This is a genomic window from Streptomyces sp. NBC_01390 (assembly GCF_045040105.1).
GTDB lineage: Bacteria > Actinomycetota > Actinomycetes > Streptomycetales > Streptomycetaceae > Streptomyces.
The window spans coordinates 3,272,245-3,329,257 of sequence record NZ_CP109551.1 but is presented as its reverse complement, the minus strand read 5'-3'; the positions used below and the strand labels follow the sequence as shown (position 1 = coordinate 3,329,257).

Below are 57,013 nucleotides of genomic sequence, written 5' to 3'. Positions count from 1 at the left end.
CCGAGCGGCATCCAACAACATCCGAGCCCGCCGCCCCTCCCTGTACAAACGCGCGGGATCCGCCCACCCCTCGTCCAGGGACGCCAGCAGCGCCTGCCGGGCAACAGGGTGAAGGGGAGCGGAGGATGCAGCATCGAAGTAGGACACAGACCAACGCTAAGTCCTCAACAGGGGGTACGCGGTCCCCCCGAAGGGGCGCGGGGAACTGCGCGACGAGCCACAACGCACCCGCACCCGCCGTACGACCCGAACCCCCACCCCAATAGGCGCCCGACCTCACGTCAGAAGCCCCCCAACCCCGCCCATCCCACCCCTTGGGGGTGACCCCCGGCGCGTTGGGGACCCTCCCCGCGCGACCCCAAATTGCGTCCAGTAGGGTTTGGTCCGCATAAACATCCAAACCCCTGCCCGACGCAGGGCGGCGACCGACCACCGAGTAGGCAGGCCGCAGCCAATCCGCGCGGGCGAGACTCTCGGGAAGGCGCTACGTGAGTCCCAACGGCTCCGACCTCCCCCACGCCCTGGGGGGCGCGGGCGGTACCCCCACGCCGCGGCGCCCGTTGCGGCGGAAGCTGCTGCAGGCATTGACTGCGGGCCTGGTCCTGGCGACCGCGACCGGTTGCACATACAAGGACTTCCCCCGCCTTGGTATGCCCACCCCGACCACGGAAGAGGCTCCGCGGATCCTCTCCCTGTGGCAGGGATCCTGGGCAGCCGCGCTCGCCACCGGCGTGCTGGTCTGGGGCCTGATCCTGTGGAGCGCCATGTTCCACCGGCGCAGCCGCACCAAGGTCGAAGTACCTCCGCAGACCCGGTACAACATGCCCATCGAGGCGCTGTACACCGTGGTTCCGCTGATCATCGTCTCGGTGCTCTTCTACTTCACGGCACGTGACGAGTCGAAGCTCCTCGACACCTCCAAGAAGCCCGACCTCACGGTCAACGTCGTGGGCTTCCAGTGGAGCTGGGGCTTCAACTACATCGAGCAGGTGCCGGGTTCCAACGGGGACGCGAACACCGACCCGAACCTGGCCGCCATTCCGGACCGGTTCAAGAAGGACTTCCCGGCGGCAGCCGGCGGCGTCTACGACGTCGGCACGCCCGGTACGAAGAACCCGCAGACCGGCAACCCCGGCCCGACCCTCTGGCTCCCCAAGGGCAAGACGGTCCGCTTCGTCCTCACCTCGCGTGACGTCATCCACTCCTTCTGGGTGGTGCCGTTCCTGATGAAGCAGGACGTCATCCCAGGCCACACCAACGCCTTCCAGGTGACCCCCAACAAGGAGGGCACCTTCCTGGGCAAGTGTGCGGAGCTCTGCGGCGTCGACCACTCCCGGATGCTGTTCAACGTGAAGGTCGTCTCCCCCGAGCGCTACGAGCAGCACCTCAAGGAACTCGTGAAGAAGGGGCAGACCGGTTACATTCCCGCCGGCATCGCGCAGACGAGCCACGAGAAGAACCGGGAGACGACAAACCTGTGAGCATCCTCAACGAACCCCAGGGTGCCGCCGCAGCTGAGGACTCGTACGAGAACGAGCTGCCGGTACGGCGCAAGCGGCCCGGCAACGTGGTCATCAAGTGGCTCACCACCACCGACCACAAGACGATCGGCACGCTGTATCTGGTGACGTCGTTCGCGTTCTTCTGCATCGGCGGTGTGATGGCGCTGCTCATGCGCGCCGAGCTGGCCCGGCCGGGTCTGCAGATCATGTCGAACGAGCAGTTCAACCAGGCGTTCACGATGCACGGCACGATCATGCTGCTGATGTTCGCGACGCCGCTGTTCGCCGGTTTCACCAACTGGATCATGCCGCTGCAGATCGGCGCCCCCGACGTCGCGTTCCCGCGGCTGAACATGTTCGCCTACTGGCTGTACCTGTTCGGCTCGACCATCGCGGTCGGCGGGTTCCTCACGCCCTCGGGCGCGGCCGACTTCGGCTGGTTCGCCTACTCGCCGCTCTCCGACGCCGTGCGCTCCCCGGGCATCGGCGCCGACCTGTGGATCATGGGTCTGGCCTTCTCCGGCTTCGGCACCATCCTCGGCGCGGTCAACTTCATCACCACGATCATCTGCATGCGCGCACCGGGCATGACCATGTTCCGCATGCCGATCTTCGTGTGGAACGTGCTGCTGACCGCGGTCCTCGTCCTGCTGGCCTTCCCCGTTCTCGCCGCCGCGCTCTTCGCGCTGGAGGCGGATCGGAAATTCGGCGCACACATCTTCGATGCCGCCAATGGTGGTGCCCTGTTGTGGCAGCACCTGTTCTGGTTCTTCGGGCATCCAGAGGTGTACATCATCGCGCTGCCGTTCTTCGGCATCATCTCCGAGGTCATCCCGGTCTTCTCCCGCAAGCCGATGTTCGGCTACATGGGCCTGATCGGCGCGACCATCGCCATCGCGGGTCTGTCCGTGACCGTGTGGGCCCACCACATGTACGTCACCGGCGGTGTACTGCTCCCGTTCTTCTCCTTCATGACGTTCCTCATCGCCGTACCGACGGGCGTGAAGTTCTTCAACTGGATCGGAACGATGTGGAAGGGGTCACTGAGTTTCGAGACCCCGATGCTCTGGGCCACCGGCTTCCTGATCACCTTCACCTTCGGTGGTCTGACCGGTGTCATCCTGGCGTCGCCGCCGATGGACTTCCACGTCTCGGACTCCTACTTCGTGGTGGCGCACTTCCACTACGTGGTGTTCGGCACCGTCGTGTTCGCGATGTTCTCCGGCTTCCACTTCTGGTGGCCGAAGATGACCGGCAAGATGCTCGACGAGCGCCTCGGCAAGATCACGTTCTGGACGCTGTTCATCGGCTTCCACGGCACCTTCCTCGTCCAGCACTGGCTGGGCGCCGAGGGCATGCCGCGCCGGTACGCGGACTATCTCAACGCGGACGGTTTCACCGCGCTGAACACGATCTCGACGATCAGCTCGTTCCTGCTCGGTCTGTCCGTGCTGCCGTTCCTCTACAACGTGTGGAAGACCGCGAAGTACGGCAAGAAGGTCGAGGTCGACGACCCCTGGGGTTACGGCCGTTCGCTGGAGTGGGCCACGTCCTGCCCGCCCCCGCGGCACAACTTCCTCACCCTGCCGCGGATCCGCAGCGAATCCCCGGCGTTCGACCTGCACCACCCTGAGATCGCAGCGCTGGACCAGCTGGAGAACGCCGGTCACGGCGAGAAGGCTCTCGCCGGCGGCAAGGAGGCGGGCAAGTGAAGGTCCAGGGCAAGATGTTCATCTGGCTCGCCGTCTTCGTCCTCGCCATGGCGATTGTCTACGGCGTGTGGTCGAAGGAGCCGGCCGGCACCACGGCGCTCTTCCTGGCCTTCGGCCTGTGCATCATGGTCGGCTACTACCTGGCCTTCACGGCCCGGCGGGTCGACGTGGGCGCCCAGGACAACAAGGAAGCGGACGTCGCGGACGACGCCGGCGAGGTCGGGTTCTTCAGCCCGCACAGCTGGCAGCCGCTCGCGCTGGGCATCGGTGGCGCGCTCCTGTTCCTGAGCGTCGCGATCGGCTGGTGGCTGGCGTTCTTCTCGGCCCCCATCCTCCTGATCGGCCTGTGGGGCTGGGTCTTCGAGTACTACCGCGGTGAGAACCGCACCCAGTAACACGCTCAGTGCTCAGGGGAGCCCGGACACTCCGTCAGGAGAGTCCGGGCTCCCTCTTTTGCCACACCCTCGTTCCCTCGCACGGATCACCCGCCGCGCCGAGGCCGCCGCACGTTCTTAGCGTGAGGGCATGAGGCACTCACCGCGTAACCGTACGGTCGTCAACTGCACCCTCCTGGTGGCCGCCCTGGGCGCGTCCGCCACCGCCTGCGGCTCCGACGGCCATCCCCTCTCGGCGGAGCCGTACGACGCCGCTGACCAGATCTCCTTCGGCGGCTCCGTCGGCCACGGCAAGAAGGCCGACCCCGACAAGCCCCTGGAGGTCACCTCCGACGACTCTGACGACCGCATCACGGACGTCACGGCCGTCGACGCCGCCGGACGCTATGTGGCGGGCGAACTCTCCGCCGACGGCAGCCGCTGGCACAGCACCTCCCCGCTGGCCGCAGGCGCCCGCTACACGGTCCGGGTGAGCACGGAGGACGAGGACGGCGCCCCCGGCCGCGAGACGCGCACCTTCGACACCAGCAGGCCGACCACCAAGAAGCGCCTGAACGTCACGTTCGGCCCCAAGACGGGCACCTACGGCGTGGGTCAGCCCGTGACGGCCCAACTCAGCGAGCCCGTACGGGGAAAGGCGCAGCGCGCGATAGTCGAGCGCGCCCTCAAGGTGGACTCGACCCCCACCACCGAGGGCGCGTGGCACTGGGTGGACGACAAGGAACTCCACTACCGGCCCAAGGAGTACTGGCCCGCCAAGGCCACCGTCCAGGTGCGCAGCAACCTTCCCGGCCTCAAGATCGCCGACCGGCTCTGGGGTGGCCAGGCCAAGCCCCTGAAGTTCACCACCGGTGACCGGGTGATAGCCGTCACGGACGCGTCGTCCCACGAGATGACCGTCTACAAGAACGACAAGGTGATCAACACCATCCCCGTCACCACGGGTAAGCCCGGTTTCGACACCCGCAACGGCGTCAAGGTCGTACTGGGCAAGGAGTACTTCGTACGCATGCGCGGCACCAGCATCGGCATAGCCGAGGGCAGTGCCGACTCGTACGACCTGCCCGTCTACTACGCCACCAGGGTCACCTGGAGCGGCGAGTACGTCCACGCCGCCCCCTGGTCCGAGGGCTCCCAGGGCTCCGCCAACGTCAGCCACGGCTGCACCGGCATGAGCACCGGCAACGCCAAGTGGTTCTTCGACAACGTCCGCGAAGGTGACGTCGTCAAGGTCGTCAACTCCGACGGCAACACCATGGAGACCTTCGGCAACGGCTTCGGCGACTGGAACCTGGACTGGCAGAAGTGGCAGGGCGGTAGCGCCCTCACCACCACTTCCCCAGAGGGCTCAAACCCAGCCAAGCAGGTCCGCCTGACCCCGGAGAGCATCTGACGAGGGGCGCGGGTCCCCACCAGGGGCGCGGGGAACTGCGCGACAAGCCACAGCGCACCCGCACCCGCCGAACAACCGTGCCCCAGACCCCACTAGGCGCTCAAGGCCCGCCGACCCCGCAGCAAAGAAGCCAACGCCGACGCGAACTCCACCGGATCCACCGGCAAGGTGACCGCCGCGTCGGCCCGACTCCACGTCGCCAGCCACGCATCCTGCGGCCGCCCGATCAGCAACAGCACCGGCGGACACTGGAAAACCTCGTCCTTGATCTGCCGGCACACCCCCATGCCCCCCATGGGCACGGCCTCCCCGTCCAGCACACACAGGTCGATCCCGCCCTTGTCCAGTTCCTTCAGGACAGCGGCGGGCGTCGCGCACTCGAGGAACTCGACCAGGGGAACGTCGGGAGCGGGTCGCCGTCCCGTCGCCAACCGCACCTGCTCGCGGGTGTTGGAGTCGTCGCTGTAGACCAGCACCGTGGCGGTCGGCTGCATTGTTCCTCCGAGACATCAGCGTCGTACGGACAGACGGACCGGGTCCGTTGGGCCGGATGCTACTCCTTCGGACCCTCCGTCTGAACACCGCTTCAAAGGCCGTCCGATGGGCCATACGGGCTGGACACACCCCACAGACACCCCGAACGGCACCCCCCGGCGTGAGGGCGGGATAAGCGACCGACATAATGTCGGTCGTGGCGACAGCAACGACAGTAGAAACCGGGCACGCGCACCCGTCGGTCAACCGGCCGAACCTCACCAGCGTCGGAACCATCATCTGGCTGAGTTCCGAGCTGATGTTCTTCGCGGCCCTCTTCGCGATGTACTTCACCCTGCGATCGGTGACCGGTCCGGATCACTGGAAGGAGATGGCGTCAAGCCTGAACTTCCCGTTCTCCGCGGCGAACACCACGATCCTGGTGCTCTCATCCCTCACCTGCCAGCTCGGCGTGTTCGCCGCCGAGCGCGGTGACGTGAAGAAGCTCCGGATGTGGTTCATCGTCACCTTTGTCATGGGTGCGATCTTCATCGGCGGCCAGGTCTTCGAGTACACCGAGCTGGTCAAGAAGGACGGGCTCTCGCTCTCCTCCGACCCGTACGGCTCGGTGTTCTACCTGACCACCGGCTTCCACGGAATGCACGTGACGGGCGGTCTCATCGCTTTCCTGTTCGTCCTCGGCAGGACGTACGCGGCGAAAAGGTTCACCCATGAACAGGCGACCGCCGCGATCGTCGTGTCCTACTACTGGCACTTCGTCGACGTCGTCTGGATCGGGCTCTTCGCCACGATCTACATGATCAAGTAGCCGGGCCCGCCCGATCCTCACATCGGGTCCGCCCGATACCTCCCAGACTCGACGCTGAAGATCCTGACACCGGGGTAATCCGTGAAAAAGCTCTCCGCACGACGACGCCATCCGCTGGCGGCGGTCGTCGTCCTACTCATCGCGCTGGCGGCCGTCGGGGGGCTGTACGGCACGCTCGAACCCACGAGCAAGGCAGTGGCCGATGAGACCGCCCAGTCCCTCACCATCACCGAGGGGCAGAGGCTGTACTCCGTGGGCTGCGCAAGCTGCCACGGCACCGGCGGTCAGGGGTCCTCCGACGGTCCGAGCCTGGTGGGTGTCGGCGCCGCGGCGGTCGACTTCCAGGTCTCGACCGGCCGCATGCCGGCCGCGACCTCGCAGGGCGCGCAGATCCCGAAGAAGAAGAACATCTACTCGCAGGCGCAGATCGACCAGCTCGCGACGTACATCGCGTCGCTGGGCAGCGGTCCCTCCGTGCCGACCGAGGAGCAGTACGGGCCCGACGGAGCGGACATCGCCAAGGGTGGCGAGCTGTTCCGCACCAACTGCGCCCAGTGCCACAACTTCACCGGCAAGGGCGGTGCGCTCACGCACGGCAAGTTCGCCCCGGACCTTGAGGGTGTAGCCCCGAAGCACATCTACGAGGCCATGCAGACCGGCCCGCAGAACATGCCGTCCTTCCCCGACACGACGCTGTCGGAGAAGAACAAGAAGGACATCATCGCGTACCTCGACGCGGTCAACGGCGAGGACACCGTGGAGCCCGGCGGCCTCGGCCTGGGCGGTCTCGGACCGGTCAGCGAAGGCCTGTTCGGCTGGATCTTCGGGCTCGGAGCGCTCATCGCGGTCGCCGTCTGGGTCGCCGCTCGGACCGCAAAGGCCAAGAAGTCATGAGTAGCCAAGACATTCCAGAAGGGAACCTGCCCGCAGTGCAGGAAACCGAGCACGGCGCCGTCGGTGTCGCGGACGAGAAGAACCCGTTCGCGGACCCGGGGCTGCCGCCCCACGAACACCGCGTCCAGGACATCGACGAGCGGGCCGCCAAGCGGTCCGAGCGTGCGGTCGCCTTCCTGTTCACGCTGTCGATGCTGGCCACCGTCGCCTTCATCGTCTCGTACGTGGCGATCCCGTCGGACAAGTCGATCTACGTCTTCCCGATCGGGCACCTCAGCGCGCTGAACTTCGCGCTGGGCCTGTCCCTCGGGATCGCGCTCTTCATGATCGGCGCGGGCGCGGTCCACTGGGCCCGCACCCTGATGTCCGACGAGGAGCTCATCGCCGAGCGCCACGAGATCGCGGCACCGCCCGAGGTCCGGGCGCAGGTGATGGCCGACTTCAAGCAGGGCGCCAAGGAGTCCGCGATCGGCCGGCGCAAGCTGGTCCGCAACACGATGTTCGGCGCGATGGCCCTGTTCCCGCTCTCCGGCGTCATGCTGCTGCGCGACCTCGGCCCGCTGCCCGGGACCAAGCTGCGCCACACCATCTGGTCCAAGGGCAAGCTGCTCGTCAACATGAACACGAACGAGCCGCTGCGTCCCTCGGACGTCGCGGTCGGTTCGCTCACCTTCGCCAAGCCCGAGGGCCTGGAGGAGCACGACGAGGAGTTCCAGACCGAGATCGCCAAGGCCGCCCTGATGATCGTCCGTATCCAGCCGGACAACATCAAGGACAAGCGCGAGCTCGAGTGGTCCCACGAGGGAATCGTGGCGTACTCGAAGATCTGCACCCACGTCGGTTGCCCGATCTCCCTGTACGAGCAGCAGACGCACCACGTGCTCTGCCCCTGCCACCAGTCCACCTTCGACCTCTCCGACGGCGCCCGGGTGATCTTCGGCCCCGCCGGTCACGCTCTGCCGCAGCTGCGCATCGGCGTGAACGACGACGGCTACCTCGAGGCGCTCGGCGACTTCTCCGAGCCCGTCGGTCCTGCCTTCTGGGAGCGCGGATGAGTACTACGGCAAACACGGACGCGCGCTCGTCGCGCGAGAAGGCACCCGCCGGCGAGCGCGTCGCCGACTGGGCCGACGGCCGGCTGGGGATCTACTCCCTGGCCAAGGCCAACATGCGCAAGATCTTCCCGGACCACTGGTCCTTCATGCTCGGTGAAGTCTGCATGTACAGCTTCATCATCATCATCCTCACGGGTGTGTATCTGACCCTGTTCTTCCACCCGTCGATGAACGAGGTGGAGTACCACGGCAGCTACATCCCGCTGCAGGGCCAGCTGATGTCCGAGGCGTTCAACTCGACCATGCACATCTCGTTCGATGTGCGCGGTGGTCTGCTGATCCGGCAGATCCACCACTGGGCGGCGCTGATCTTCCTCGCCGGCATGTTCGTGCACATGATGCGCGTGTTCTTCACGGGTGCGTTCCGCAAGCCCCGTGAGGTCAACTGGCTGTTCGGGTTCCTGCTGTTCGTCCTGGGCATGTTCACCGGGTTCACCGGTTACTCGCTCCCGGACGACCTGCTCTCCGGCACCGGTGTGCGCTTCATGGAGGGCGCGATCCTGTCCGTGCCGGTCGTGGGCACGTACATGTCGTTCTTCCTCTTCGGCGGCGAGTTCCCGGGCGGCGACTTCGTGGCCCGCTTCTACTCGATCCACATCCTGGTGCTGCCGGGCATCATGCTCGGGCTGATGGTGGCCCACCTGATCCTGGTCTTCTACCACAAGCACACGCAGTTCGCGGGCCCCGGAAAGACCAACAACAACGTCGTCGGTATGCCGTTGCTGCCGGTCTACATGGCGAAGGCCGGAGGCTTCTTCTTCCTGGTCTTCGGTGTCATCGCGGTCATCGCGGCCATCGCCTCGATCAACCCGATCTGGGCCATGGGCCCCTACCGTCCGGACCAGGTGTCGACCGGCGCCCAGCCCGACTGGTACATGGGCTTCTCCGAGGGTCTGATCCGTGTCATGCCGGGCTGGGAGTTCAACATCTGGGGGCACACGTTGGCCCCGGGTGTGTTCATCCCGCTGACGATCGTCTTCCCGATGGTCCTCGTCGTGATCGCGGTCTACCCGTTCATCGAGTCCTGGATCACCGGCGACAAGAGCGAGCACCACATCCTGGACCGCCCGCGCAACGCGCCGACGCGTACGGCGTTCGGTGTCGCGTGGATCACCTGGTACATGGTGCTGCTGATCGGCGGTGGGAACGACCTCTGGGCCACCCACTTCCACCTGTCGCTCAACGCGATCACCTGGTTCGTGCGGATCTCCTTCTTCGTCGGTCCGGTCATCGCGTTCATCATCACCAAGCGGATCTGCCTCGGCCTCCAGCGCCGCGACAAGGACAAGGTGCTGCACGGCCGCGAGTCGGGCATCATCAAGCGCCTGCCGCACGGTGAGTTCATCGAGGTGCACGAGCCGCTCAGCCAGGAGGCCCTGCACACGCTCACCGCGCACGAGCAGTACGCGCCGGCCCTGATCGGTGCGACGGTCGACGAGAACGGCGTCGAGCGCAAGGTGAAGGGCGTGGAGAAGCTGCGCGCCAAGCTCAGCAAGTCGTACTACGGCGAGGACAGCCAGATCGCCAAGCCCACCGCCGAGGAGTACAAGGAGATCACGAGCGGCCACGGCCACCACTGATCACCTCGCTTCGCCACACACGGCAGAAGGGCCCCGTCCGTACCTCGGACGGGGCCCTTCGCCGTGTCGCCGGGCTGGATAGGGTGTCCCCATTCCCTACAGGAGTCCCGCGGAGAGTCCCGCCGGACTGACCCAGGAGCGGCAGATGAGCGCTGTGAACCCCGCCGGAGGCGACACCGCGGCGGTCCGTTCCTGGCCCCGCGTGCTGAACGGCCTGCTCGACGGCCATGATCTGACCGCCGCCGACACCGCCTGGGCGATGAACCTGATCATGCGAGGCGAGGCGACCGACGCCCAGATCGCCGGGTTCGTGGTGGCGCTGCGGGCCAAGGGCGAGACCGTCCAGGAGATCGCCGGGTTCGTCCAGGCGATGTACGAGCACGCCAACGTCATCGAGGTGCCGGGGCCGACCGTCGACATCGTCGGCACCGGCGGCGACGGCGCCAACACGGTCAACATCTCCACCATGTCCGCGATCGTCATCGCCGGTACGGGCGCCAAGGTCGTCAAGCACGGCAACCGGGCCGCCTCCTCGGCCTCCGGCGCGTCGGACGTGCTGGGGCAGCTCGGGGTCAACCTGGAGCTGACCCCGAAGCGGGTGGCCGAGGTCGCCGAGGAGGCCGGGATCACCTTCTGCTTCGCGGCCAGGTTCCATCCGGCGATGCGTCATGTGGGCGCTGCGCGCGGCCAGTTGGGCATCCGGACGGTCTTCAACATCCTGGGCCCGCTGACCAACCCGGCCAAGGTCAGGGCGCAGGCGGTCGGGGTCGCCGACCCCCGGATGGCACCCATCGTCGCCGGTGTCTTCGCCGAGCGCGGCAACTCGTCCCTGGTGTTCCGGGGCGACGACGGCCTCGACGAACTGACGATCACCGCCACGTCCCACGTATGGGTCGTCCGGGACGGCAAGGTGACGGAGGAGACCTTCGACCCGCGCGACGTCGGCATCGAACTGGTCCCGGTGGAGGCCCTGCGCGGCGGTGACGCCTCGTACAACGCGGCGGTCGCCCGGCGGCTCCTCGACGGCGAGACCGGGCCCGTACGGGATGCCGTGCTGCTCAACTCGGCGGCGGCGCTGGTGGCGCTGGACCCGGGCCCGGGCTCCCTGGCCGAGCAGATCGGCGCCGGGATGGCGAAGGCCGCCGAAGCCATCGACTCGGGGGCGGCGAAGAAGACACTGGAGCGGTGGTCGGCGGCCAGTAACGCGTAGCCCTCGCACAGCGGTTCCCCGGTGCTGAGCGTCCCGCGATCCGGACACGGGTTGCGGGACGCCGATCACCTCCGTTACGTTCTGAACCAGGTCATGAGTGACAGTCATGAGGCCCCGGCCGACTGTCCGGCAACCCTCCGTCCGTGGCGGGGTGCCCCGGGATGAAGACCAGGCCGTAGGCAGCAAGGCTTACGGCAAGCGCGGGCCCCTCTCGACACCAGGGGTCCTGGTCGTTCGAGGGAGTCTTCCGTGAGCAAGCGAATGCGATAGGGCTGCCGAGCCCCGCCTCCGCGCACCCTTTTCGTCCTTTCCGGATCTTTTCCTGTGCTGAGCCATGTCCGCTCGCGCAGTGATTCCTCTTGTCTCTCACGGGAGTTCGCCATGTCTGTCTCCACCGTTGCCGCCGCCCAGACCGTTTGTACCCCGCTGCCCGTTCTGGGCCGTGATGTCACCGTCCCGCTCGTCACCGGCGGCGAAGTCACCTACGCCGCGCTCGACTACGCCGCCAGCGCCCCGGCGCTGCAGCGGGTCTGGGACGACGTGGCCGCGTACGCGCCCTACTACGGCAGCGTGCACCGGGGTGCCGGCTACCTCTCCCAGCTGTCCACGGACCTCTTCGAGAACGCCCGCAGGACGGTCACCGAGTTCCTGGACTGCCGCGCCGACGACCAGCTGATCTTCACCCGGTCCACCACCGACTCCCTGAACCTGCTCGCCGCCGCCCTCCCCGACGGCTGCCAGGTCTTCGTGTTCGAGACCGAGCACCACGCCTCGCTGCTGCCCTGGCGCCACGCCCAGGTCACCTACCTCAACGCCCCGCGCACCCCCGAGCAGGCCGTGGCCACCCTGACGGAGGCCCTCGCGGCCCGTGACCCTCAGGGCCCGGCCCTCGTGTGCGTCACCGGCGCCTCGAACGTCACCGGCGAGCTGTGGCCCGTACGAGAGCTGGCCGCCGCCGCCCACGCCGCCGGTGCCCGGATCGTCCTGGACGCCGCCCAGCTCGCCCCGCACCACCCGGTCTCCGTCCAGGACCTGGACGTCGACTGGGTCGCCTTCTCCGGCCACAAGCTGTACGCGCCCTTCGGCTCCGGTGTCCTGGCCGGCCGCGCCGACTGGCTGCGCGCCGCCGAGCCGTACCTCGCGGGCGGCGGCGCCAGCCGCAAGGTCACGCGGCGCACGGACGGGGGGGTGGACGTGGAGTGGCACGACACCGCCGCCCGGCACGAGGCCGGCTCGCCGAACGTCATCGGCGCCTACTCGATCGCCGCCGCCTGCAAGGCCCTCACGGAGGCCGGCTTCGAGTCGCTGGTGGCCCGGGAGCAGCGGCTGATCGACATCGTGCGGGCGGGACTGGCCGAGGTGCCCGAGGTCAGGGTTCTCTCGCTCTTCGGCGACGACGCCCCGCGCGTCGGGGTCATCTCGTTCGTCGTCGAGGGCTGGAACAGCTCGCACTTCGCCGCGGCGCTCTCCGCGGAGTACGGGATCGGGGTGCGGGACGGGCTGTTCTGCGCGCATCCGCTGGTGCGGACGCTGCTCGGCAGTGACCCGCAGAGCCAGGGGGAGTGCGGGGCGCCCGAGGCGGCGCCGGGGGAGAAGTCGCTGAACGCGATCCGGGTGAGCTTCGGTGCGGGGACGCCCGACGAGCACGTGGAGCGGTTCGTGGGTGCGGTGAAGGAGCTTGTGCGGGACGGGGCCCGGTGGCAGTACCGGACCGAGGACGGGCGCTGCGTGCCGGCGGTTTGATCGCCCCCGCCGCCCTTACCCGTCCCATCCCTGGGGGCTGCGCCCCCAGACCCCCCTGTCGGCCCTGAAGGGGCCTCGTCCTCAAACGCCGGACGGGCTGAATGGTGACCTCAGGAATCGAGGCCGATCGCGAACGCCGCCTCCAGGTCGTGCTGGGAGTACGTCCGGAACGCCACGTGGGTGTCCGTCCCCTCCACCCCGGGGATCCTGCTGATGCTGCCGGGGATGACCTCGGCGAGGTCCTCGTGCCGCTTCACCCGGACCATGGCGATCAGGTCGTACGTGCCCGTCACGGAGAAGACCTCGCTCACGGACTCCAGCGCGGCGATCCGCTCCGCGATCTCGGGGATCCGGTCCACGCTGGTCCTGATGAGCACGATCGCGGTGATCACGGCTGGTTCTCTCCCTCGGTGGCCGTCGCTGGGGCGGGCCTCACTCTAGTCGTACGGCGATACCGCACCCACGCGTAGGCGAAGCCCAGCCCGAACCCCACCACGTGCGCCAGATACGCCACCCCCGGTCCGGACGAGGCCCGGCCCGCGGCCATCCACTGGAGGGTCGCCCAGAACGGCAGGGTCAGCCAGGCCGGGAAGCGCAGCGGCAGGAAGAAGAGGAACGGCAGGAGGCTCGTGACGCGGGCGCCGGGGAACAGGTACAGGAACGCGCCCAGGATCGCCGAGATCGCGCCGGACGCCCCCACCAGCGTCTGCTGCGAGTCGGCGTTGGCGGCGGCGTACCCCAGCAGGGCGAGACAGCCGCAGCCCACGTAGAAGAGGGCGAACTCCAGGTGGCCGAGGCGTTCCTCGGTCATCGCGCCGAAGACGTAGAGAAAGAGCATGTTGCCCAGCAGATGGACCCAGCTGCCGTGCACGAACAGTGCCGTGGCGGGGGTGAGGGTGGCTCGCGGGGCGCCGGTGAAGAGGTCGGCGGGGACCACGCCCCAGCGGCGGAAGTAGGCCCGCTGGGCGGCCAGCAGGGCGTCCCCGGTGCCGTAGCCCGGGTTGAGGCCGGAGGCGGGGCCGATGACGAAGAGCAGACAGCAGACGGCGATCAGCCCGTACGTCACCGGCGCCGACCGGGCACGGACCGAGCTGCGGACCGTCGTACGCCACTTTTCGAACTCGCCGATCATGGACACAGAGCATGACGTAACGGGACCGAACAGTGCAGACCGCCTCGCCGCTGTGGACGGACGGGCGGTGGGTACCCGCCAGGCCTTAGGGTTACGAGCCACACGCTCCAGGGAAACTGGCGCAGCACGGATACTAGAAGGAAAGCGAACATATCCACGATGACGGTTCCTCTGCCGACCGACACGACCCGGTGGCGCTGTGCTCTCTGCGGCAACCTCACGCGTTTCGACGTGACCCGCTCCTCGAAGGTCGTGGAGTACGTGCACCTCGACCTCGCGGGAGATCCCAAGGTGGAGGAGCGCGAGGTGGTCAGTGAGACCATCGAGTCGGTGCGCTGCCGTTGGTGCAACGCCGTGGATCAGGTGGAACTCGTGGACAGGCCGGGCGCCGGCTCCTGACAGGAGCGGGCCCCGCACCGGAACTGGTTGGGGTGAAGGATGGTGGAGACCACAGGCGGGGAGCCGGGCGACGGCGCCGCCGAGGTGCTCGACCGCCCGCTGCCCGACGGCGTGCGCAGGCGCGTCGTGCAGATCGTCTCCGACGGGTTCGGCGGACTCACCGTCGCCGAACTGCCCGCCCAGTTGCGGCAGTACGCGCGGTTCGCGCCCAACCGGCGGGCCAAGTTCGCCGGCAACGCGATGGCCGCCGCGCTGGAGACCGACACGCTGTTTCGGCAGCGCATCGGGGAGAAGCTGAGGGAGGCCCAGCCGGAGCTGGCGGGCGCTCTCGACGCCGGTTCACCGCCCCCGGCCGCCGATCCGCTGGACGTGGCCGCCGCGGCCTATGTGCTGCGCCCCACGGGCTGGGTGAAGCTCGTCACCGCGGCCGGCGAGGAGGCGCAGCGCGCCGACGCCGAGCGTGCCGACGACGAGAGCCGGGCCGAACTGGAGCGGCTGCGCGAGGAACTGGCCGTCGCCCGGGGGCTCACCCGTACCGAGACCGAGCGGCTGCGCACGGAGCTGGAGTCGGCCAAGAAGGAGGCCGAGTCACTGCACCGCAAGCTGCGTGCCGCCCTCAGTGACGTCAAGCGCGGCGAGGCGGCCCTGCGCAAGGTGCACGCCGAGATGGAGACCGTACGCACCGACGGGCACACCCAGGTCTCCGCGGCGGAGAGCGAGGCACGGCGGCTCAAGGGGCGGCTGACCGAGGTCGAGGCCGCGCTGGAGGCCAGCAGACGCGCCGCCCGGGAAGGGCGCAGCGTCGAGGACATGCGCGTACGGCTGCTGCTGGACACCGTGCTCGACGCGGCGCAGGGGCTGCGGCGGGAGCTGGCGCTGCCGCCGGTGTCGGTGCGTCCCGCCGAGACCGTGGACGCGGTCGAGCCGGGGCGGATGACGCCGAAGGACATCGCCGCCCGGGCCCTGTCCGAGAACGATCCGGCGATTCTCGACCAGTTGCTCGCGCTGCCGCAGGCGCACCTGGTCGTCGACGGCTACAACGTGACGAAGACCGGCTATCCGCAGATGCCGTTGGAGAAGCAGCGGCTCCGGCTGCTGGGGCAGCTGTCGCAGCTCGCCGCGCAGACCGGGGCCGAGATGACCTGTGTCTTCGACGGGGCCGAACTGGCCGCTCCGGTGCTGCTGGCGCCGCCGCGCGGGGTGCGCGTCCTGTTTTCCAAGGCCGGTGTCACCGCCGACGAGCTGATCCGTCAGCTGGTGCGCGCGGAGCCGCCCGGCCGACCGGTCATCGTCGTGTCCACGGACCGCGAGGTGGCCGACGGGATCGCCAAGGCCGGGGCCCGTCCGGTGGCTTCGGTGGTGCTGCTGAAGCGCTTCTCGGGCGGCTGACAACATAAGCGCTGAATGCCCGAATTGGCGGAACTGTCACGCAACGTAGTGTCAATCGAGCATTACCGCACGTGAGTTGTGCGTAAAGAATGCTCGGTGTGACAAACATTTTTCACCTCAGGATTTGAAGTGATCACAGGAAGGTCACTAGGGTCAGGGCTCGAACCTCCGCTCGGGTGATCACTCAAAGGGAGTGACGGCGGGAGAAGAAGGAGTTCGCCTCCGTGGCGTCCCATCGTCGACCGAAGCAGCCGAGCCGCACCCGCGTGACCGTGCTCACCACCGCCGCGGCAGCCGCCGTGGCCCTCAGCGCCAACGCCGCCAACGCCGCGCCGAGCCAGAAGCCGAGCATGGACGAGGTCAAGGCCAAGGTCGACAAGCTCTACGAGCAGACCGAGCAGGCGAGCGAGAAGCTCAACGGGGCCAAGGAGAAGCAGAGCCGGCTGGAGAAGGAGATCTCCACCCTCCAGGACAACGTCGCCCGCGGCCAGGGAGACCTGAACGAGCTGCGCGACAGTCTCGGACTCGCCGCCGCCGCCCAGTACCGCACCGGCGGCATCGACCCCTCCGTGCAGCTCTTCCTCTCCGCCGACCCGGACGACTACCTCGACAAGGCGTCCACGATGGACCAGCTGAGCAGTCAGCAGGTCGAGACGCTCAAGGAGGTCACGGAGAAGCAGCGGGCGCTCGCCCAGCAGCGCTCCGAGGCCGGCGAGAAGCTCAAGGACCTCGCGGACACCCGCAGCGAACTGGCCAAGAAGAAGAAGGAAGTCCAGAGCAAGCTCGCCGAGGCGCAGAAGCTCCTCAACTCGATGACGGCCGCGCAGAAGGCGGCCATCGCCGCCGCGGACGCGCGCGCCAGCCGGGCCAGCCAGCGCTCCGCGCTCGACGACCCGGGCAACGTCGTCACCGGCCGCGCGGGTTCCGCGTACGCCGCCGCGCAGAGCAAGATCGGCTCGCCGTACGTCTACGGCGCCGACGGCGAGTCCACCTTCGACTGCTCGGGCTTCACCTCGTGGGCGTTCGCCCAGGTCGGTATCAGCATCCCCCGGACCTCGCAGGACCAGGCGAACGCCGGTACGCGCATCTACTCGCAGAGCAATCTGCAGGTCGGTGACCTGGTCATCTTCTACGGCGACCACCACCACGTCGGCTTCTACGCCGGCAACGGCCAGGTCCTGCACGCGCCGCGCAGCGGCACGGTCGTGCGGTACGAGTCGATCGACAACATGCCGTTCCAGTTCGGCGTACGGATCTGATCCTCTCTTCGACGGATCGGATCGTCGTACTCCTTCCGGGTCTGTTCAAGATCAGGACACGTTGACGCCCGAACGGGCGAATCACGACACGCTCCGCTGACCCCACGCCCCGCCCATGACCTGCGTCATAGGCGGGGCGTCACCGTGTGTGGCCGTCGAGGTCGTTGGTCCGCGTGTGGTCGCCCGGCTACTGTCTGGCGCGCCCCCAACACCGGGGGAACACATGCGTCCGCCAGCGGAAGGAGTGCGGCTTCTCGTGGGGTTCCATCGCCGCCTTGCACCGTCCGGGTTCGACCGGGGAGCCAGCGCCGCGCTCTGCGTGCTGTCCGCCGCAGCCGCGGCTCTCGGCGCGGCCGTGCCCTCGGCCACCGCCGCGCCGACCGACCACACCCGGGCCGAGGTGGACCGGCTCTACACGGAGGCCGAGAAGGCCACCGAGTCCTACAACCGGGCCGACGAGCGCGCCGACGCGCTGCGCGAGCAGGTGACCCGGGCCCAGGACCGGATCGCCCGGCAGCAACTGCGTATCAACACCATGCGGGAGACGCTCGGTTCGCTCGCGGGCGCCCAGTACCGGGCCGGAGGCCTCGACCCCTCGCTCGCGCTGCTGTTCTCCGACAACCCGGACGAGTACCTGGCGAAGGCCGCCGCGCTCGACCGGATCAACGTCCACCAGGCCGCCGAGCTGAGGGAACTCCAGGCGGCCATGCGGGAACTCGCCCAGGAGCGCGCGGAGGCCACCGGCAACCTCGCCGAGCTCGACCGGAGCCGCAAGGCCGTCGCCGCCCACAAGCGGACCGTCGAACAGAAGCTGGCGAAGGCGCGGGCACTGCTCAACTCGCTGCCGTCCGCCGACCGGGCCGCCTACGACCGGGCCTCGCGTTCCGACCGCGCCGACCTGCCCGACCTCGGCAACGCCGCCGCGCCGAGCGCCCGTGCGGCGGCCGCCGTCGCCGCGGCCCGTGCCGCGCTGGGCAGTCCGTACGTCTGGGGCTCCAACGGGCCCTCCGGCTTCGACTGTTCGGGCCTGATGCAGTGGTCGTACGCGAAGGCCGGGGTCTCCCTGCCGCGCACCTCGCAGGCCCAGCGGTACGCCGGACAGCAGGTCCCGCTCTCCCAGGCCCAGCCCGGCGACCTGGTCACCTACCGGTCCGACGCCAGTCATGTCGGCATGTACGTGGGCAACGGGCAGGTCATCCACGCCCCCTATCCGGGCGCGCCGGTGCGGTACGACCCGGTGGGCATGATGCCGGTCTCGTCGGTCACCAGGGTCTGAGCGTCCGGAACGCCGCCGCTTCCCGGACCTCCCGCTCGGCCGGCTCGTCCCGGGCGTCCCGGTCGTCTCGGCTTCCCGACAATCGGGCCGTACGATCGTCGGCGTGGCTGGTCGAAGGCGTGCGCGGGGTGCGTGGTGGGTCCGGGGCGTGGCTCTCTGGCTGCTGCTCGGCTCGCTGGTCGCCCTCGTGGCGTGCGGCGGCCGGCCGGGGATCGACACCGCGTCCGCAGACGTCCGACGGCTGCTGGACCGGCGCTCGGCGGCCGTCCTCGCCGGCGACGCGGCGGCGTACGCGGGCACCGGTGCGTCGGCGCAGTTCACGCGGCTGCGCGCGCTCCCGCTGGCGGCCTGGTCGTACCGCCTGGTCGCCCTGCGCCGCACCGGCGACGACGGGGCCACCGCTGACGTGGAGCTGAGCTATCGCGTCCAGGGCATCGACAAGGCCCCTGTGAAGGCCGGGCGCACCCTGCGCCTCACCCAGCGGCACAACGGCCGGTGGTACGTCGACGACGACGAGCCCGCGCGCGGGACGGCCCGGCAGCTGTGGGACCAGGGGACCGTCGAGGCCGTACGCGGGGCGCACAGCCTGGTGCTGGGGGTCGGGCAGTCACCGGACCTGCTGCGCGGGTACGCGGGCCTCGCCGACCGTGCTGTGCCCGCGGTGACGGACGCGTGGGGCGGGGCGTGGACGAAGCGGGTCGTGATCCTCGTACCGAAGTCGCTGGACGGGATGGCGGGGCTGCTCGGGTCGCCGTCCTCCGCGTACCGGGGGATCGCGGCGGTCACGACCGGGGAGGCGGGAGGGTCGGTGACGGCGCCCGCGGACCGGATCATCGTCAACCCGGAGGCGTACGGCGTGCTCGGCGGTTTCGGCAAGCAGGTCGTGCTCACCCACGAGACCACGCATGTCGCGACCCGCACCGCCACCACGGCGGCCACACCGCTGTGGCTCTCCGAGGGGTACGCGGACTGGGTCGGCTACCGGTCCACGGGCCGTACGGCCGTCCAGGCGGCGCCCGAACTGGCCCGCGCCGTGGCCGCGGGCGAGGTGCCGGACGCGCTTCCCGTGGACGCGGACTTCGGCTTCGGCGGGGACGCGGCGAAGCTGGCCCAGGCGTACGAGGGCGGCTGGCTGGCGTGCCGGCTGATCGCCGACCGGTGGGGGGAGGTACGCCTCGGCGAGTTCTACCGGGCCGTGGGGGCGCACGGTAAGCGGGCGGGGGCCGTCCAGGGCGCGCTGGCGAAGGTGCTGGGGACGACGCCGGGGGAGTTCACGGGCCTGTGGCGGGAGTACCTCCGCGCTCAGCTCGGCTGAGTCTCCCGGGCGAGGGCGGCCCGGTCCGGCAGCGGCGGGAGCTGCGCCCGGCGCGGGACCGTCGTGCGCCACAGCCGCAGGGCCGCCGTGAGTGCGGCGGCGATCAGCAGGCCGTTGCGGGTGAACAGAAGGGCCATGCCGTAGGTGTCGCTGGCGACCACATGCCCGAAGCCGACGGGGAACTCCAGGACCGTCACCAGACAGGCGACGACGACCAGGCCGGCGGGCAGGGTCATGCTGGTGGCGCGGAAGCAGAGGCAGACGGCGGCCAGGCCGACCAGCCACACCATGTACTGCGGGCTGATCACCCGGCTGGTCACCGTGAACAGCAGCACCGCCACGAAGGCCGCCTCCGCGAGGGTGTGCGGAAGGAAGCGGGTGGCGCACAGCCGCCACAGCAGCAGCCAGCCGAAGGCGACGACGGTCAGCAGCAACGCGACCGTGCTCACCGTCCGCACGTACGGGCCAAGGAATTCGATGGAGCCGTAGTTCAGCGCCACCCGGCCCTCCCAGCCGAACTGCCGCCCGACATGGAAGACGAGGGCGCCCACCGACTCCACTTCCGTGCCCCGGTCGCCCTGGAAGGTCAGGAAGGCGAAGGCACCGGGCATGGTCACCGCGAACACGGACGCCACCGCGGCCACCGTGAGGGCCGCCCAGGCCCATGCCCGGCGCCCTGCGGCCCCCACGAGCAGCAGCGCGGGCCAGACCTTCAGCAGCGCCCCGAAGCCCACCAGGGCGCCCATGAGGCGCGGATGCCGGGCGCCCGCGAGCAGCGCGGCCACTGCCACGGCGGTCACCATGACGTCGTACCGGGCGTACACGGTCGGGCCCAGCAGCGGCACGCCCACCACCCACACCCAGGCGCCGAGCGACGACCGGCCGGGGCGTCCGCCCACATACACGAGCAGGGCCAGGACGACGAGGTCGGCGAGACAGGCCAGGACGAAGAACGCCGACGCGTAGTCCAGGAAGGGCAGGGCGCCGGGCGACAGGATCGCCAGGGCTGCGGCGGGCGGGTACTGCCAGGTGACGTCGCCGAGCGGGAAGGTGCCGTGGCTCAGCACCTCGTACCAGCCGTGGTAGATCACCGAGACGTCGCTGGTGACGTCCGGGCCGGGGAAGACGACCACTTTGAACACGAACAGCAGCAGGAGCAGCCGGGTCAGGCCCCAGGTGCCCAGCAGTGCCACGGGGAGCCGCAGTCGTCCTCTGCGCTCGATGTCCACCTGAGCCCCTGTTCGTGCCTCGTGGCCGGTTCGTCTCGACCGGTTCGTCGGGTGTCAACCGGTGAGCGGCCATGATCTCCCGAGCGACTGTGCGATTGCCATCAAACGGGGCCTGACACCTGTGAGGGTTCTGGGAGGGTGCCGGGGACGGTTCGGTAGGGTCGGCGGCGTGCACAAGACCCTGATCGTCACGAACGACTTCCCGCCCCGGCCGGGCGGTATCCAGGCCTTCCTGCACAACATGGCGCTGCGGCTCGACCCCGACCGGCTCGTCGTCTACGCCTCCACGTGGAAGCGCGGCCCCGAGGGCGCCCGCGCCACAGCTGCCTTCGACGCCGAGCAGCCCTTCACCGTCGTACGCGACCGGACGACGATGCTGCTGCCGACGCCCGCGGTCACCGGGCGGGCCGTCGGGCTGCTGCGTGAACACGGGTGCACGTCGGTGTGGTTCGGGGCGGCGGCGCCGCTCGGGCTGATGGCGCCGGCCCTGCGGAAGGCGGGCGCCGAGCGGCTGGTGGCGACGACCCACGGTCACGAGGCCGGGTGGGCGCAGCTGCCGGCGGCACGTCAACTGCTGCGCAGGATCGGCGAGTCGACGGACACGATCACCTACCTGGGCGAGTACACGCGGTCGCGGATCGCCACCGCGCTCACCCCGGGGGCGGCCCGGCGGATGGTCCAGCTGCCGCCCGGGGTCGACGAGAAGACCTTCCATCCGGGGTCGGGCGGCGAGGCGGTCCGGGCCCGGCTCGGGCTCACCGACCGGCCCGTGGTCGTGTGCGTCTCACGGCTGGTCCCGCGCAAGGGGCAGGACACGCTGATCCTGGCGATGCCCCGCATCCTCGCGGTCGAGCCGGAGACGGTGCTGCTGATCGTCGGCGGCGGACCCTACGCGCGCGAGCTGAGCAAGCTCGCGCACGAGACCGGCGTCGCCGACTCGGTCCGATTCACCGGTCCGGTGCCCTGGGCGGAACTGCCCGCCCACTACGGCGCCGGTGACGTGTTCGCGATGCCGTGCCGGACGCGCCGGGGCGGTCTCGATGTCGAGGGGCTCGGAATCGTCTACCTGGAGGCGTCCGCGACGGGGCTGCCGGTGGTCGCCGGTGACTCGGGAGGCGCGCCGGACGCCGTCCTGGACGGGGAGACCGGCTGGGTGGTGCGCGGCACCTCGGTGGAGGAGGCCGCCGACCGGATCACCGTCCTGCTCGGCGACGCGGAGCTGCGCGCCCGGATGGGGGAGCGGGGGCGGGCCTGGGTCGAGGAGAAGTGGCGCTGGGATCTGCTCGCGGAGGAGCTGAAGGCGCTGCTGTGACGGCAGGGGTCCGGCCGGTCGGCAAAGCCGAATACATATAGGTACGCACCTACTAGGCGGAAGTGGAAATTCCGCCGATGCTGCGCTCATGACAGAAAAACTGATACACCGTCAGTTGATGCAGCATCAGCTGACGAGGCGTCAAATACTGGGCATGGCCGCCTTCCAGACGGCCGCCGCCCTCGGATTCACCCGCGTCGGCCTCCAGTCCGCCCAGGCCGTCGAACCCGCCGCCGTCGAGTCCGCTCCCGCGATCGTCATCGGTTCCGGGTACGGCGGCGCGGTCGCCGCACTCCGCCTCGGCCAGGCCGGCATCCGCACCCTCGTCATCGAGATGGGCCGCCTCTGGAACACCACGGGCCCCGACGGCAAGGTCTTCTGCTCCACCGCCGCCCCTGACAAGCGCTCCATGTGGTTCAAGACCCGCACCGAGGCACCGCTGGCCAGCTTCCTGTGGCTGGACGTCGTCAACAGGGACATCACCCCCTACCCCGGCGCCCTGGACCGCGTGCACTACAACGACATGTCCGTGTTCCTCGGCCGCGGGGTCGGCGGCGGTTCACTGGTCAACGGCAGCATGGCGGTCACCCCGCTCCAGTCGTACTTCGCCGAGCAGTTCCCCGGCGTCGACGCCACCGAGATGTACGGGACCTACTTCCCGCGGGCCCGCGCGATGCTGGGCGTCAACAGCGTCGACCCCGCCTGGTTCGAGTCGACGGAGTGGTACCGCTTCACCCGGGTCTCCCGCAAGCACGCCGAGAAGACCGGCCTGAAGACCACCTTCGTACCGAGCGTCTACGACTTCGACTACATGCAGCGCGAGGCGGCCGGCACGGCGACCAAGTCGGCGCTCGGGCAGGAGGTCATCTACGGCAACAACTACGGCAAGCGCAGCCTCGACAAGACGTACCTCGCCTCGGCACTGGGCACCGGCAACGTCACCATCACCACCATGGAACGGGTCAGGGCGATCAGCAGGGCCGCCGACGGGACGTACGTCCTGACCGCCGACCGGATCGACGACACCGGCGCCGTCGTCCAGACCAAGCAGTACGGGTGCACCTATCTGTTCCTCGGCGGCGGCAGCATCGGGACCACCGAACTCCTCGTCCGGGCCCGGGAGACGGGCACACTGCCCGCGCTCAACTCCAGCGTGGGGACCGGCTGGGGGACCAACGGCAACGTGATGCTCGGGCGGGCCAACCATCTGTGGGACACGGTCGGGGCGAACCAGTCGACGATGCCGGTGATGGGTATCGACGACTGGGCCAACACCGCCAACCCCGTCTTCGCCGAAATCGCCCCGCTGCCAACGGGGTTGGAGCACTGGGTGAGCCTCTATCTGGCGATCACCAAGAACCCGCAGCGAGCCTCGTTCACCTACGACGCGGCGACCGACTCGGCGCGGCTCGGCTGGAGCGCCGCCCAGAGCGCGGTGTCCGTCGCCATGGCCAAGAAGCTGTTCGACCGGATCAACGCGGCCAACGCCACCATCTACCGGACCGACCTGTTCGGCGCCGGCAACAAGACCTTCGCCGACGACTTCACCTACCACCCGCTGGGCGGCTGCGTGTTGGGCCAGGCGACCGACAACTACGGGCGGGTGAAGGGGTATTCGAAGCTTTACATCACCGACGGCTCGCTGGTGCCCGGCTCGATCGGGGTGAACCCGTTCGTGACGATCACCGCGCTCGCGGAACGCACGATGGCGCGGGTCCTCGCCGAGGACACCACGCCATGAGCCGGGTCCGGCACGGGTTCCCGCGCCAACCCCTCTACCGACTCCCGTACTAGCTCTGGTAGATCGCCTCGATCTCGTCCGCGTAGTCCTTCGCCACCACATTGCGCTTGAGCTTCAGGGACGGCGTCAGGTGGCCCGACTCCTCGGTGAACTGGGAGGCCAGAATGCGGAACTTCCGCACCGATTCCGCCTTCGACACCGCGGCGTTGCCGTCGTCGACCGCGCCCTGGATCACCGCGAGGAGATCCGGGTCATGGGCGAGCGACGCCGCGGTGGACCCGGCCGGTTTGCCGTGCTCGTCGGCCCAACGCCCAAGGAACTCCTCGTCGATGGTGACCAGCGCGCCCACGAACGGCCGCCCGTCGCCCACCACCATGCACTCCCCGACCAGCGCGTGCGCGCGGATACGGTCCTCGATCACGGCCGGGGCGACGTTCTTGCCGCCCGCGGTGACGATGATCTCCTTCTTGCGGCCGGTGATGCTCAGGTAGCCGTCCTCGTCGAGGGTGCCGATGTCGCCGGTGTGGAACCAGCCGTCGGCCAGCGCCTCCTCGGTCGCACCCGGGTTGTTCCAGTACTCCTTGAAGAGGTGCTCGCCGTGCAGGAGTACCTCGCCGTCGTCGGCGATGCGCACGACCGAGCCCGGCAGCGGCTGGCCGACCGAGCCGATCTTCTGCCGGTCCCACGGGTTGAACGAGGTGGCCGCACAGGACTCGGTCAGGCCGTAGCCCTCCAGGACCGTGAAGCCGATCCCGCGGAAGAAGTGCCCGAGCCGCTCACCGAGCGGGGCGCCGCCGGAGATGGCGTACTCGCCCTTGCCGCCGAGGACCGCGCGCAGCTTGCTGTAGACGAGCTTGTCGAACGTCTTGTACTTGATCTTCAGGCCGAGGGACGGACCCGACGGGGTGTCCAGCGCCCGGCTGTACAGGATCGCCGTGTCGGCGGCCTTGTCGAAGATCTTGCCCTTGCCGTCCGCCTGCGCCTTGGCACGCGCCGAGTTGTAGACCTTCTCGAAGACACGCGGCACACCGAGGATCAACGTCGGCCGGAACGACGCCAGTTCGTCGGTGAGGTTCTTGATGTCCGGGACCATGCCCAGCTTGATCGGCGCCATCATCGGCGCGATCTGCACCAGCCGCCCGAAGACGTGCGCGAGCGGCAGGAAGAGGAGGACCGAGCACTCGCCGGTCCGGAACAGGGGCCGCAGCCGCTCGACGACGTTGCCGCACTCGGCGAAGAAGCTGCGGTGCGTCAGCACACAGCCCTTGGGCCGGCCGGTCGTACCGCTCGTGTACACGATGGTCGCCGGGTCGTCGGCCTTCGTCCGCGCACCGCGTTCCTCGACGGCCGCGTCGCTGACGTCCTGGCCCGCCCGCCCCAGCTCCTCCACCGCGCCCGCGTCGATCTGCCAGACGTGCTTCAGCCCGGGCAACCGGTCGCGCACCGACTCGACGGAGGCGGCGTGGGCGTCCAACTCCACGATGACCGCGGTGGCCCCGGAGTCACTGAGGATCCACTGCACCTGCTCGGCGGAGCTGGTCTCGTACACAGGTACGGTCACCGCGCCCGCGCACCAGATCGCGAAGTCGAACAGGGTCCACTCGTAGCGCGTACGGGACATCAGGGCGACCCGGTCGCCCTGCGCGACCCCGGAGGCGATGAGGCCCTTCGCGGCGGTGAGCACCTCGGCGAGGAAGGTCGTGGCCGTCACGTCCTGCCAGGCGCCGTCCACCTTGCGGGCGATGACGGCGACATCCGGATGCTGCGCGGCGTTTCGACGGACGATGTCGGTCAGATTTCCGTCCGCGGGGACCTCGTACAAAGCCGGAAGGCTGAACTCGCGCAAGACTGCTGCTCCTCATAGGGCGCCGGCGCCACGACGTTGTGCGATGCGACGGTGCGGTCCATGGCTCGGGCAAGTACTCACGGATCTCGTGGTTGAAATCCTGAGTACGACTGGACTGCCCGGACGTTACCCGCCGGTATGGCTTCTACGACAGGGGGACCGGCGAGATGTTCGCGGCGTCACACGGGTTGATGTCTTTTACGCACAGTAGTGCACGGTTTTCTTCACTGACCAGTAACTGTGGAGGACCCCCCTCTTCTGTTCACCCGTACCGCACACGCCTACCCTTGATCGCCATGGCACCCACACCGCGGGGCAACCCCCATGCGAAGAGGACGCGCGTTCACGTGGTCAGCGACGTGCACGGCAACGTGCGCGACCTGGCCGTAGCCGGTGCGGGCGCGGACGCCCTGATCTGCCTGGGCGACCTGGTCCTCTTCCTCGACTACGCCGACCACTCGCGCGGCATCTTCCCCGACCTCTTCGGCGCCGAGAACGCGAGCCGCATCGTGGCGCTGCGCACGGCCCGCCGTTTCGAGGAGGCGCGCGAACTCGGGGCCCGGCTGTGGGCCGGCGTCGGCGCGGACCGGGCGACGGTGATCGAGAAGGCGGTGCGCAAGCAGTACGCCGAACTGTTCGCCGCGCTCCCGACCCCGACGTACGCCACCTACGGCAACGTCGACATGCCGACACTGTGGCCGGAGTACGCCGGACCGGGCACCCGGGTCCTGGACGGGGAGCGGGTGGAGATCGGGGGCCGGACCTTCGGCTTCGTCGGCGGCGGCCTCCGGACGCAGATGCGCACGCCGTACGAGATCAGCGACGAGGAGTACGCGGCGAAGATCGAGGCCGTCGGCGAGGTCGACGTGCTGTGCACGCACATTCCGCCGGAGGTCCCGGAGTTGGTGTACGACACGGTCGCGCGCCGTTTCGAACGCGGCAGTCGCGCGCTGCTCGACGCGATCCGGCGCACGCGCCCCCGGTACGCCCTGTTCGGCCACGTCCACCAGCCGCTGGCCCGGCGGATGCGGATCGGCGGCACGGAGTGCGTGAACGTGGGGCACTTCGCGGGGAGCGGGCAGCCGTGGGTGCTCGAATGGTGACGGGTCCGGGTGACAACGGCCTGCCCCGGGCGGGGTAGCCTTCACGCTGCACGTACGTGCGCACCAACCCTCCCTCACCGGACCGCATCTGGAGGAGCCACTTCGATGGCGGAATTCACCAGTTCGAGCATCACGATCGAGGCGGCACCGAACGAGGTGATGGCGGTGATCGCCGACTTCGCCCGTTACCCGGACTGGACCGGCGAGGTGAAGGAGGCCGAGGTCCTGAAGACCGACGCCCAGGGCCGCGCCGAGCAGGTCCGCCTGGTCATGGACGCCGGCGCGATCAAGGACGACCAGACCCTCGGCTACACCTGGACCGGCGACAACGAGGTCTCGTGGACCCTGGTCAAGTCGCAGATGCTGCGTGCGCTGGACGGCTCGTACATCCTGAAGCCGGCGGGCGCCGGGGCGACCGAGGTCACCTACCAGCTGACGGTGGACGTCAAGATCCCGATGCTGGGCATGATCAAGCGCAAGGCGGAGAAGGTCATCATCGACCGCGCGCTGGCGGGGCTGAAGAAGCGGGTGGAGGAACCCAAGTAGGTTTCCCACCCCCCCACCCGTTTCCAGCCCGTTTGCCAGCCATCCTCGAGACTGCGATGCCGTCCGCCCCTCCGGCGCTGGCCCCGCACCATCCAGTGCCGGCCCGCATCTCCAGCCCGTCCGGCGCTTGAGGACAAGGCCCGTTCAGGGCCGGTGCGGGGGTCTGGGGGCGCAGCCCCCAGCGGCGGGCGGCAACACCGGTACCGTTCACCCACATGCGCACAATCCTCCTCACCGGCCCAGGCGGCTCGGGCCGCACCACCCTCGCCGCGGCCACCGCACTGACCGCGGCGCGCGACGGCACCCCCACCCTCGTCCTCAGCACCGACCGCACCGACACCCTCGGCGCCGCCCTCGGCACCCCCACGGGCCCCACCCCCGTATCCGTACCGGACACCCCCCACCTCACCGCCTGGCGCCCCGACGCCGCCGAACGCTTCCGCGCCGACCTCACCGCCTTCCAGGACCGCGGCGCGGGCGTCCTCGACTTCCTCGGCGCCTCCCGGCTCGACCCCGAGGAAGTCACCCCCCTCCCCGGCGCCGAGGAACTCGCCCTGCTGCGCGCCCTGCGCGAGGCCGTGCTCTCGGAGGCGTACGACCTCCTCGTCGTCGACCTCCCGCCCACCCCGCAGGCGCTCGCCCTCCTCGCCCTGCCCGACGAACTCCGCCGCTACCTGCGCCGCCTCCTCCCGGCCGAACGCCAGGCCGCCCGCGCCCTGCGCCCCGTACTCGGCCGCCTCGCCGGCGTCCCGATGCCCGCGGAGTGGCTGTACGAGGCCGCCGCCCGCTGGGACGTGGAACTGGCCGCCGTCACCGCGGTCGTCGAGGACCGGGACACCGTCGTACGTCTGGTCGCCGAACCCGGCCCGGCCGGTGCCGACGCCGTACGCGCCGCGACCGTGGGACTCGCCCTGCGCGGCCTGCGCACGGACGCGCTGATCGCCAACCGCGTCCTGCCGGAACCCTCGATCGATCCCTGGCTCGCCTCCGTCACCGCCCAGCAGCGCAAGGCCCTGGAGGAGTGGCAGGAGACGCACGCCCTGCACCAGGTACCGCACCTCGGACACGACCCGCGCGGCACCGGCGACCTGGCCGCACTGCGCGCCCCCCTCGTCAACCGGACCCCCGCCACCGTCGAGTGGCCCGTCACCGACCACCTCGCCGACGACGGTGTGCTCGTCTGGCACATCCCGCTGCCCGGCGCGATACGCGACGAGCTCGACCTGGTCCGGCGTGGCGACGAACTCGTCCTCACCGTGGGCCCGTTCCGCCGTATCGTCCCGCTGCCGTCGGCCCTGCGCCGCTGCTCGGTGGCAGGCGCCGCCCTGCGCGACGGCGAGCTGAGGATCCGTTTCGCGCCGGACCCGGATCTCTGGCCGCAGGCACGATGAACCGGGTACGTCCATTCGGGTACCGTCGGAGAGACGAACCGTAGTCAGGAGTCCGCCATGAGCGAAGAGCGCCCCACATTCGACGCCGCTCGGGGGGAGGCGCCCGACGAGGCAGCGTACGAGAGGCCCCACACCGACGCCGACGCGTGGGCGAAGGCCTGCGCCGAGGACCTCGAAGCGGAGAAGGCGCGCCGCCGGGCCCAGTACGGCCCGCCGCCCGGCTCCGCCGCCGAGGAGCTGCGCAAACTCGTCGACGCGGTCTCGGACAAGCTGTCGTCCCTCCAGTCACCGCTGCTCGGCGCGGTCGCCCAGGGCACCGCCCAGCAGGTGGTGCGGCAGGTCGTCCAGCAGGCCAAGGCCGCCGTCGAACCGATGATCGAGCGCAACCCGGACGTCTTCGACCACCTGGCAGCCGCGGGCAACGAACTGCTCGCCGCCTACCGCTCGGCCGCCCAGTCCCAGGAACGCCGCTGGACGACCCGGGAGGCCGAGCGCGCGCGGAACCGAGGCGAGGACGGCGGCGAGGGAACCGGCTCGGGCTCCGGCGAACGCATCGACCTGGACTGACACCCACCGACACCGCCACTGAGACCCCTCAGCCACGTCCCGCCGGGCCCGCCCACCGTACGGACGACGGGAACCCGGAGACAGTGCCTCGGGTACCGTTGCCCGTAGCGGGGCTCCACCGAAACTGAGGGATTCATGGGACTCACCATCGGCGTCGATATCGGCGGCACGAAGATCGCGGCCGGCGTGGTCGACGAGGAAGGCAACATCCTCTCGACCCACAAGGTGCCGACCCCGGGCACGCCCGAGGGCATCGTGGACGCCATCGCCGCCGCCGTCGAGGGCGCGCGCGCCGGGCACGAGATCGTGGGCGTCGGCATCGGCGCCGCCGGATACGTGAACCGCCAGCGATCCACGGTCTACTTCGCGCCCAACATCGACTGGCGCGAGGAACCGCTGAAGGACAAGGTCGAGGCACGCGTGGGCCTGCCGGTCGTCGTCGAGAACGACGCGAACGCGGCGGCGTGGGGCGAGTACAAGTTCGGCGCGGGCAAGGGCCACCGCAACGTCATCTGCATCACCCTCGGCACCGGCCTCGGCGGCGGCATCATCATCGGCAACAAGCTGCGCCGCGGCCACTTCGGCGTGGCCGCCGAGTTCGGCCACATCCGCGTGGTCCCGGACGGGCTGCTGTGCGGCTGCGGCAGCCAGGGCTGCTGGGAGCAGTACGCGTCCGGGCGCGCCCTCGTCCGGTACGCCAAGCAGCGCGCCAACGCGACCCCCGAGAACGCGGAGCTGCTCCTCTCCCTCGGTGACGGCACCCCCGATGGCATCGAGGGCAAGCACATCTCGATGGCCGCGAGACAGGGCGACGCGGTCGCCGTCGACTCGTACCGTGAACTGGCCCGCTGGGCCGGCTCCGGCCTCGCCGACCTGGCCTCCCTCTTCGACCCCTCCGCCTTCATCGTCGGCGGCGGCCTCTCGGACGAGGGCGAACTGGTCCTCGACCCCATCCGCAGGTCCTACAAGCGCTGGCTGGTGGGCGGCAACTGGCGCCCGGTCGCCGAGGTAATCGCCGCCCAACTGGGCAACAAGGCAGGCATGGTAGGCGCAGCAGACCTGGCCCGCGAGCCCGACCCGATCATGTAAACCCCGCCCATACCTGTACCTGCTCGCGGTCCCCTTACAAGGGGGCCGCGAGCAGTCGCTTTTAGGGGCGCGGGACTGTATTTGATATGCGGCTACCGCCGCGTGGGCGCGGCAAGCCACAGCGTGCCGTCAGACGGCCAACCACCGCACCTCCCACGGCGAGTTCGCGACATCCCCTTACCCCACCTCCGTATCTTGACCACCATGGCGACGAACCCCCCGCTCCCCTCCCCTCGTACAGACCCCGACGGTTCCGCCGTCATCCGAGTCCTCACCTACAACATCCGCTCGATGCGCGACGACACCACCGCCCTCGCAAGAGTCATCACCGCCTGCACCCCCGACCTCGTCCTCATCCAAGAAGCCCCCCGCTTCTTCCGCTGGCGCAAGAAACTCGCCCGCCTCGCAGCCGCCTCCGGCCAGGTACTCCTCACCGGCGGTGCCACCGCGGCCGGCCCCGCCGTGCTCTGCTCCCTGCGGGCGACCGTCGAACACACCGAGGACGTCCTCCTCCCCCTCACCCCCGGCCAGCACAGGCGCGGCTTCGCGACGGCGGTCGTCCGCTTCGGGGATGCCCGGCTCGGCGTACTGAGCTGCCACCTCAGCCTGCAGAAGGACGAGCGGTACGAGCAGTCGGGCCTGCTCCTCGACCGCCTCGCCGCGCTGGACGTACCGCACGCCGTCGCGGGCGGCGACCTGAACGAACGCCCCACCGGGCGCAGCTTCCGGCGCCTGGCCGCCGGCCTCCAGGACTGCTGGACCACCGCCCCCTGGGGTACGGAGTTCACCTCGACGCCCACCGACCCCCACCAGCGGATCGACGCCATCCTGGCCACGCCCGGCATCGAGGTCCTCGGCTGTGGGGTGCCGACGGGTCTTCCCGGCGTGACGGAGACAGACCTGAGGGCGGCCACGGACCACCTGCCGGTCCTGGCCGCCCTCAGAATCCCCGCGTCCCGGACTCCTGGAACGTCCCCGGAGTAGGACAGTGAGCCGGACGGTGGTCGTCAGACCACCGCGCCCCGCCCCGGATCCCCCTCGTCGTCCTCGTCGCCCTTCATCCGCATCACCAGCGTCGCGAAACCGCCGAGGAACCCGCCGATGGCCAGCGTCGTCAGCCACCAGGTCATGTCCCAGCCCAGGAGCACGGCGAGCATCAGCAGCACCGGACCACCGAGCACCGCCAGCCAGGCGAACCGGGCGGTCGTGTCGGAGGCCGGCAGCGGAGGCGGCTCCGGCGGCACGAAGTGGCCCTCGTCGTCATCGTCGAAGTCGTCCTCCGACGCGTCCGGCGCCGAGTAGTCGCGCGGGCCGCCGACGCCCGGGGCGAAGGCGACGGAGCTGCCCAGCGGCTTCACGGGCTGACCGTCGCCCTTGGCCACCTTGTCGGCGTTGCCCTTGGGGTCGGGGTCGACCGCGTCACCCGAGTCGTCGTTGGTGTCCGGTTCGAGCAGCGCCAGATCCTCGACGGACTTGAACGGCTTGGCGCCCGGCGGGTCCGGCGGCTCGTCGCCGTACGCCTCCACGATCGCGGCCCACGCGGCCGCCTCGTCGAAGGGCACACCTTTCTCCTCCGGCTCGCGGTCGGAGTCGTGCTCAGCCACCCGTGGCCGTCCCTTCCTGCTGCCCCACTTGGTCTCCCTGCCGGCTCTGGCGCGGCACCCGCGCATCGGACTCCTTGCCGGCCGCGGGTGCGAGCCGGAGGACGAACGCGTGGCTCTCCTCGAAGATCCTGTCCGCATCATGGTCCAACGTCGCGACGTGGTAGCTCTGTTCCAGCACGATCTCCGCGACGTCCGTGGACGACACCCGGCTCAGCACCCGGGCCGAGTCCACCGCCGGCACCACATGGTCCGCCCGGCTGCGCAGCAGCAGCATCGGCTGGGTGACCTGCGGCAGCTCGCTGTCGACCAGGCGGTAGAACGTCCGCATCGAGTGCGCCGCGTGCAGCGGAATCCGGGGGTAGCCGACCTCGGCGACGCCCTCCTTCTTGATGTCGCTCACGATCCCGGCCACCGAGGGGACGAGATGACGCACCACCGGAAGGGCGTACGCGGCAAGACCGTGCACCTTGTTCGCAGGGTTGACGACCACGATGCCGCTGATCCGGTCGCCGTACTGCGCGGCGAGCCGCAGGGTCAGCGCGCCGCCCATGGACAGGCCGAAAACGAACACCTGGGTGCAGCGCTCCAGCAGGGCGCGCAGCTCGCGGTCCACCTCCGCGTACCAGTCCTGCCAGCCGGTGAGCTGCATGTCCTCCCAGCGCGTGCCGTGCCCGGGCAGCAGCGGCAGCGAGACGGTCAGTCCGCGCTCGGCGAGGTACTCCGCCCACGGGCGCAGCGACTGCGGGGAACCGGTGAAACCGTGGCAGAGCAGGACTCCGACCTCCCCGCCCTCATGGCGGTACGGCTCGGCTCCAGGAAGGACCGGCACCATCGGTCTCCTGTTCATGGGGTGAGTGACTGGGGTGGGTGATCACGCAGGGAAGCCACGAGGCTTCGAGGCGTACTTCACCGTACGCGACCGCACTGACACCGACCAGGGCCGTCGGATTCTTTGACAGTGCTGCGGGTTAAGGTCTGATCCACAGACACAGGAGGCAGTCGGTTGTTGTACGGCGCGATGAAGGTTTCCGTCGGGGTGCCACTGAAGGTCGCCTTCAGGCCCTGGGTGGAAGGCCTGGAGAACGTTCCGGCCGACGGCCCGGCGATCCTGGCGAGCAACCATCTGTCCTTCTCCGACTCGTTCTTCCTCCCCGCGGTCCTCGACCGCAAGGTCACCTTCATCGCGAAGGCCGAGTACTTCACGACCCCGGGTCTCAAGGGCCGGCTGACCGCCGCCTTCTTCAAGGGCGTCGGCCAGCTCCCCGTGGACCGCTCCGGGGCGCGCGGCGCGGGCGAGGCCGCCATCAAGAGCGGGGTCGACGTCATCGAGCGCGGTGAGCTGTTCGGCATCTACCCGGAGGGCACCCGCTCGCCCGACGGCCGCCTCTACCGGGGCAAGCCCGGCGGCCTCGCGCGCGTGGCACTGGCCACCGGGGCGCCGGTCATCCCCGTGGCGATGATCGACACCGAGAAGATCCAGCCGCCGGGCAAGGTGATGCCCAAGCTGATGCGCCCCGGCATCCGTATCGGCAAGCCTCTCGACTTCAGCCGGTACAACGGCATGGAACACGACCGCTTCGTGCTCCGGGCCGTGACCGACGAGGTCATGTACGAGATCATGAAGCTCTCCGGCCAGGAGTACGTCGACATCTACGCGTCGGCCGCCAAGCGCCAGATCGCGGAGGCGGCGAAGGCGGAGAAACAAGCGGAGAAGCAGGCGCAGAAAGCCCTGGAGAAGGAACGGTCGGGCAACAAATAGCGGTGCCGGGGGGCGGGTTCGGGGTGGGGGACATGGCCGTACGTGAGAGAGCCGGACGTCCGAAGGTCATGCGGATGTCGGTCGAGCAGCCGCTGTGGCGTGCGCTCAGCGGGTACCGCGTCCTGACGATGCTGTACGCGATCGGGTTCGCCGCCAACGGGTACGAGGGGTTCGTCCGGCCCTGGGTGGCCGTCGTCTACTTCGTCGTGCTGTTCGTCTGGACCCTCGCGACGCTGCCCAGGGTGGCCAACGCGGCCAGCTGCACGAAGCGGTTCCTCGCCGCCGACCTCACCGTCGCGCTCACCGGGATCCTCCTCACGCCCATCGCCGACGCCCACGAGAGGGTCGCCTCGGGCGGTCCCACGCTGCCGTCGATATGGACGGCCGGTTCCGTGCTGGCCTTCGCGATCAAGGGCGGCTGGCGCTGGGCGGCCTTCGCCTCGACACTGGTCGCCGTCGTGAACCTGATCGAGCGCGGCACCCCGGCCCGCGACACCGTCCACAACGTGGTCCTGGTGTGGGTCGCCTCCATCGCCATCGGGTACGTCGTCGAGGTCGCCCGCGCCTCCGAGCGCACCCTCGCCCGCGCCCTGGAGATCGAGGCCGCGACCCGTGAACGGGAGCGGCTGGCCCGGGACATCCACGACAGCGTCCTGCAGGTACTGGCGATGGTGCAGCGGCGTGGTGCCGTGCTCGGCGGCGAGGCGGGGGAACTGGGTCGGATGGCCGGCGAGCAGGAGGTCGCGCTGCGCGCTCTCGTCTCCGGCGGCCTCGTACCGGAGTCAGGGGCCTCGGCGTCCGGGACGGTCGTGCCCGCTGCGGGGGAGTCGGCGCCGGACTCGCCGGACCCGGTGGACCTGCGCACCCTGCTCGTGCCGTACGCCACCTCGACGATCACGCTTTCCGAGCCCGGCGCCCCCGTACCGCTCGCCCGGGCCGCCGCCAAGGAGCTGGCCGCCGCGGTCGGCGCCGCCCTGGACAACGTACGGAAGCATGCCGGGGAGAGTGCCCGGGCCTGGATCCTCGTCGAGGACGAGCCGGACTCGGTCGTCGTGACCGTGCGCGACGACGGGCCGGGCATCCCGGACGGGCGGCTCGCGCAGGCCGAGGGCGAGGGGCGGCTCGGCGTGGCCCAGTCGATCCGCGGCCGACTGCGCGACCTCGGCGGCGACGCCGAACTGATCTCGGTGCCGGGGCAGGGCACCGAGGTCGAACTGACGGTACCGAAGGACACCGGAACGGCACGGGGGAAGGCGGAGCGGCGATGACGGACACCGAGAACGAGAACGCGAACGAGGCCATGGGCGGGAGCGGGGAGGTTGGCCAAGGCCCCCTCAGGGTCATGGTGGTGGACGACCACCCCATGTGGCGCGACGCGGTCGCCCGCGACCTGGCCGAGTCCGGGTTCGACGTGGTCGCCACGGCGGGCGACGGAGAACAGGCCGTGCGCCGTGCCCGCGCCGTCACACCGGACGTGCTCGTGCTCGACCTGAACCTGCCCGCCAAGCCCGGCGTCCAGGTCTGCAAGGAGCTCGTCGGGTTCAACCCCGCCCTGCGCGTCCTGGTCCTCTCGGCGAGCGGCGAACACGCGGACGTCCTGGAGGCGGTGAAGTCGGGCGCGACCGGCTATCTGCTCAAGTCGGCCTCGACCGAGGAACTCGTCGACGCGGTGCGCCGTACGGCGGTCGGCGACCCCGTGTTCACCCCGGGGCTGGCCGGTCTGGTCCTCGGTGAGTACCGCCGGCTGGCCTCCGACCCGGATCCGGTCGCGGGCACCGACGAGCCCAGGGCCCCGCAGCTCACCGACCGGGAGACGGAGGTGCTGCGGCTGGTCGCCAAGGGGCTGAGCTACAAGCAGATCGCCGAACGCCTGGTCATCTCCCACCGCACGGTCCAGAACCACGTCCAGAACACCCTGGGCAAGCTGCAGCTGCACAACAGGGTGGAACTGGTGCGGTACGCCATACAGCGCGGCCTCGACGACGACGAATAGATCGCGCCCGTATCCCGTATCCCGCATGCCGGTCCGGCCGAGATCAACTACCGCACAATTCACCGGAATTGACCTTCCCGCCCATCCCAAAGTGACCTGCATCACCATTAGCGTGAGCTTGGCAGGCATCCGCGGCGAAGGGACACTTCCATGCGCGTCGGAGTACTCACCGGAGGCGGCGACTGCCCCGGGCTCAACGCCGTCATCCGGGCCGTCGTCCGCAAGGGCGTACAGGAGTACGAGTACGAGTTCGTCGGCTTCCGGGACGGCTGGCGAGGTCCGCTGGAGGGCGCCGCCGTGCGCCTCGACATCCCCGCCGTGCGCGGCATCCTCCCGCGCGGCGGCACCATCCTCGGCTCCTCACGGACCAATCCCCTCAAGCAGGAGAACGGCATAGCCCGTATCCGGGAGAACCTCGCCTCGATGGGCGTCGACGCACTCATCGCCATCGGCGGCGAGGACACCCTCGGCGTCGCGGCCCGCCTCAACGACGAGTACGGGGTGCCGGTCGTCGCCGTACCGAAGACGATCGACAACGACCTGTCCGCCACCGACTACACCTTCGGCTTCGACACCGCGGTCGGCATCGCGACGGAGGCGATCGACCGTCTGCACACCACCGCCGAGTCGCACATGCGCGTCCTCGTCTGCGAGGTGATGGGCCGCCACGCCGGCTGGATCGCCCTCCACTCCGGCCTCGCCGGCGGCGCCAACGTCATCCTCATCCCCGAACAGCGCTTCGACACCGAGCAGGTGTGCGCCTGGGTGACCTCGCGCTTCAGGTCCTCGTACGCCCCGATCGTGGTCGTCGCGGAGGGCGCCATGCCCAAGGACGGCGACATGGTGCTGAAGGACCAGACCCTCGACTCCTTCGGGCATGTACGCCTGTCCGGCGTCGGCGAATGGCTGGCCAAGGAGATCGAGAAACGGACCGGCAAGGAGGCGCGCACCACGGTGCTGGGCCACATCCAGCGCGGTGGCACCCCCAGCGCCTTCGACCGCTGGCTCGCCACCCGCTTCGGCCTGCACGCCATCGAGGCGGTCCGCGACGGCGACTTCGGCAAGATGGTCGCTCTGCGCGGCACGGACATCGTCCGCGTCCCGATCGCGGAGGCCACGGCAAAACTCAAGACGGTCGACCCGAAGCTGTACGACGAGGCCGGCGTCTTCTTCGGCTGACCGCCCCGCGCCGAAGGGCGCCCGGGCTCGCGACCGGGCGCCCTTCCGCCTCACCCCAGGGTGCCCGCACCCCGCAGCCGGCCCATCAACTCCCGTACGACAGCGGCCCCGTTCAGCGTCAGCACCGACTCCGGATGGAACTGCACACCCGCGAACCCGGGCCCCCGCAGGGCGTGCACCTCCCCGCTCGCGCTCCGGCTGACCTCGACCCCGTGCGCCGCCAGCTCGCCGGCCGCCTCGTCGTCGCAGTGCGCCACGAAGCTGTTGTAGAAGCCGACGGTCTCCGCCCGCCCGAACAGATCGATCTCCGTCTGCGCGCCCTGGTAGGGGACCTCCTTGCGTACGATCCCCAGCCCCAGCTCCGCCGCGATCAGCTCGTGCCCGAGACAGACCCCGAGGACACCGTGCCGGTGGTCCCGCACGACCTCGGCGGTCAGTTCACGCAGGAACCGCATCTTCGGGTCGGCCGGGTCGCCCGGATCACCGGGGCCGGGGCCGAGAACCAGCGGCCCTTCATGTCGTACGACGGCGTCCCGCAGCCCCGGTTCGTCGTAGCGCCGCACGGTCACATCGAGGCCCGACGAGCGCAGGACGTGCGCGAGCATCGCCGTGAAGGTGTCCTCGGCGTCGACGACCAGCGCGTGCCCGGTCAGCTCCCGCGTCTGTTCCTGCATCCGCAGCCAGAACGGCGCCAGCGAGGCCCTCCGCCCGTCCAGCGCGTCCCGCACCCGTGCGTCGTCCATCAGCCGCGGCCGTACGCCCGCCTCCCGGGCCCTCCCCGGTACGACACCGAGGGCGGCCAGCACCCCGGCCGCCTTGGCGTGGGTCTCGGCGACCTCGCCCGCCGGGTCCGAGCCACGGACGAGTGTGGCGCCGACCGGCACCCGCAGCCGTCCGTCCGGCGCGATGTCGGCGGTCCGGATGAGGATCGGCGAGTCGAGGGTCTGGGCACCGACAGCCCCCTCCCGCCCACCACCCGAGTCTCGCCCGACCAGCGCCAGCGCACCGGCGTAGTACCCACGCCCGCCGACCTCGTGGCGCTCGATCACCCGGCAGGCGTTCTGCACGGGCGACCCGGTCACGGTCGCCGCGAACATGGTCTCCTTCAGGACCTCCCGCACATCCAGCGAGGACCGCCCCCGCAACTCGTACTCCGTGTGCGCGAGATGGGCCATCTCCTTCAGCCGGGGCCCCACCACGACCCCGCCCATGTCGCCGACGGTGCACATCATCTTGAGCTCCTCGTCGACGACCATCGACAGCTCCTCGATCTCCTTGCCGTCGGCGAGGAAGGAGAGCAGATGCTCGGGGGTCGGGCCCTCGGCCGGATAGCGGTACGTGCCGCTGATCGGGTTCATGACCACGGTCCCGCCCGACATCCGGACGTGCACCTCGGGGCTGGCCCCCACCAGCGTGCGCTCACCGGTGTGCACGACGAAGGTCCAGTACGCACCCCGTTCCCCGACCAGCAGCCGCCGGAACAGCGCGAGAGCGTCGGCGCGTCCGAACCCCGGGATCTCACCCTCGTACGTCCGCCGGATGACGAAGTTCGCCCCCTCGCCCCGCCCGATCTCCTCCCGCAGCACCCGCCCGACGATGTCCGCGTACTCCTCGTCACCGACGTCAAAGCCACCGCCCTCCACCCGCACGTCATGCGCGGGGAGCTGGGCCAGCGCCTCCTCCAGCGGGAGTTCGTGACTCTCCTCGGGTGTGAGCACCGAGAGCGGGGTGCCGTCGTCGCGGACGTCGAAGCCGCGCTCGCGGATCTGGCGGAAGGGGATGAGGGCGAGTCCCTCGTCGGGGATGTCGGCGAGCCGGTCGTACGTGGTCACCGGGCCGAGCAGCAGTTCGACCATGTCGTGATCGTGGCCGGGGGTGCGGCGGCGGAGCAGGGCGAACGGGCGGTCGTCGTGCAGGAGCCGGTCAAGGCGCATGGTTCCTCGTTCCTCATCCATCGTCGGTGGAGTGGGAGGAACGGCCCGGCGCGGAAGTCCGCGAAAACACCGAAGGCCGCCCCTCGGGCGGCCTTCGCGAAGTCTTGTGTACGCGCGAGTCAGTGGGCCGCCGAGTGAGCGGGCCACCACCAGTTCTGGTTCTGGGTCGAGTGCGCGAACATGCGACGGACCATACACCACAGGACGCGGGCAGATCATGAACCGGCATGCGGACCGGCCATTCCGCTCACCGGACCCGAACGAGCGAACCCCGTCTCACTTGATGAGCAGGCGGATGGACGCCCGACACGACCCCGTAATGTTGGGGCCGTGACCGTGAACGCTAAGACCAGCGCCAGCGCTGGCAACACCTGGCGAGACCTGCCCGCGGCGCAGCAGCCCGAGTACCCCGACACCGAGGCTCTGCGCGCAGTCGTTGCGGACCTCGAGTCGTATCCGCCGCTCGTCTTCGCGGGCGAGTGCGATCAGCTGCGCGCCCGGATGGCGGCCGTCGCCAAGGGAGAGGCGTTCCTCCTCCAGGGCGGCGACTGCGCCGAGTCCTTCGACGCCGTCGGAGCCGACCACATCCGCGCGAAGCTGAAGACCCTCCTCCAGATGGGCGCCGTCCTCACGTACGCGGCCTCCGTGCCGGTTGTGAAGGTCGGCCGGATCGCCGGCCAGTACTCGAAGCCGCGCTCCAAGGGCACCGAGACCCGTGACGGCGTGACCCTGCCGACGTACCGCGGTGACTCGGTCAACGGCTTCGACTTCGACGAGAAGTCCCGGATCCCGGACCCCGAGCGCCTGAAGCGGATGTACAACGCGTCCGCCTCCACGCTCAACCTGGTCCGCGCCTTCACCACGGGTGGGTACGCGGATCTGCGCCAGGTGCACGCCTGGAACCAGGACTTCGTGAAGTCGTCCCCGTCCGGCCAGCGGTACGAGCAGCTGGCCCGCGAGATCGACAACGCGCTGAACTTCATGCGCGCCTGCGGGACGGACCCGGCCGAGTTCCAGACGGTCGAGTTCTACTCCTCGCACGAGGCGCTGCTGCTGGACTACGAGTCGGCGCTGACCCGCGTCGACTCCCGCACCGGACGGCTGTACGACGTCTCGGCGCACATGGTGTGGATCGGTGAGCGCACCCGGCAGCTGGACGGCGCGCACATCGAGTTCGCCTCCAGGATCCGCAACCCGATCGGCATCAAGCTCGGCCCGACGACGACGGCCGAGGAGGCGCTGCAGTACATCGAGCGTCTCGACCCGGACCGTGAGCCGGGCCGGCTGACCTTCATCGTCCGGATGGGCGCCGACAAGGTCCGCGACAAGCTGCCCGAGCTGGTCGAGAAGGTCACCGCCTCGGGCGCGACCGTCGCCTGGATCACCGACCCGATGCACGGCAACACCTACGAAGCGGCCTCCGGTCACAAGACCCGCCGCTTCGACGACGTGCTCGACGAGGTCAAGGGCTTCTTCGAGGTCCACAAGGAGCTGGGTACGCACCCCGGCGGTATCCATGTGGAGCTGACGGGCGACGACGTCACCGAGTGCGTGGGCGGCGGCGACGAGATCTTCGTCGACGACCTGCACCACCGCTACGAGACTGCCTGTGACCCCCGGCTGAACCGCAGCCAGTCGCTCGACCTGGCGTTCCTCGTCGCCGAGATGTACCGGGACCAGTAACCGTCCACGGGTAGCAGATCACCAGCTGTCGCGCCTGTTACCGGCGCGTGCCATGGGGCGCGGATCACATACGATCCGCGCCCCACAGCACTTTTCGGGCACCGGCGATCCGGGTAAGGTTAGGTTTGCCTCACCGATCAAGCGGAGGTCTGCGGACACCCTTGGTCTCGGTACGGCATGGCCTTTGTACCCCGTCGGGAGGTGACCCGCGTGTTCGTCTGCAACTGCTTCGGAGTGACCGAGGCACAGGTGAAGAAGCATGCGGCGGACGGCGCCTGCACTCCCCGGCAGATAGCGTCGGCCTGCAAGGCGGGCACGGACTGCGGCTCGTGCGTACGACGTATCCAGGCACTGCTGGGCAGGGGGGCCTACCCGACCCGTGGGCTCGTGGACGAGGGCGCGCCGGTCCTGGCCGAACAGCTGGACGAAGCGGCCTGACCCCTGCGGGACGGAGCTCTCAGCTCTCCGGCTGCTCGATCAGCTGCGCGATGTAGAGCGCCTCGCCGAGCTTCTCCACCAGCTCCAGCTGGGTGTCCAGGTAGTCGATGTGGTGCTCCTCGTCCGCGAGGATCGACTCGAAGATGTTCGCGGACGTGATGTCGCCCTTGCCGCGCATGACCTCGACACCGCGCTTGAGGCGGTCGATCGCCTCGACCTCGACCTGCCGGTCCGCCTGGAACATCTCCGTGAGCGTCTGTCCCACCCGCACATGGAAGAGCCGCTGGTAGTTCGGCAGGCCCTCCAGGAACAGGATGCGGTCGGTGAGGATCTCCGCGTGCTTCATCTCGTCGATCGACTCGTGCCGCGTGTACTTCGCGAGCTTCGTCCAGCCGAAGTTCTCCTGCATTTTCGCGTGCAGGAAGTACTGGTTGATCGCCGTGAGTTCGGCGGTCAGCTGCTCGTTGAGGAATTCGATGACCTCGGGGTCGCCCTGCATCGCAGAGGCTCCTTCCAAGCGGGGGGGAACTGGGGAGGTTGCCGCCGAATGATTGCATCGCCAACGAAGATCGTCCAGTAAGTGCGTACTTAGTAAGTAAGGGCATGCTTAGTCCAAATTATCCGGACTTGCTGGACTCCGGACGGCCTGGTCATGCGCGGTCTTCGGGGTCTGTCAGGATGGAGTCATGGGTCAGCCGGTGGAAAATGGATCGGGAGAGCGCGATTCAGGAGGTGCGGCGCAGCCCGAATTGCCGCCGGGGCAGCGCATGCAGCGCGGCTGGCCGGTCACCCATTACGGGCCGGTTCCCAAATTCCGCCCCGAGCGCTGGGAGTTCAGGGTTTTCGGCGCCACCGCCGACGGTGAGAAGCACTGCTGGAACCACGCGGAGTTCACTGCCCTTCCGTACGCGTCCGTCATGGCCGACCTGCACTGCGTCACGAAGTTCAGCATGCTCGGCGCCGAGTGGGGCGGAATTCCGGCGCGGACGATCATCGAGGCCGCTCCGCCGGCCGCCGAGGTCACGCATGTCATGGTCTGGGCGGAATACGGCTTCAGCTCGAATCTCCGACTGGCCGACTTCGTCTCCGACCGCACGATCTTCGCCACCCACAAGGACGGCGAACTCCTCACCGCGGAACACGGCTTCCCGCTTCGGCTGGTGGTGCCGCACCTGTACGCCTGGAAGGGCCCCAAGTGGGTGCGCGGGGTCGAGTACATGACCGCCGACCGTCGCGGCTTCTGGGAAGAGCGCGGCTACCACAACGTCGGCGACCCCTGGCGCGAGCAGCGCTACTCGTACCAGGAGGAGCCGGGCGACGGCCCCGAGCTCTGAGGCTCCGAGCCGCCGGGGTCGGTGGGTCAGTGGTGGTACTGGTGCATGACCGCGTGGCCCTTGCCGCGGCCGATCGTCCACTTGTTGACGGGCGTGGTGACGACGAAGGCGATGGCCAGTGAGATCGCCAGCGCGCCCCAGAACAGCAGGTCGTCGAGTTGGGCGTCCATCGCCCCCGGCCACAGCACGATCACGCCGTTGTCGACCAGCTCCATCACGGCGATCGACAGGGTGTCCGCGGCCAATGCCACCCGGACGGCCGTACGGAGGCCGACGCCGGCCTTCAGGACGCCGCGCAGGGTGAGCGAGTAGCCGAAGACGAAGGCCAGCACGATCGCCAGCACGGTGGTGGGCAGGTTCCCCCAGCCGAACGCCGTGCCGACGACCATGCCGAGCACCTCGCCGATGGCGCAGCCGGTGAGGCAGTGCAGGGTGGCCTGGACGGCCACGGCCCAGGGCGCGGCCGGTGCGTGCTGGTGTGCGTGTGTCTCGTGTTCCATGGGTACCCCCGGTGTCACGTGGTCACGGTTGCCTGCACTCGCCAGCAATATACCCCCAGGGGGTATTCCCGTATTCCGCTATCCGTATCCGCTACCCGTCCCGGAGTTTCTTCAGCCGCTCCACGTCCGCCGCGTGCCCCTCCTTGCCGCCGGGCGTCTCGATGATCAGCGGTACGCCCTCGGTCGCGGGGTGCGTCATCAGCGCGCGGAAGGGGTCCTCGCCGATGTGGCCCGCGCCGATGTTCTCGTGCCGGTCCTTGTGCGCGCCGACCACGTCCTTGGAGTCGTTGGCGTGGATCAGCCTGAGCCGCCCCTCGCCGACGGTGTCCACGAGCAGGTCGAGGGTCTGGTGCATACCGCTGGGCCCGGTCAGGTCGTGCCCGGCGGCGAAGATGTGGCAGGTGTCGAGACAGACGCCGAGCCTGGGATGGGCGTCGAGCGCCTCGAAGTACGGCCCGAAGTCCCAGGTGCGCGAGCAGAGGGAGGAGCCCTGCCCGGCGGTCGACTCCAGGAGCAGATACGGGTCGTCGTCATGGGTGAGCTCGTCGAGCAGCGGCAGCAGATGCTCCCGTACCTGCTTGAGCGCCACGGACCGGTCCCGCCCGCCGGTCGCGCTCCCGGTGTGCACCACCACGCCCAGCGCGCCGATCTCCCGCCCGCGCCGCAGCGAGTGCCGCAGCGACTCCACGGACCGCTCGACGGTCGCCTCGGTGTGCGAGCCGAAGTTGATCAGATACGGGGCATGGACGTACGCCGGGATCGAGCCCTCGGCGCAGGCCGCCCGGAACTCCTCGTCCTGCCGGGGATTACCGACGGGTGTCGCCCAGCCGCGCGGGTTGGCGACGAAGACCTGCACGGTCTCGGCCAGGAGGTCACGGGCGTAGGACAGGCCGACGGAGTGGAGACCGCCGGCCACGGGCACATGGCCGCCGACGGGGTTGCGGAGCTGCTTGCTGGTCACCCTTTCAGGGTGTCACGCGGCGCTCCGCGTCCCGTCAGCGGATCGTGATGGTGATCTTCGACCCCTTGGGGGCGGTGTCCCCGCCGTCCACGGACTGCTTCTTCACCGTGTCGCCGAAGAGCCCGAGGAGCCCACGGTCCTCGTCGACCGTGAACCCGGCCCCCTCCAGGGCCGCCCTCGCATCGTCGACGCTGTCACCCACGACGTCCGGGACCTCGATCATCTCGGGGCCCTTGGAGACCGTCAGCGTGACCGTGTCGCCCTCGGCCGCCTCGCTGCCGCCCACCGGGGACTGGACGGCGACCTGACCCTGCTCGAACTCGTCCGAGGTGACGGTCCTGGTGGCGACCTCGACCTTGAGCCCCGCCTCCTCCAGCTCGGCCTGCGCGTCGGCGAGGCTCGCGCCGGTGACGTCGGAGACCTCCACAGGGCTGCCCTTGCTGACGACGAGGGCGACCGCGGAACCCGCGCGCCGCTCGGTGCCGGGATCCGGGCTCGTGCTGATCACGGAACCCCGGGGCACCTCCTCGCTGAACTCCCGGGTGACCATCCCCGGCTCCAGACCGTCGCGCTTCAGCGCGGCCCGGGCCTTGTCGAGGCGGTACCCCGAGAGCTGGGGCACCGGTACGGTCTCCGGCCCCCTGGAGATGGTGAGCGTCACGGTGTCGTGGTCCCGGATGCGCTCGCCGACCTCCGGGTCGGTGCTGATGACGCTGCCGCGCTTCACCGTGTCGCTGTAGGCCGACTTGACGTTGGACTCGAGCCCGGCGGCCGAGATCCGGGCCTCGGCATCCGCCCGGGTCTGCGACAGCACCGCCGGGACCCGCGTGAACTGCCCGGAGTTGATGTACCAGACGCCCGCGCCCACACCGAGGACGAGGAGCACGGCGACGAGGACGGCGATCGGCGTACGCCGTCTCCGGTCCCGCCCGGCCCGCCGGGAGACCGGGGCGGCCTCCGGGGCGGCGACGGCACCCAGCAGGCTGGTCCGGTGGGCCCCGCCGGTCCGATCGAAGTGCTGCCGGCCGCCCGGGGAGTCGTCCTCGTTGACGGGCAGGGGCCGCGCGACGGACAGCGTCCGCGGGATGACGCTCGTCAGGTCCTCGGCGTTGTCGTGCGCCGACGCGACGGCCTGCGGTGGTACGGCGTCCAACTGCTCGGCGTCGAGCGAGCCGCGCGTCTCCAGGACCTGGGAGAGCAGCGCCACGGCGTCGTACGGGCGGATGTCCGCGTTGCGCGCGGTGGCCGAGGCGACCAGCGCGTCCAGCTCGAAGGCCAGCCCCGGTACGAGGGACGAGGGCGGCGGCACGTCCTCGTGCAGATGCTTGTAGAGCACCAGCGCGGGGGAGTCGCCGTAGTGCGGCTGGTCGCCGGTCAGCATCTCGTAGAGGACGATGCCGCAGGCGTACACGTCGACCCGGGGATCGGCGGTGCCGTTCTCGATCTGCTCGGGCGCGAGATAGGAGACGGTGCCGAGGACGGAGCTCGTCGTGTTGGTGACCGTGTCCACGGCCCGCACGAGCCCGAAGTCGGCGACCTTGACCCGCCCGTCGTCCCCTATCAGCACGTTCTCGGGCTTCATGTCGCGGTGCACGAACCCGGCCCGGTGCGCGGCGCCGAGGGCGGCGAGCACGGGCTCCAGGATGTCCAGCGCGGCCCTCGGCTGGAGCGCTCCGCGCTCGCGCAGCACGTCACGCAGGGTGCAGCCGGCGATGTACTCCATGGCGAGATAGACGTACGACCCGTCGGCGCCCTGGTCGAAGACCTGTACGACGTTGGGGTGCGCGAGCCGGGCCACGGACTTCGCTTCCCGGATGAACCGCTCGACGAAGGACACGTCGGCGGCGAGCGTCGGATGCATCACCTTGAGGGCGAGCACACGGTCGAGGCGGGTGTCCACGGCCCGGTAGACCGTGGCCATCCCACCGACCGCGATCCGCGCGTCGACGCGATAGCGGCCGTCGAGCACCTGCCCGACGAGAGGGTCCTGAAGGGTCGTATCCACGCAGGTGAGTGTACGAGCCGCCGCTGACAAGGCCGCAGTTTCAGCCAGGAATGCACAGGAAAGCAGCGGGACTGAGGCGAACCTGTGACGCAGATCCCAGCGGAAGGCCGCCGACGACGCCAAGCCCCCACAGGAGAGCTCCACCTGTAAACGGGCTGGAAACGGGCGGTGCGCGGGTGGGAGATCAAAGGGCAGTGAAAGCAGAGGGCACCTAGAAAGCAGGCCGCTCCGGATCCAACGCGGCCAGCCCGGCAACAGGCGACGACGCCTCAGCAAAGTGCCGCCGAGGTATCCGACCCGCCCGGTATGCCAACCGCCCCGCCGAAACCCCGTACCGCATCCCCTCCGCCATCAGCACAGGCTCCTGCGCCCGCGTTACGGCCGACGCCAGCATCACCCCCGCACACCCCAACTCCATCGCCAACGCCACATCCGACGCCGTCCCCGCCCCCGCGTCCAGAATCACCGGCACACGCGCGTGCTCCACGATCAGCTGGAAGTTGTGCGGGTTGCGAATCCCCAGCCCCGACCCGATCGGCGACCCCAGCGGCATGACCGCCGCGCACCCCACGTCCTCCAGCTTCCGCGCCAGTACCGGGTCGTCGTTCGTGTACGGCAACACCGTGAACCCGTCCTCCACCAGCACCTCCGCCGCGTCCAGCAGCTCGACCGGATCCGGCAGCAGCGTCCGCTCGTCGGCGATGACCTCCAGTTTCACCACGTCCGTACCGAGTGCCTCCCGGGCCAGCCGAGCCGTCAGCACGGCCTCTCCGGCGGTGAAGCATCCCGCGGTGTTGGGCAGTACCTGGATGCCGAGGCGCTCCAGCACCGACAGCACCGACCCGTGCACCGACGGGTCGACGCGCCGCATCGCGACCGTCGTCAGCTCCGTGCCGGAGGCCACCAGCGCCCGCTCCAGCACGTCGAGGCTGGGCGCACCCCCCGTACCCATGATCAGCCGGGACGCGAAGGTCGTACCACCGAGGACAAAGGGATCGTCGGCCATGGCTCAGCCTCCCTGGACGGCGGTGAGGACTTCGACGCGGTCTCCCTCGGAGAGGGTGGTCGCCGACCACCGCGCGCGCGGGACGACGGTTTCGTTGAGCGCGGCGGCCACCCCGGAGGGCGCCGGGGTGAGGGTCCGCACCAGAGCGTCGAGCGCGGTGTCCGCGGAGACCTCGCGCCGTACGCCGTTCACCAGGATGTTCATACGAGCTGCTCCATGCGTACGGTGTCGAACCGGCGGGGCGTGAAGGCCCGGGCCTCGGCGGGCAGTTCACCGGTGGCCAGGACGGTGGCCATCGCGTCTCCCGTGACCGGCGTCAGCAGCACCCCGTTCCGGTAGTGGCCCGTGGCCAGCAGAAGCCCCTCCAGTGCGGTCGGGCCGAGCAGCGGCGCGTTGTCCGGGGAGCAGGGGCGCAGTCCGGCCCGCGTCTCCGTCAACGGCAGCTCGGTGATCCCGGGGACGAGTTCATGGGCGTCGCGCAGCAGTTCGTACACGCCGCCCGCCGTGACGGTCGTGTCCCAGCCCAGCTCCTCGCTCGTCGCCCCGACGACCAGCTCCCCGTTCTCGCGCGGCACCAGATAGACCTGGCTCCCCCGCACCACGGCCCGGACGGTCCGGCTCAGGAACGGCGCGTACCGCTTCGGCACGGTCACCCGCAGGACCTGCCCCTTCACGGGCCGTACGGGCGGCAGAACGGCCTCCGGGACCCCTGCGAGGCGTCCGCTGAGGCTGCCCCCGGCCAGCACGATCGATCCGGCGGCCAGTTCGTCGCCGGCGGAGTCGGTGACCGCGGCGGCTCGTCCCCGCCGTACGTCGAGCCGTTCGGCCCACGTCCGGCGCAGCACCACGCCGGTCCGCTCACAGGCGTCCACCAGCGCCCCGGCCAGCCGTCGCGGGTCGATCTGGTGGTCGCCGTCCACCCGGAGCCCCCCGCGCACGCCCGGCGCGAGCATCGGCTCCAGGCGCCGGCATTCGCGCCCGGAGAGCCACTCCGACTCCAGACCCGACCGCTGCTGCAGCGCGTGCAGTTCGCGCAGTTCGGCGCGGTCGTCGGCGTCGAGCGCGACGGCGAGTGTGCCGCAGCGGCGGTAGCCGAGGTCGTGGCCGGTCAGCTCGGTGAGCTCGGCCACGAAGTCCGGATAGCGGCGGGCCGACTCCAGGTTGAGCCCCAGCAGGGTCTGCTCGCCGTGGTGCAGCTCCGTGACGGCGGCCAGCATGCCGGCCGCCACCTGTGCGGCCCCACCGCCGGGCACGGGATCCACGACGGTCGTGGCGAGCCCGCGCTGAGCGGCCCGCCAGGCCGTCACCAGCCCGATGATCCCGCCTCCGACGACAACGACGTCCGAGGTGTGCGTACGCGACATGGGCGTCCAGCCCCTCCCTTCGCCGGCATGACCCGGATCAGGTTCGTACGGTCGGAGGCCGCCCAGCCTCCCTCTCAGCCCGGTGCGTCCGGGCTCCCGCGAGTGCTTACGCTGGCCACCCTAGCCCGCAGACCAACTCACGTGTAAGGGAGCCTCCGCCCATGCCCCGCTCGCTCGACGGCCTCGTCCTCGCCCCGGTCACGGACCAGGCGCCAGGCCAGGTGGGTACGCGCACCCGGTTCACCTACCACGAGCGGGACGGCGAGATCTGGGCCGAGTACACGGGCGGAGATGTCGTACGCGGCCGTCTCGTGGGTACGCGGGAAGGTGACCGTCTCGACTTCCGGTACGTGCAGCTGAAGCACGACGGGACGACCTCCTCCGGCCACTGTGTCTCCGAGGTGACCGAACTGCCTGACGGGCGGGTGCGGTTGGCGGAGACCTGGGAGTGGGAGTCACAGGCGGGCAGCGGGACGAGCGTGGCGGAGCAGGTCGAACAGGTTGAACGAGTCGAGCGCGCGGGTGTGCAGTAGGTCACTTACCGCGCCCACTGACTGACAATTTGTCAGTTGTCTATGGTGATCGAGTGAGTGAGCAGACGCAGGCACAGGGCGCAGAAGGCGGGTCGCGGCCGCGACGTGTGGTCGTCGTGGGCGCGGGCATGGCCGGGGTGCAGACCGCGGTCGCGCTGCGGGAGCAGGGGTTCACCGGCACCGTCACACTCCTCGGCGCCGAACCCCATCAACCGTACGACCGGCCGCCGTTGTCCAAGGCCGTCCTGCTCGGCAAGGCGGAGGGCTCCGCCTTCGACGTCGACTTCGAGGCCCTCGACATCGAACTGCTGCTCGGGCGCGAGGTGCTGGGCGTCCGCGCCGGCGAACACGAGCTGGACACCGCGGAGGGACCGGTCCCGTACGACGTCCTGGTGCTCGCGACCGGCGCCGAACCGATCCGGCTGCCGGGCACCGAGGGCGTCCCCGGTGTGCATCTGCTGCGCACCCTCGACGACGCCGAGCGGCTGCGGCCCGTCCTCGCACGCCAGCACGACATCGTGGTCGTCGGGGCCGGCTGGATGGGTGCCGAGTTCGCCACCGCCGCGCGCGAGGCAGGCTGCGCCGTCACCGTCGTCGAGGCCGCCGACCGGCCGCTCGCGGGCGCCCTGCCCGCCGAGGTGGCCGCGCCGATGGCCGCCTGGTACGCCGACAGCGGCGCCTCGTTGCGCACCCACGCGCGCGTGGCACGCGTCGAGCCCGGCGCGGTGGTGCTCGACGACGGCTCACGGCTGCCCGCGGGCGCCGTCGTCGTCGGCATCGGCGCCCGCCCGGCCACCGGCTGGCTCGTGGGCTCGGGAATCGCCCTGGGCGACCACCGGGAGGTCGTCGCCGACGACCACCTGCGCACCTCCGCGGCGGACGTCTACGCGGTCGGCGACTGCGCCTCCTTCCCTTCGGGAAGGTACGGCCGGCGCCTTCTGGTCCACCACTGGGACAACGCCCTCCAGGGACCCCGAACGGTCGCCGCGAACATCATCGGGGAGTCCCCGGCGGCCTACGATCCGGTCCCGTACTTCTGGTCGGAGCAGTTCGGCCGTTTCGTCCAGTACGTCGGCCACCACCAGTCCGCCGACACCACCCTGTGGCGCGGTGACCCGTCCGGCCCCGCCTGGACGGTCTGCTGGCTGCGGGAGGGCCGCCTGGTCGCCCTGCTGGCCGTGGGCCGCCCCCGCGACCTGGCCCAGGGGCGCCGACTGGTCGAGGCGGGCTCTCTGATGGACGCCGAGGCGCTGACCGACCCGTCCAGGCCGCTGAAGGCGGCCACGGCCTAGTCCGACCGGGCTCGACGCGGCCTCGACGCCACCGTAACGGCCCAGGTCGCAGGGGCCCGGCTTCCGACTGTCAGTGCGGGATGGCAGGCTTGTCCCGTGACCGAGATTGACGCAAAGACCGATGCTCTCGTCCCTGCCTGGCTCACGCTGCCCGACATCGCGGAAATCCTCGATATCGAGGTGACGCGCGTCCGGCAGCTGGTCAAGGAGGGCCAAGTGATCGCCGTACGCCGTGGCGAGAACCGTGCGCTGCACGTGCCCGCCGCATTTATCGACGGGGTCGAGCAGAAGGTCGTCAAGGGCCTCACCGGCACCCTGACGCTCCTGCGGGACGACGGCTTCTCCGACGAGGAGATGCTGGAGTGGCTCTTCACTCCCGACCCGAGCCTGCCCGGCACCCCCGCGCAGGCCCTCAGTGAGAATCGCGGCACGGAGGTGAAGCGCCGCGCCCAGGCGCTCGCCGTCTGAGCCGACCAGCCGTTCGGTGTGCGGACCGCGATCCGCACACCGCCACACCACGCAGGGGCGCGCCCGGGAGAACACCCCAGGGGCGCGCCCACGGGGGGACACACGTATGCCCGAGACGACCGACACCGTGCCCGGGGCGACCGCCGACACCCGCACCGCCCCCGCCCGGCTCGCCGACGCCCGGGTGTACCTCTGCACGGACGCCCGCAGACGGCAGGGCGACCTCGCCGAGTTCCTCGACACGGTCCTGGCCGGCGGTGTCGACATCGTGCAGCTGCGCGACAAGGGCATGGAGGCGGCCGAGGAACTGGACCACCTCCAGGTCTTCGCCGACGCCTGCGCCCGGCACGGCAGACTCCTCGCGGTCAACGACCGCGCGGACGTCGCCCACGCGGCCCTCGCGGACGTCCTGCACCTCGGCCAGGGCGACCTGCCCGTCCCGGCGGCCCGCGCGATCCTCGGCCCCGACGTGCTCATCGGCCGTTCCACCCACGCCGAGTCCGAGGCGGCCGCAGCCGCCGCCCAGGAGGGCGTCGACTACTTCTGCACGGGCCCCTGCTGGCCGACCCCCACCAAGCCGGGCCGCCACGCGCCCGGCCTCGACCTGGTCCGGTACACGGCAGAGCTCACCACCGAGCGCCCTTGGTTCGCCATCGGCGGCATCGACCTGGGCAACCTGGACGAGGTGCTGACCGCGGGCGCCCGCCGGGTCGTCGTCGTACGGGCGATAACCGAGGCCGACGACCCGGGCGCGGCGGCGGCGGAGTTCGCCAAGCGGCTGCGATCCCGGTAGCCGGACGGCGGGAGGCCGCTGAGGACGGCGAGGCCCGGCTGTCCGAGGGGTGGACAACAAGTCGACATTCCGGGGCAAATTTCCGCCGTCCGGTTGGGAGACCGCCACCCCCTGACTAACCTGCGGGTATGGCCCTCGGAACCGCGTCCACCCGAACCGACCACGCACGCACTGTGCGTGACATGCTCGCGACCGGCAAAACCACGTACTCCTTCGAGTTCTCGGCGCCGAAGACCCCCAAGGGCGAGCGGAACCTGTGGAACGCGCTCAGGAGGGTCGAGGCGGTAGCGCCGGACTTCGTGTCCGTGACGTACGGCGCCGGCGGGTCGACCCGCGCGGGCACGGTCAAGGAGACCCAGCAGATCGTCTCCGACACGACGCTCACCCCGGTCGCCCACCTCACCGCGGTCAACCACTCCATCGCCGAACTGCGCAACATCATCGGCCAGTACGCCGACGCGGGCATCCGTAACATCCTGGCCGTCCGCGGCGACCCGCCCGGCGATCCGATGGCCGAGTGGGTACCGCACCCGAGCGGACTTACGTACGCCGCCGAACTGGTGCGTCTCATCAAGGAGTCGGGCGACTTCTGCGTAGGCGTCGCCGCCTTCCCCGAGACCCACCCGCGCTCCCCGGACCGGGACACGGACGTCACGCACTTCGTCGACAAGTGCCGGGCCGGCGCCGACTACGCGATCACGCAGATGTTCTTCCACCCCGAGTCGTATCTGCGGCTGCGTGACGCGGTCGCCGCGGCGGGCTGCCCGACCCCGGTCATCCCCGAAGTCATGCCCGTGACCAGCGTGCGGATGCTGGAGCGGCTGCCGCAACTCAGCAACGCGGCCATCCCGTCTACCCTGAAAGAGCGGATCCTCACAGCCAAAGACGACGCGGCGGCTGTACGCTCCATTGGCATCGAGTTCGCCACGGAGTTCTGCGCGCGACTGCTGGCCGAGGGAATCCCCGGACTGCACTTCATCACGCTGAACAACTCCACGGCCTCGTTGGAAATCTACGAGAACCTGGGTCTGCACCACCCACAGCGGGCCTAGACCGGCCGCACGGGCGTACGACACACTGCGTAGCGGCCACTGGGAGAGGGGCGTACATGGGCTGGACGGCTCTCTACATCGCGTTTGGCATCGTCGCGTTGTGGCTACTCGGAGAAGTTCTGCTCCAGTACAAGGCGCGGCTGCGCTGGCGGCTGCTGGCCTTCGCAGGGTTCCTCGGTGTGGTTTTCGGCGTGCTCATCCCGTCGGTGCCGGTCATCGGCCTGGGCGCTGCGGCCTTCGCGGTCGGGCAGACGTACGTCACTCTGTCGTTCCGCAGCGGCTTCTCGGCCGGCTGGGCCGTCGCGGGCCGCCCGGGCTTCCTCTCGCGGTTCGGCAAGGGCCGCGGCGACGAAGAGTACAAGGACCCGACCCTGGAGGTCTCCGACCTGGAGGCGTCCGAGGCCGCGTACGCACCGGGCAACGGCGCCGACGCGGGCTTCGGCGACAACTCCGCCGACGGCGCGGGCCACGACGCGTTCGACACCGGTGCCGGAACGTACCAGCAGGGCAACGACTTCGACCGTGACTATGACCGGGACGACGTCTTCACCCCCGCCCGCTCCGTCCGGCCCGCGGGGGCCGAGCACTCGGCCGTCTACGAACCGCAGCCCCTCCCCGACGACACCGGCTCCTACGGCATATACAGCGACGCCGCGTACGCCGCGGCGGCCGGCCAGGACCAGTCCTACGCCGGCGCGGGCCAGGACCAGTCGTACGCGGGTGCCACCCAGGGCACCGACCAGAACTACGGATACGACGGCTACACCGGCTACGACCAGCAGCAGTACGGCTACGACGCCTCGGGCCAGCAGCAGTACGCCGCCTACTCCGACCCGTACATCGGCCAGGGCTACGGCGGCACCTCGTACGACTCAGGCTACGACCAGCAGCAGTACGGCCAGCAGGGCTACGACCAGCAGCAGTACGGCACCGGTGGCTACGGCGAGACCCCGTCGAACGGCGTCTGGGTCCCGCAGCAGCGCAATACCGACGACCCGCTGTTCGGCGGCGAACTCCCGCCGGAGCAGCAGTATCCCTACCAGGACAACGGCCAGGGCAACGGCAACGCCAACGGTCAGACGCCCGGGAACGGGTACGACGAGCAGTACCGCTTCTAGCCGCACCGCTTGTGAGGACCGCCGCTCCGCCCGGACACCCCGGGGTTCACTGCGAACCCCGGAAGTCCGGCCCCTCCACGATCAGGCCGGCGACCAGTGCGCCCGACATGCCCGCGTGCGCCAGTCCGCCCCCGGGGTGTGACCAGCCGCCCACGCGATAGAGGCCCGGCAGCCGGGTGGTGTTGGCGGGATGCAGGAAGTCGCCCTTCCCACCCGCGAGCGACGGTGCCGACACCCCTCCGCAGAAGGTGCAGGTCTCGTCCCCGCTGCGCCCGGGTGTGCGTATCTCCTGCCAGAGAACCCGCTCGCGCAGCCCGGGAACCGCGGCCTCGGCGGCGTCCGACATCAGGGTCGCGAACCGGTCCGCGGCCCCGTCCGCCGCCCAGTCGCCCCGGGGTGGTGCCGTCGCCGTCAGGACCACGGACTCGTGCTCCTCGTCTGGCCACAGCGCGGGATCGTCCGGCCGCAGCACGGTCACGGTGGGCCGCACCGGGCCGTTTCCCTCCCCGTTCACCCAGTCCAACTCGGCGTCCCGGTCCGGGGTGTGCACGACCGTGCGGTGCGCGGCGCCCGCCGCACGGGCCCCGCGCAGGGCCAGCAGCACGGTGAACCGGCCCGGCGACGGCGTCGACGCGTCGGGCAGCACATCACCGTCGGCGTCGAGTGTGTGCTCCGTCAGCCCCGTCAGCCGTACGGGATCCACGCCCGCGACGACATGATCGGCCTCCGCGACGGTGCCGTCGGCCAGCTCCAGCCCTGCCGCCCGGCCGTCCTTCTCGACGATCCCCGTGACCTCGGCGCCGAAGACGAACTCGACCCGCCGGGCCACGCACCTCTCGTACACCGCGCGCGCCAACTCCCGGACGCCGCCCCGGACGTACCAGGTGCCGAAGGCGTGCTCCATGTACGGCAGCACGGCCGCGCTCGCCGGGGTGTCCCGGGGATCGAGGCCGTACGCCAGGGCGTGGCTGTCGAGCAGGGCGGTCAGCCGCGGGTCGCGCAGTTCCCAGGCGGCGACCTCGGCCAGCGTGCCGGCCCGGCGGGTGCGCAGCAGCCGCTTGTGGGGGACCGCCGGATAGGGCTCACGCTCGGCCAGCACCTGCCAGTCGGTCCACAGCGGCTCCTCCAGGAGCGGTCTGCGGGTGCGGTCCCAGGCCTCGCGGGCCCGGACCAGGAAGTCGCCCCAGCGGTCGCCCGCGCCGGCCCCGAGAGCCGCCTCCAGAGCCTGGACGACGCCCGCGCGGGACGCGTTAGGCAGGGCGACCTCCGTGCCGTCCGCGAAGAGGTGCCGCGAGGACGGGTCGACCTGGACCAGCTCGACGCACTCCTCCAGGGGCTGCTTACCGGTCTTGACGAACAGGTCGCGGTAGACCGCGGGCAGGGTGAGCAGCCCGGGGCCCGTGTCGAACGAGAAGCCGTCGCGCTCGAAGCGGCGCACCGCTCCGCCGTACGTCTCCCCACGCTCGTACACCGCCACCCGGTGGCCCGCGACGGCCAGCCGGGCAGCGGCCGCCATCGCGCCCATGCCGGCGCCGATCACCACAATCCTTGCCATGCCAGGGACTTTATCGGCACCCACTGACACTCCGGCCACGCGCCTGTGACCAGGGAGTTCGCGGGAATGAGAAGAGGCGGCTCAGCTTGGCGGCCACCCTGTCCGGGCCACGAGCCGTTTCTCCTCGCGCCGCTGGGCCCGGCGCCGCAGGAACCGTCTGATCCGGGAGACCAGGAAGTACAGCACGATCAGGCCGGCGAGCAGCAGGGTGCCCGCGATGATCGCCGCCGCCTGTGGGTGGAACATCGCGAACGTCACGATGCCGCCGACCCCGAGATCCTCGGCGAGGCTCAGGATCACGTTGCTGAACGGCTCGGGCGAGGTGTTGACCGCCATCCGCGTCCCGGCCTTGACCACATGGCTGGCCAGCGCCGTGGAGCCGCCGATCGCGCCGGCCGCGAGGTCGGGCAGCGAACCGCTCTGCCCGGCCAGCAGTGCCCCGACGACGGCCCCGGAGACCGGCCGGATCACCGTGTGCACCGCGTCCCACGCGGAGTCCACGTACGGGATCTTGTCGGCGACCGCCTCGCAGAGGAACAGCACGCCCGCCACGACGAGTACCTCGGGACGCTGCAGCGACTCGGGCACCTCGTCGCTCAGTCCGGTCGCGCCGAAGACGCCGAGGAGCAGCACCACCGCGTAGGCGTTGATGCCGCTGGCCCAGCCGCTGGTGAACACCAAAGGGAGTACCGACACGGACGCGATCGTAACCAGTCGGCAACGGCGCGTCCTGGGGGTGAGTGCGCAGGGCTGAGTACGCGTACCTAGGACGAGAGATGAGTAGGCGCACGGATGAGCGGCGACCTGCGGGAACGAGAGAGTGGAGACACGGAAAAGGGCACGGCTCCGGTACCGCCGACACGGGGCGGCGGAACGGAGCCGGTGCCCTGGACCGCTCCTTCCGCCGATCCGTCGGCGGGAGCGAGGCACGGGGGACCCGGGGGAACGACCGCACGGGGGAAATCGGGGGAACGGGGAAAACGGGGGAGGGGAACGGGGGAGCAGGAAGGAAGCGCCGGTTCGAGACGGCCCGCGGGGGACGCGGCCACATCGGACCGGCGCTTTCCCGTGCGCCCTGCCCCCGCTTGCTCAGCGGTTGCCGCTCACCCGCCCCTGGAGCAGCCGGGACAGCGCCGAGTGGACGTCGTCCAGGGAGCGTTCGGGCTGGAAGGACTGCCAGTCCAGGGCGGCGACCAGGACCATGCCGACCAGGGCCGCCGCGGTCAGCGGGATGTCGATCTCGTCGCTGAGTTCGCCGCCCGCCACCGCCTCCCGCAGGACGTCCTCGATCACCGCCACCGCCTGCTGTCTGACCACCATCAGGGTGGACTGCCAGCTTCGGTTGGTGCGCCACAGTTCGGCCACGTAGAGCTGGGTGAAGGCCGGGTAGCGGCTGATGAAGACGAGCCCGGCCCGGACCATCGCGTCCAGGGCGTCGACTTTCGTACCGCCGTCCCGGTCGGTTCGCTCGGCCGCCTCCCGAAGGGAGGCGGTGAGGAGTTCCACGCCGTGCCGCAGCAACTCCTCGAAGAGGACCGACTTGCTCGCGAAGTTGTAGTAGACCGTGCCCTTGGCGACTCCGGCCCGCTCGGCGATCTCGTCCACGGTGGTGGCGGAGAAGCCCTGTTCCGCGATGAGGGTGACGGCGGCCTCGTAGAGCTTCTGCCGGGTGGCCTCGCGGCGGGGACTGCCGCTCGACGGGGTGCTGCTGCGTTCCATGGCCCTGATTCTCACAGGAACACCGGGCCCACGCTGACGAGACGTCACAGGCTCAACTCCGGGTGCAGTCGGTCCAGGGTCCACATCTGGCCGCGGCGGGCCGCCACGGCGGTCAGTGCCAGGGCGCCGGCCGTGAACGCCGCCAGCACGGCACACGCCTGCCACACCGGGCCGAGCCCACCGCCGGTGATGAGCCTGCGCAGGGCCTCGACGACGTAACTCATCGGCATGAAGGGGTGGATCGCGTTGAAGAAACCGGGACTCGTCTGTACGGGATAGGTG

General features: G+C 70.1%; 56 protein-coding genes and 2 riboswitches (2 of these 58 running past the window's edge). Of the genes, 36 read left to right on the top strand and 20 right to left on the bottom strand.

The features are described 5' to 3' along the window. A protein-coding gene (locus OG241_RS14865; protein ID WP_405815817.1) for a cysteine desulfurase/sulfurtransferase TusA family protein crosses the window boundary here: on the bottom strand, positions 1-147 show its 5' end (the start). It extends 1,230 nt beyond the left edge of the window; 147 of the gene's 1,377 nt are visible here — the first part of the coding sequence; its start codon is at positions 145-147; its stop codon lies off the left edge, out of view. Between the two features lie 341 nt (positions 148-488). Here OG241_RS14865 and coxB point away from each other — a divergent pair, with 341 nt between their 5' ends. From coxB to OG241_RS14845, 4 genes are all read left to right on the top strand, one after another. After that, entirely contained in the window at positions 489-1,481 is a 993-nt protein-coding gene (gene coxB, locus OG241_RS14860; protein WP_405815816.1) for a cytochrome c oxidase subunit II, read from the top strand. After that, the gene (gene ctaD / locus OG241_RS14855) at positions 1,478-3,214 is read left to right on the top strand and encodes a cytochrome c oxidase subunit I (RefSeq protein ID WP_405815815.1); all 1,737 of its coding nucleotides are present in this window, start codon (positions 1,478-1,480) and stop codon (positions 3,212-3,214) included. The genes coxB and ctaD overlap by 4 nt, the downstream gene beginning before the upstream one ends. Continuing rightward, positions 3,211-3,609 carry a cytochrome c oxidase subunit 4 gene (locus tag OG241_RS14850; RefSeq protein ID WP_319093509.1) on the top strand — a complete coding sequence of 133 codons (399 nt, stop codon included), beginning with the start codon at positions 3,211-3,213 and terminating at the stop codon, positions 3,607-3,609. The genes ctaD and OG241_RS14850 overlap by 4 nt, the downstream gene beginning before the upstream one ends. 130 nt (positions 3,610-3,739) lie before the next feature. Then, on the top strand, positions 3,740-5,002 hold the full coding sequence (locus tag OG241_RS14845) for an Ig-like domain-containing protein (protein ID WP_405815814.1): 1,263 nt from the start codon (positions 3,740-3,742) through the stop codon (positions 5,000-5,002). A 92-nt stretch (positions 5,003-5,094) separates the two neighbouring features. Here OG241_RS14845 and OG241_RS14840 read toward each other — a convergent pair whose 3' ends face one another. Further along, the gene (locus OG241_RS14840; protein WP_405815813.1) at positions 5,095-5,496 is read right to left on the bottom strand and encodes a hypothetical protein; all 402 of its coding nucleotides are present in this window, start codon (positions 5,494-5,496) and stop codon (positions 5,095-5,097) included. A gap of 188 nt (positions 5,497-5,684) precedes the next feature. Here OG241_RS14840 and OG241_RS14835 point away from each other — a divergent pair, with 188 nt between their 5' ends. From OG241_RS14835 to OG241_RS14810, 6 genes are all read left to right on the top strand, one after another. Next, positions 5,685-6,305, top strand: coding sequence for a heme-copper oxidase subunit III (locus OG241_RS14835; protein ID WP_044472511.1), 621 nt, complete (start codon positions 5,685-5,687; stop codon positions 6,303-6,305). 81 nt (positions 6,306-6,386) lie between these two features. Continuing rightward, positions 6,387-7,199 (top strand): c-type cytochrome, encoded by an 813-nt coding sequence (locus OG241_RS14830; protein ID WP_405815812.1) that lies wholly within the window; start codon positions 6,387-6,389, stop codon positions 7,197-7,199. Continuing rightward, on the top strand, positions 7,196-8,254 hold the full coding sequence (locus OG241_RS14825) for a Rieske 2Fe-2S domain-containing protein (RefSeq protein WP_405815811.1): 1,059 nt from the start codon (positions 7,196-7,198) through the stop codon (positions 8,252-8,254). Before OG241_RS14830 ends, OG241_RS14825 begins: the two co-directional genes overlap by 4 nt. Beyond that, positions 8,251-9,894 carry a cytochrome bc complex cytochrome b subunit gene (locus tag OG241_RS14820; RefSeq protein WP_405815810.1) on the top strand — a complete coding sequence of 548 codons (1,644 nt, stop codon included), beginning with the start codon at positions 8,251-8,253 and terminating at the stop codon, positions 9,892-9,894. The genes OG241_RS14825 and OG241_RS14820 overlap by 4 nt, the downstream gene beginning before the upstream one ends. Positions 9,895-10,039: 145 nt before the next feature. Next, positions 10,040-11,104, top strand: coding sequence for an anthranilate phosphoribosyltransferase (gene trpD, locus OG241_RS14815; RefSeq protein WP_405815809.1), 1,065 nt, complete (start codon positions 10,040-10,042; stop codon positions 11,102-11,104). 89 nt (positions 11,105-11,193) lie between these two features. Beyond that, positions 11,194-11,311, top strand: a riboswitch (SAM riboswitch). Positions 11,312-11,485: 174 nt separating this feature from the next. After that, entirely contained in the window at positions 11,486-12,847 is a 1,362-nt protein-coding gene (locus OG241_RS14810; protein WP_405815807.1) for an aminotransferase class V-fold PLP-dependent enzyme, read from the top strand. 110 nt (positions 12,848-12,957) lie between these two features. On the opposite strand, the gene OG241_RS14805 is transcribed toward OG241_RS14810, so the two are convergent. Both OG241_RS14805 and OG241_RS14800 read right to left on the bottom strand, forming a co-directional pair. Next, the gene (locus OG241_RS14805; RefSeq protein ID WP_405815805.1) at positions 12,958-13,239 is read right to left on the bottom strand and encodes an Lrp/AsnC family transcriptional regulator; all 282 of its coding nucleotides are present in this window, start codon (positions 13,237-13,239) and stop codon (positions 12,958-12,960) included. After that, positions 13,236-13,979 carry a rhomboid family intramembrane serine protease gene (locus OG241_RS14800; protein WP_405815804.1) on the bottom strand — a complete coding sequence of 248 codons (744 nt, stop codon included), beginning with the start codon at positions 13,977-13,979 and terminating at the stop codon, positions 13,236-13,238. The genes OG241_RS14805 and OG241_RS14800 overlap by 4 nt, the downstream gene beginning before the upstream one ends. A gap of 159 nt (positions 13,980-14,138) precedes the next feature. On the opposite strand from OG241_RS14800, the gene OG241_RS14795 reads away from it, so the two are divergent. The 5 genes from OG241_RS14795 (at position 14,139) to OG241_RS14775 (ending at position 19,617) form a co-directional block, all read left to right on the top strand. After that, positions 14,139-14,378, top strand: coding sequence for a hypothetical protein (locus OG241_RS14795; protein WP_006377658.1), 240 nt, complete (start codon positions 14,139-14,141; stop codon positions 14,376-14,378). 39 nt (positions 14,379-14,417) lie between these two features. After that, positions 14,418-15,767 (top strand): NYN domain-containing protein, encoded by a 1,350-nt coding sequence (locus OG241_RS14790; protein WP_405815802.1) that lies wholly within the window; start codon positions 14,418-14,420, stop codon positions 15,765-15,767. Between the two features lie 224 nt (positions 15,768-15,991). After that, positions 15,992-17,026, top strand: a complete 1,035-nt coding sequence (locus tag OG241_RS14785) for an NlpC/P60 family protein (protein WP_405815801.1) — start codon at positions 15,992-15,994, stop codon at positions 17,024-17,026. Positions 17,027-17,282: 256 nt separating this feature from the next. Beyond that, positions 17,283-18,302 (top strand): NlpC/P60 family protein, encoded by a 1,020-nt coding sequence (locus tag OG241_RS14780; RefSeq protein WP_405815800.1) that lies wholly within the window; start codon positions 17,283-17,285, stop codon positions 18,300-18,302. Positions 18,303-18,405: 103 nt separating this feature from the next. Continuing rightward, positions 18,406-19,617 (top strand): hypothetical protein, encoded by a 1,212-nt coding sequence (locus OG241_RS14775; RefSeq protein WP_405815798.1) that lies wholly within the window; start codon positions 18,406-18,408, stop codon positions 19,615-19,617. On the opposite strand, the gene OG241_RS14770 is transcribed toward OG241_RS14775, so the two are convergent. Further along, complete coding sequence (locus OG241_RS14770) at positions 19,605-20,840, bottom strand: glycosyltransferase 87 family protein (protein WP_405826218.1); 1,236 nt, start codon at positions 20,838-20,840, stop codon at positions 19,605-19,607. The genes OG241_RS14775 and OG241_RS14770 overlap by 13 nt on opposite strands. Before the next feature lie 175 nt (positions 20,841-21,015). On the opposite strand from OG241_RS14770, the gene OG241_RS14765 reads away from it, so the two are divergent. Both OG241_RS14765 and OG241_RS14760 read left to right on the top strand, forming a co-directional pair. Beyond that, positions 21,016-22,158: a glycosyltransferase family 4 protein gene (locus tag OG241_RS14765; RefSeq protein WP_405815796.1), complete on the top strand. Its 1,143-nt coding sequence runs from the start codon at positions 21,016-21,018 to the stop codon at positions 22,156-22,158. Positions 22,159-22,312: 154 nt separating this feature from the next. After that, positions 22,313-23,899, top strand: coding sequence for a GMC oxidoreductase (locus OG241_RS14760; RefSeq protein WP_405815794.1), 1,587 nt, complete (start codon positions 22,313-22,315; stop codon positions 23,897-23,899). Positions 23,900-23,948: 49 nt separating this feature from the next. Here OG241_RS14760 and OG241_RS14755 read toward each other — a convergent pair whose 3' ends face one another. Then, positions 23,949-25,745, bottom strand: a complete 1,797-nt coding sequence (locus tag OG241_RS14755) for an AMP-dependent synthetase/ligase (RefSeq protein ID WP_405815793.1) — start codon at positions 25,743-25,745, stop codon at positions 23,949-23,951. Positions 25,746-26,092: 347 nt separating this feature from the next. Here OG241_RS14755 and OG241_RS14750 point away from each other — a divergent pair, with 347 nt between their 5' ends. From OG241_RS14750 to OG241_RS14725, 6 genes are all read left to right on the top strand, one after another. After that, positions 26,093-26,848 (top strand): metallophosphoesterase, encoded by a 756-nt coding sequence (locus OG241_RS14750; RefSeq protein WP_405826216.1) that lies wholly within the window; start codon positions 26,093-26,095, stop codon positions 26,846-26,848. Between the two features lie 105 nt (positions 26,849-26,953). Continuing rightward, positions 26,954-27,394, top strand: coding sequence for an SRPBCC family protein (locus OG241_RS14745; RefSeq protein ID WP_405815791.1), 441 nt, complete (start codon positions 26,954-26,956; stop codon positions 27,392-27,394). 215 nt (positions 27,395-27,609) lie between these two features. Then, positions 27,610-28,785 (top strand): ArsA family ATPase, encoded by a 1,176-nt coding sequence (locus OG241_RS14740; protein WP_405815790.1) that lies wholly within the window; start codon positions 27,610-27,612, stop codon positions 28,783-28,785. Positions 28,786-28,842: 57 nt separating this feature from the next. Then, positions 28,843-29,352, top strand: coding sequence for a DUF5304 domain-containing protein (locus OG241_RS14735; protein ID WP_405815789.1), 510 nt, complete (start codon positions 28,843-28,845; stop codon positions 29,350-29,352). Positions 29,353-29,487: 135 nt separating this feature from the next. Then, on the top strand, positions 29,488-30,441 hold the full coding sequence (locus tag OG241_RS14730) for an ROK family glucokinase (RefSeq protein WP_405815787.1): 954 nt from the start codon (positions 29,488-29,490) through the stop codon (positions 30,439-30,441). A 204-nt stretch (positions 30,442-30,645) separates the two neighbouring features. Continuing rightward, complete coding sequence (locus tag OG241_RS14725) at positions 30,646-31,425, top strand: endonuclease/exonuclease/phosphatase family protein (protein WP_405815785.1); 780 nt, start codon at positions 30,646-30,648, stop codon at positions 31,423-31,425. 23 nt (positions 31,426-31,448) lie between these two features. On the opposite strand, the gene OG241_RS14720 is transcribed toward OG241_RS14725, so the two are convergent. After that, a complete protein-coding gene (locus tag OG241_RS14720; protein WP_405815784.1) occupies positions 31,449-32,045 on the bottom strand; it encodes a hypothetical protein in 597 nt (198 codons plus the stop codon). After that, on the bottom strand, positions 32,038-32,874 hold the full coding sequence (locus OG241_RS14715) for an alpha/beta hydrolase (protein ID WP_405826215.1): 837 nt from the start codon (positions 32,872-32,874) through the stop codon (positions 32,038-32,040). Before OG241_RS14715 ends, OG241_RS14720 begins: the two co-directional genes overlap by 8 nt. A gap of 189 nt (positions 32,875-33,063) precedes the next feature. Here OG241_RS14715 and OG241_RS14710 point away from each other — a divergent pair, with 189 nt between their 5' ends. The 4 genes from OG241_RS14710 (at position 33,064) to OG241_RS14695 (ending at position 36,976) form a co-directional block, all read left to right on the top strand. Beyond that, positions 33,064-33,804 (top strand): lysophospholipid acyltransferase family protein, encoded by a 741-nt coding sequence (locus OG241_RS14710; RefSeq protein ID WP_405815782.1) that lies wholly within the window; start codon positions 33,064-33,066, stop codon positions 33,802-33,804. 32 nt (positions 33,805-33,836) lie between these two features. Then, a complete protein-coding gene (gene macS, locus OG241_RS14705) occupies positions 33,837-35,072 on the top strand; it encodes a MacS family sensor histidine kinase (RefSeq protein ID WP_405815781.1) in 1,236 nt (411 codons plus the stop codon). Between the two features lie 32 nt (positions 35,073-35,104). Further along, on the top strand, positions 35,105-35,797 hold the full coding sequence (locus tag OG241_RS14700) for a response regulator (protein WP_405826213.1): 693 nt from the start codon (positions 35,105-35,107) through the stop codon (positions 35,795-35,797). Between the two features lie 150 nt (positions 35,798-35,947). Beyond that, positions 35,948-36,976, top strand: a complete 1,029-nt coding sequence (locus tag OG241_RS14695; protein ID WP_405815780.1) for a 6-phosphofructokinase — start codon at positions 35,948-35,950, stop codon at positions 36,974-36,976. 50 nt (positions 36,977-37,026) lie between these two features. On the opposite strand, the gene OG241_RS14690 is transcribed toward OG241_RS14695, so the two are convergent. Further along, a complete protein-coding gene (locus tag OG241_RS14690) occupies positions 37,027-38,910 on the bottom strand; it encodes an anthranilate synthase family protein (protein WP_405815779.1) in 1,884 nt (627 codons plus the stop codon). A 330-nt stretch (positions 38,911-39,240) separates the two neighbouring features. On the opposite strand from OG241_RS14690, the gene OG241_RS14685 reads away from it, so the two are divergent. Beyond that, a complete protein-coding gene (locus tag OG241_RS14685) occupies positions 39,241-40,593 on the top strand; it encodes a class II 3-deoxy-7-phosphoheptulonate synthase (protein ID WP_405815778.1) in 1,353 nt (450 codons plus the stop codon). Between the two features lie 210 nt (positions 40,594-40,803). Further along, positions 40,804-41,031, top strand: a complete 228-nt coding sequence (locus OG241_RS14680; protein WP_319093537.1) for a (2Fe-2S)-binding protein — start codon at positions 40,804-40,806, stop codon at positions 41,029-41,031. A 19-nt stretch (positions 41,032-41,050) separates the two neighbouring features. On the opposite strand, the gene bfr is transcribed toward OG241_RS14680, so the two are convergent. Further along, entirely contained in the window at positions 41,051-41,530 is a 480-nt protein-coding gene (gene bfr, locus OG241_RS14675; RefSeq protein ID WP_319093538.1) for a bacterioferritin, read from the bottom strand. Between the two features lie 187 nt (positions 41,531-41,717). Between bfr and OG241_RS14670 the strand changes: the two genes are divergently transcribed. Beyond that, positions 41,718-42,365 carry a sulfite oxidase-like oxidoreductase gene (locus tag OG241_RS14670; protein ID WP_405815777.1) on the top strand — a complete coding sequence of 216 codons (648 nt, stop codon included), beginning with the start codon at positions 41,718-41,720 and terminating at the stop codon, positions 42,363-42,365. Between the two features lie 26 nt (positions 42,366-42,391). On the opposite strand, the gene OG241_RS14665 is transcribed toward OG241_RS14670, so the two are convergent. From OG241_RS14665 to thiO, 6 genes are all read right to left on the bottom strand, one after another. Next, the gene (locus tag OG241_RS14665) at positions 42,392-42,865 is read right to left on the bottom strand and encodes a DUF4396 domain-containing protein (RefSeq protein ID WP_405815776.1); all 474 of its coding nucleotides are present in this window, start codon (positions 42,863-42,865) and stop codon (positions 42,392-42,394) included. A 91-nt stretch (positions 42,866-42,956) separates the two neighbouring features. Beyond that, positions 42,957-43,826 carry a deoxyribonuclease IV gene (locus OG241_RS14660; RefSeq protein WP_405815775.1) on the bottom strand — a complete coding sequence of 290 codons (870 nt, stop codon included), beginning with the start codon at positions 43,824-43,826 and terminating at the stop codon, positions 42,957-42,959. A 34-nt stretch (positions 43,827-43,860) separates the two neighbouring features. Beyond that, positions 43,861-45,831 (bottom strand): Stk1 family PASTA domain-containing Ser/Thr kinase, encoded by a 1,971-nt coding sequence (gene pknB, locus OG241_RS14655; protein WP_405815774.1) that lies wholly within the window; start codon positions 45,829-45,831, stop codon positions 43,861-43,863. A 211-nt stretch (positions 45,832-46,042) separates the two neighbouring features. Then, positions 46,043-46,837, bottom strand: coding sequence for a thiazole synthase (locus OG241_RS14650; protein ID WP_405815773.1), 795 nt, complete (start codon positions 46,835-46,837; stop codon positions 46,043-46,045). Between the two features lie 3 nt (positions 46,838-46,840). Continuing rightward, positions 46,841-47,041, bottom strand: a complete 201-nt coding sequence (thiS, locus tag OG241_RS14645; RefSeq protein ID WP_405815772.1) for a sulfur carrier protein ThiS — start codon at positions 47,039-47,041, stop codon at positions 46,841-46,843. Beyond that, the gene (gene thiO / locus OG241_RS14640; RefSeq protein ID WP_405815771.1) at positions 47,038-48,201 is read right to left on the bottom strand and encodes a glycine oxidase ThiO; all 1,164 of its coding nucleotides are present in this window, start codon (positions 48,199-48,201) and stop codon (positions 47,038-47,040) included. Before thiO ends, thiS begins: the two co-directional genes overlap by 4 nt. Then, positions 48,199-48,311, bottom strand: a riboswitch (TPP riboswitch). (Overlaps the previous gene by 3 nt.) 51 nt (positions 48,312-48,362) lie before the next feature. Between thiO and OG241_RS14635 the strand changes: the two genes are divergently transcribed. The 6 genes from OG241_RS14635 to OG241_RS14610 all read left to right on the top strand — a co-directional run bounded on the left by OG241_RS14635 (position 48,363) and on the right by OG241_RS14610 (position 53,457). Beyond that, entirely contained in the window at positions 48,363-48,734 is a 372-nt protein-coding gene (locus tag OG241_RS14635; RefSeq protein ID WP_405815770.1) for a hypothetical protein, read from the top strand. 53 nt (positions 48,735-48,787) lie between these two features. Beyond that, complete coding sequence (locus tag OG241_RS14630) at positions 48,788-50,026, top strand: NAD(P)/FAD-dependent oxidoreductase (RefSeq protein ID WP_405815769.1); 1,239 nt, start codon at positions 48,788-48,790, stop codon at positions 50,024-50,026. 96 nt (positions 50,027-50,122) lie between these two features. Further along, positions 50,123-50,494 (top strand): Rv2175c family DNA-binding protein, encoded by a 372-nt coding sequence (locus tag OG241_RS14625; RefSeq protein WP_006383044.1) that lies wholly within the window; start codon positions 50,123-50,125, stop codon positions 50,492-50,494. 106 nt (positions 50,495-50,600) lie between these two features. Continuing rightward, the gene (gene thiE, locus OG241_RS14620; RefSeq protein ID WP_405815768.1) at positions 50,601-51,287 is read left to right on the top strand and encodes a thiamine phosphate synthase; all 687 of its coding nucleotides are present in this window, start codon (positions 50,601-50,603) and stop codon (positions 51,285-51,287) included. Between the two features lie 128 nt (positions 51,288-51,415). Next, positions 51,416-52,339, top strand: coding sequence for a methylenetetrahydrofolate reductase [NAD(P)H] (gene metF, locus OG241_RS14615; RefSeq protein ID WP_006383020.1), 924 nt, complete (start codon positions 51,416-51,418; stop codon positions 52,337-52,339). Between the two features lie 56 nt (positions 52,340-52,395). Further along, positions 52,396-53,457 carry a hypothetical protein gene (locus tag OG241_RS14610; RefSeq protein WP_405815767.1) on the top strand — a complete coding sequence of 354 codons (1,062 nt, stop codon included), beginning with the start codon at positions 52,396-52,398 and terminating at the stop codon, positions 53,455-53,457. A 46-nt stretch (positions 53,458-53,503) separates the two neighbouring features. Here OG241_RS14610 and OG241_RS14605 read toward each other — a convergent pair whose 3' ends face one another. The 4 genes from OG241_RS14605 to OG241_RS14590 all read right to left on the bottom strand — a co-directional run. After that, entirely contained in the window at positions 53,504-55,012 is a 1,509-nt protein-coding gene (locus OG241_RS14605) for a phytoene desaturase family protein (RefSeq protein ID WP_405815766.1), read from the bottom strand. Between the two features lie 81 nt (positions 55,013-55,093). Next, positions 55,094-55,708: a DUF4126 domain-containing protein gene (locus tag OG241_RS14600; RefSeq protein ID WP_405815765.1), complete on the bottom strand. Its 615-nt coding sequence runs from the start codon at positions 55,706-55,708 to the stop codon at positions 55,094-55,096. 393 nt (positions 55,709-56,101) lie between these two features. Continuing rightward, entirely contained in the window at positions 56,102-56,731 is a 630-nt protein-coding gene (locus OG241_RS14595) for a TetR/AcrR family transcriptional regulator (RefSeq protein WP_405815764.1), read from the bottom strand. Between the two features lie 44 nt (positions 56,732-56,775). Then, positions 56,776-57,013 carry the 3' end of a YhgE/Pip family protein gene (locus OG241_RS14590; RefSeq protein ID WP_405815763.1) on the bottom strand. The gene runs 1,847 nt beyond the window's last position, so only the last 238 of its 2,085 coding nucleotides appear in the window; the start codon falls outside the window, past its right edge; its stop codon occupies positions 56,776-56,778.

What these genes read in the sequence shown, in the direction of transcription:
- OG241_RS14810 (WP_405815807.1), top strand. Translation starts at nt 11,486, where the DNA reads ATGTCTGTCTCCACCGTTGCCGCCGCCCAGACCGTTTGTACCCCGCTG.
- metF (WP_006383020.1), top strand. Translation starts at nt 51,416, where the DNA reads ATGGCCCTCGGAACCGCGTCCACCCGAACCGACCACGCACGCACTGTG.
- OG241_RS14745 (WP_405815791.1), top strand. Translation starts at nt 26,954, where the DNA reads ATGGCGGAATTCACCAGTTCGAGCATCACGATCGAGGCGGCACCGAAC.
- OG241_RS14690 (WP_405815779.1), bottom strand. Translation starts at nt 38,910, where the DNA reads ATGCGCCTTGACCGGCTCCTGCACGACGACCGCCCGTTCGCCCTGCTC.
- OG241_RS14795 (WP_006377658.1), top strand. Translation starts at nt 14,139, where the DNA reads ATGACGGTTCCTCTGCCGACCGACACGACCCGGTGGCGCTGTGCTCTC.
- OG241_RS14670 (WP_405815777.1), top strand. Translation starts at nt 41,718, where the DNA reads ATGGGTCAGCCGGTGGAAAATGGATCGGGAGAGCGCGATTCAGGAGGT.
- OG241_RS14665 (WP_405815776.1), bottom strand. Translation starts at nt 42,865, where the DNA reads ATGGAACACGAGACACACGCACACCAGCACGCACCGGCCGCGCCCTGG.
- OG241_RS14635 (WP_405815770.1), top strand. Translation starts at nt 48,363, where the DNA reads ATGCCCCGCTCGCTCGACGGCCTCGTCCTCGCCCCGGTCACGGACCAG.
- thiS (WP_405815772.1), bottom strand. Translation starts at nt 47,041, where the DNA reads ATGAACATCCTGGTGAACGGCGTACGGCGCGAGGTCTCCGCGGACACC.
- macS (WP_405815781.1), top strand. Translation starts at nt 33,837, where the DNA reads ATGGCCGTACGTGAGAGAGCCGGACGTCCGAAGGTCATGCGGATGTCG.
- OG241_RS14595 (WP_405815764.1), bottom strand. Translation starts at nt 56,731, where the DNA reads ATGGAACGCAGCAGCACCCCGTCGAGCGGCAGTCCCCGCCGCGAGGCC.
- OG241_RS14650 (WP_405815773.1), bottom strand. Translation starts at nt 46,837, where the DNA reads ATGGCCGACGATCCCTTTGTCCTCGGTGGTACGACCTTCGCGTCCCGG.
- OG241_RS14820 (WP_405815810.1), top strand. Translation starts at nt 8,251, where the DNA reads ATGAGTACTACGGCAAACACGGACGCGCGCTCGTCGCGCGAGAAGGCA.
- OG241_RS14845 (WP_405815814.1), top strand. Translation starts at nt 3,740, where the DNA reads ATGAGGCACTCACCGCGTAACCGTACGGTCGTCAACTGCACCCTCCTG.
- OG241_RS14725 (WP_405815785.1), top strand. Translation starts at nt 30,646, where the DNA reads ATGGCGACGAACCCCCCGCTCCCCTCCCCTCGTACAGACCCCGACGGT.
- OG241_RS14840 (WP_405815813.1), bottom strand. Translation starts at nt 5,496, where the DNA reads ATGCAGCCGACCGCCACGGTGCTGGTCTACAGCGACGACTCCAACACC.
- trpD (WP_405815809.1), top strand. Translation starts at nt 10,040, where the DNA reads ATGAGCGCTGTGAACCCCGCCGGAGGCGACACCGCGGCGGTCCGTTCC.
- thiE (WP_405815768.1), top strand. Translation starts at nt 50,601, where the DNA reads ATGCCCGAGACGACCGACACCGTGCCCGGGGCGACCGCCGACACCCGC.
- OG241_RS14710 (WP_405815782.1), top strand. Translation starts at nt 33,064, where the DNA reads ATGAAGGTTTCCGTCGGGGTGCCACTGAAGGTCGCCTTCAGGCCCTGG.
- OG241_RS14740 (WP_405815790.1), top strand. Translation starts at nt 27,610, where the DNA reads ATGCGCACAATCCTCCTCACCGGCCCAGGCGGCTCGGGCCGCACCACC.
- OG241_RS14735 (WP_405815789.1), top strand. Translation starts at nt 28,843, where the DNA reads ATGAGCGAAGAGCGCCCCACATTCGACGCCGCTCGGGGGGAGGCGCCC.
- OG241_RS14610 (WP_405815767.1), top strand. Translation starts at nt 52,396, where the DNA reads ATGGGCTGGACGGCTCTCTACATCGCGTTTGGCATCGTCGCGTTGTGG.
- OG241_RS14760 (WP_405815794.1), top strand. Translation starts at nt 22,313, where the DNA reads ATGGCCGCCTTCCAGACGGCCGCCGCCCTCGGATTCACCCGCGTCGGC.
- OG241_RS14790 (WP_405815802.1), top strand. Translation starts at nt 14,418, where the DNA reads ATGGTGGAGACCACAGGCGGGGAGCCGGGCGACGGCGCCGCCGAGGTG.
- OG241_RS14695 (WP_405815780.1), top strand. Translation starts at nt 35,948, where the DNA reads ATGCGCGTCGGAGTACTCACCGGAGGCGGCGACTGCCCCGGGCTCAAC.
- OG241_RS14700 (WP_405826213.1), top strand. Translation starts at nt 35,105, where the DNA reads ATGGGCGGGAGCGGGGAGGTTGGCCAAGGCCCCCTCAGGGTCATGGTG.
- OG241_RS14835 (WP_044472511.1), top strand. Translation starts at nt 5,685, where the DNA reads ATGTCGGTCGTGGCGACAGCAACGACAGTAGAAACCGGGCACGCGCAC.
- OG241_RS14825 (WP_405815811.1), top strand. Translation starts at nt 7,196, where the DNA reads ATGAGTAGCCAAGACATTCCAGAAGGGAACCTGCCCGCAGTGCAGGAA.
- bfr (WP_319093538.1), bottom strand. Translation starts at nt 41,530, where the DNA reads ATGCAGGGCGACCCCGAGGTCATCGAATTCCTCAACGAGCAGCTGACC.
- OG241_RS14605 (WP_405815766.1), bottom strand. Translation starts at nt 55,012, where the DNA reads ATGGCAAGGATTGTGGTGATCGGCGCCGGCATGGGCGCGATGGCGGCC.
- thiO (WP_405815771.1), bottom strand. Translation starts at nt 48,201, where the DNA reads ATGTCGCGTACGCACACCTCGGACGTCGTTGTCGTCGGAGGCGGGATC.
- OG241_RS14800 (WP_405815804.1), bottom strand. Translation starts at nt 13,979, where the DNA reads ATGATCGGCGAGTTCGAAAAGTGGCGTACGACGGTCCGCAGCTCGGTC.
- OG241_RS14730 (WP_405815787.1), top strand. Translation starts at nt 29,488, where the DNA reads ATGGGACTCACCATCGGCGTCGATATCGGCGGCACGAAGATCGCGGCC.